Here is a 57,671-nt window from a genome sequence, read left to right as displayed (position 1 = left end):
GCAATGAAAGATTCGACTGCAGCAGCAGCGAGGATTATTTCCAGGCAAAAGAAGGTAACGATAACCTGTTTGGCGGCGAAGGAAATGACTTTTTAAACGGTAACGAAGGCAATGAGTTTATCTCTGGTGGAACGGAAGATGACTTGCTTTTTGGTGGCAAGAATCAAGACATTATTATTGGTAATGAAGGAAGAGATACATTATGTGGGAATCGAGGAGAAGATTCGCTAAATGGCGGAGAAGATAGCGACTTCATTCACGGCAACGAAGACTCGGATTTTTTAGATGGGGGCAAAGGAAACGATTTCTTATGGGGAGGTAAGGATAGAGATTTAATTTTAGGCAGTGAAGGCAACGATACTCTGTTGGGAAATTTAGGTGACGATACTGCCTGTGGTGGCGGTGGCAACGATACTCTGTTGGGTGATGAAAATAACGACCTACTTGATGGCTGTGAAGGAAATGATACGATTTGGGGAGGAAAAGACAATGATACCATATTTGGGGGAGCGGGAGACGACTTTTTAAGCGGCGATTTGGGAGATGATTTTTTAATTGGAGGAAGTGGGAACGATCGTTTTCTGCTTTGGGCAGATTCAGGGACGGATACCATTCTAGATTTTGAACCCGGAAAAGATGCGATCGCCCTTACTAGAGGTTTGACTGCCTCTCAACTGTCAATTACTCAAGCCAACAGCGACACCTTAATCCGCTTGACAGCAACCGGTCAAATTTTAGCTACTCTCAATAACGTATCAGGACTTACACAACTAGGATATTAAAATTTGTTTGTAGTTGCGCTTGGGGGTTCAGAAACCTGGTTTTTTCACGAAAATACGCAGGTTGTGACCCGCAGATTCGGTAAAAAACCAGGTTTCTTTGGTGAGAGTGCGTACGTCCTGACCTAAAAATTACGATCGCCCACCTGACTTTTTCCAACTTTAATATTTTGAGTACCTGATTTTTTCGGATACATCGTTGCCAAACACCTTTTTTTAGGCTTGTAAATTACCTGATTTTATTCCCATTGTCGCTCACTCGATTTGAGAAGAAACTGGTTTACATAGAACAAATTGCTTGGGTCGCAATTGCTATTGCACCAAGTCCACAACAAAAAGGAGCAACAAAAATGTCATCAGTTATCAACGGTACTCAATTCGACGACAACAACACTGTCAACGGCAACGGTCAATTCCACAAATCCTTAGTTGGAGAGGATTGGACTAGCGACGGTCAAGGTCAAATTCAGATGGCAAATGATACAATCTACGGCTATCAAGGCAACGATCAATTGTTCGGCCGCGGCGGAGATGACATGCTCTACGGCGGCTTCGGCAGCGACAAGTTAAATGGCGACGCCGGCAACGATAAATTATACGGCGAAGCTGGCGAAGATTTCCTATACGGAGGCAGCGGTAAAGATACCCTATCGGGAGGGTTGCACAACGATTATCTATTCGGAGGAAGCGGCAAAGATTATCTCATCGGCGGCGACGGCAGCGATTATCTTGACGGTGCTAATTTTTCTGGGGCTGGTAACGGTATAGGCGCAGGTAGCGAATCCGATTCTCTCGCCGGCGGCGCGGGAACAGACACCTTTGTACTCGGCAACGTTAATAACGTTTACTACCTGGGAACTGGCCATGCGACAATTACGGATTTTAGTTTAGGTCAAGATAAAATCCAAATTAAAGGTAATTTAGCGGACGGCTATTCCCTCAAAACTGGCGATTGGAACGGCAACAATGTTCAAGATACTGGTATCTTCTACCAGGATAATTTGATTGGCGTTGTACAAAGCACAAACTTAACTAATGTCAACCCAAATCAAGTATTCTTATCCGCGCCTCCTATCCCTCAATAGCCTTAATTATCGCTGTCAAAGGGCGGGCAGCAGAGCACCGCCCTACTTTTTTCAATCTGGAGTTTGTTATCATGAAAATTGCGAATCATCGCCAAAAAATCAACAGACTTGTCTGCACAACTTTGACCTTGATTTCAGCTATCCTCATAGGAGGCTTGGGAAAGCTTTCAGAGTCCAACAACAACAAAGCTTTAGCGCAAGAAAATATCCCCGTTAGCGGTAGCGGTGACGCGCAACTCCAGCCGATTTTGCAATCCCTAACAGAGTTCATGCGCCACCGCTGCGTCGGTGCTGCCGTACTCGGTGTTTCTGTTAAAGGTCAACCCGTCGGTGTGTGGGGTCTCGGCCGCATGAAAGGCAGACCTACTAATAACTGGAATCCGGCTTGCGGCGACGATATGCAGGCTCCTCTGGCTCCCCCAGTCGCAGCAGATACCCCCATGCGTATGGGCAGTATCAGCAAGCCTGTTACCTTTGCAATGGTGCGCTGGGCGCTTAAACAGACGGCGCGCGATCGCGCCGGCTTAGAACTGACTGATGACCAAATTGAAGGGATGAAATTGTTCGACCCCCAGCATTATCCGCCGCTAATTCCCGGTTTAAACAAGCAATATCCAGTAGCGATTATCCCTGAAAGATTGCACGCCGTATTTTCGGGAAAAGTAAAATTTCCCGTTGCAGTTAAAGATAGTAATTGCGCCAATCTTAACTCGGGATTAGCCGACAAACAGTGGCAAAACGTCACCCTCGGACATTTTTTGTCGCACCGATCTGGACTTCAGCGGAGCGCGCCCAGATACGGTCAAGATATGATTGCAAATTTGCCAGTGCTTCGCAATCTGAAAACAACAGCAGATTTCCAATCACAAGAACAGCTACTTGTCAGCGAATGGGGCAGCAAATCTGTCAGATCAGCAAAAAATCAACTTGGCATTTCTGCTAGCGCAGGCTATTTTTTGCCGAGTCCTACTTTAACAGAAACTATGCAGGTTTTGGCAGGGCGATGCCTTCAGTATCCTCTCGGTCAATATCACTATTCCAATACCAGTCCGGCATTTCCTACGATTATTTTGCAGCAGTTGGTGGCTTCCGGCAGCTATGCTGCTAAAATGGGTAAACCAGCAACTCATCAAGGTTCGGCTTTGGAGGTTTTCTTCAAAACGGACTTAGGAATTCCTACTGCGGCTGACCGGGGAATTTTCATGAGCCAAGAAGTAGAAAACGTTAGCGATCGCGAGCCTAAAAAACGGCATTGGAACGGGAAAAATTACTATGGTCAAGGATGGGATTTGAAGCGACCGCACTGCATCTGGAAAGGTAGCTTATGCGATTTTTCTACTTGGCTAAATCCGAAGCCGGGGAGAATAAATTGGTCTTGGAATTTAAGCCAGGTTCCCTTTAGCAGCAGAAACACTGATTTGAGTCCCGGTACTGGTTCCCTAGCAGCAGAAGCTGAAGTTTTTCTTAAATTCATGTCAGAATATTGGGTAGGCGGTTATCAGAATAACCCGCGCATTGGGGAAAAGCGAAATAATGTTTGGAATCGATATACTGCCCACAACGGAGCGCTAGACGGTACTCATGCTTGGGCAATCCAGCTAGGGGGAAATAACAATCCGAAAGAGTGGAAATTGCCGCCGATTGATGATAACGGTCGCATCCTTGATGATTTTGCTAATTTAAAGATGTATGCGGGTGTGTTGCCGGATGGAGTTGATATTTTTGTGGCTGTCAATCAGAATGCCGATCGCAAATGTGTTGAGGCTAAAAGCTACAATTGCGGGGATGCTTACGGAATGTTGAATAATTTTATTTTGTACGGTGTTTCTCAGGTAAATTGGAATCTCGTTGCACCTCGTGCGGTTGAAAAATAAAATTTATAGCATTGTACTTTAGGCAATGTATACTATTCATTTTAACTCCTAAAAATGCTTTTGACCCAGAGTATAATTGGCTCCAGCTAATCCAAACGAATTAGCGCTGTTGATAAGCAGTCCGGCATCTAACTTTTATTTGGGGTGCTAGTAAGATACGCACAATAATTTCATCACACTTGACTATAAAATTTAGATGCGCCTTAGCTTACCAGTTCCAAAAAAATGCAATTCTAGAAAAGGTTCAAACCCGATAGTCATCAGTCATATAGCAATCCTTGCAGGAGTCGTAAATTTTTACCCCGCCCCAACCCTCCCCTTGCTAAGGGGAGGGAGTAAGAAATTCACAAATAATGCGAGAATTGCTATAGCTAATGCTTGAATCTAAAATGTACTTCCAATTCTCAAAATTTATGCCATAGTGATGTCAGAACTCGTTTCCGAAAGATTTATCCTGTTTGTGGCGCAAGGCGATTAAATTATTTTTAACGACTTAGGTGTTAAATCAATGCTTTTTGGTAATTTACTTTGAGGCAATATTTGTTAAACCCTCACTATCATTGTAGCCTATGTTAGGGAGATGATATTAGTTTAAACTGATTAAAAATTAGGCTGCGAAAATCCGATGATCCACAAGAAGAACCGCAAAAAGTTACCCTTATTAGCAACGTTCTTAGTCTCGCAATTTATCCCTTGGTTCCTGAGTCCGATCGCACTATTTCTCAGTCTGTGGGTCATCCTACCAGCACCCACGATGTTACTGTACCCTTTGGCGGTGGGAGCACCCGAAATCAGTCCTTGGTTGGTCGGTATCAATACGATCGCCCTTATGCTGAACCTGCTCCGACGGCATCAAGGCAAAGTCTACATTATTTTGTCAATTTGTAACCTGTTCGCCCTAATCCTGGGCCTGCTTCCACTGATTCAGTTCCCAGCAGCCAATGCAGCGATAGCTACCCAAATGCAAGCTGTTCTGGGGGAAAACTATTTAGCAGCCGTTCCTCAAGCCGATCGCGCGCAGCTACGCCCTCAACCGTTTATCCTCGCAGATGCGTTCCGAGGAATTCCGATTAGAGACGTTAGGATCGATCGGGCTATTGGATTTGCCAACCCTGACGGAGTTTCACTGCAACTAAACCTTTATCGGCCGATGCAAATTGGCAAATATCCGGCGATTATCACGCTCTACGGGGGAGCTTGGCAGAGAGGCAATCCCGGTTACAATGAGGAATTCAGCCGTTATATGGCCGCTCAAGGCTATTGTGTGGTTGCAATTGATTACCGCCACGCTCCCAAGTATCGATTTCCTGCTCAGATTGAGGACGTACAAGCCGCTCTTTCCTATATCAAAACTCATGCTGCTGATTGGGAACTCGATCTCGATCGGATTGCTCTGATGGGAAGGTCGGCAGGTGCCCATTTAGCAATGCTAACTGCTTATGATTCAAGTGTGCTTCCAGTTCGAGCAGTGGTCAACTATTACGGGCCAAATGACCTGATTCGGGGATACAATGACCCACCTTTTCCTGATGCCATAAATGTTCGAGCCGTCTTGCGTGCCTTTTTGGGAGGAACGCCAGACGAACTCAACGAGCTTTACAGTCGCGCTTCTCCCATAAATTATATTAAACCGAATCTTCCCCCTTCTCTACTGGTTTATGCAGGTCGCGACCATATTGTTCAAGCTAAGTTTGGTCGATCGCTCTACGAACGATTGCGAGCCACGGGCGATCGGGCTATTTTGCTCGAAATTCCTTGGGCTGAACACGCCTTTGATGCTGTTTTTAATGGCCCGAGCAATCAATTAGCTTTGTACTACACAGAACGCTTTTTGGCTCATGCTCTGAAGTCTTCGGATTACCAACGAGTTAAATAAAAGTTGAAAATTTACTCATTTATGCTCAATAAACGGCGTTTCAAACTGTCTGAACTATTGCTCTAAGTCTCTTCGTTTAAACTTCATAGAAATCCCCATTACTGCGCCGAGAAAGTTGTGCGGCGCTGCTGAATCAAAGCTTACCCCGTCAGCGGTGGGGCAACCGCGGGGGGATTGCCCCTACAAATTTCATACCCGAATTCAGCAACGTCAAAGCGAGATCCTTTTCTTGCCACACTATATATAGTATCCCTGGATAAGTCCTGTAAATGTACGATCGCGCCAATCGGTTTCAGCGCCCAGCGTCCTGTTACACTGAAATCCTGCGGTTGTGTGCGATCGGTGCGATCGACCTTTCTGAAAAAAACATAAAATTCTGTAGCTTAGGATACATTCATTTGGTTAATGATTGTTTAAACTCTCCAAGTGTAGATTGTGTATTCTCCATAATTCTTCAAAACCCCTAAACAAGTGCGTTGTTTGCTGGACTGCGATTTATCGATCGTCGAACCGTTAAAAACCATAAGTAGTTTTGACCTGAATTCATCGGAATTGATTCGCACAAAATTTTTGAGCTGACCAGGGTGAAGATTAGCTACTAAATCTGTGCAGCGCAGGCCTATCATGTTGACTCAAATTAGTACAGGCTCTTACCATCTATTTTCTTGCTAATAACCGAAATCCAACCGCATCTCACACTGGATTGTCACGCCCGGTGGACGGCGAAGTGATTGAGCCTCGCTCCTCCAATCTTTTAGAGCCTGCCAAAAAGGGCATTCTCCCAAAAGTTAGCTTTGACAAAAAATGTTGGGTAAATCCAAAATATTCGTCAATCGTTAAACTTTTGCTAACATCTATTTTTTCTCAACTACTCGTCCCGCAATCCCAATAAAAATAACCATGAGTGGAAACGAATCGCGCGTTCAAGCAATTTCTCAAATCGTCAACCGCAAACTGATGCCTGCCCGGCCTCCCAAGCGGCTAGAAGATATGTGGGCAACAGACGTTTTTAGTCTGAGCAAGATGCAAGAAAGTCTGCCTAAAAGTATTTTCAAATCAGTAAAAAATACCGTTCAAACCGGTCAAAAACTAGATGATTCCGTAGCTGATGTAGTTGCAGCAGCAATGAAAGATTGGGCTATTTCCAAAGGAGCCCTGTACTACGCCCACGTATTTTACCCGCTAACCAACAGCACCGCCGAAAAACACGACGGTTTCATCTCAGTACAAGGCGACGGCTCCGTCATCTCAGAATTTGCAGGCAAAGTTCTCGTACAAGGCGAACCCGATGGCTCCTCATTCCCCAACGGCGGAATTCGCTCCACCGCCGCCGCTCGCGGATATACAGCCTGGGATGTCACCAGCCCTGCTTATGTCATGGAAACAGACAACGGTATGACCTTGTGCATTCCTACTGTTTTCATCTCTTGGACAGGTGAAGCCTTAGACAAGAAAACGCCGCTTTTGCGTTCCATTTCCGCAATGAACAAAGCAGCAACCCGAGTATTAAAGCTATTAGGAAATACCGACGTTGCTCCGGTCAATTCCAGTTGCGGTTCCGAACAAGAATACTTCCTAGTAGATGCCAATTTCACCACCAGCCGCCCCGATTTACTGCTAGCAGGTCGCACCCTTTTTGGCAAACCTCCTGCCAAAGGTCAGCAATTTGACGACCACTATTTTGGAGCGATTCCAGAGCGCGTTCAAGTCTTCATGCAGGAAGTAGAAGAAAGAATGTACCGGCTGGGCATTCCTGCCAAAACCCGCCACAACGAAGTAGCTCCCGGTCAGTTTGAAATTGCACCAGTTTTTGAAGCTGCAAACGTCGCCAGCGACCACCAACAATTAACCATGACAATTCTCCGCAATACTGCGAAGAAACACGGTTTTATGTGTTTGCTGCACGAGAAGCCTTTCGCCGGGATTAACGGTTCCGGCAAACACGTCAACTGGTCGGTCGGCAATGCCACCCAAGGAAACTTATTAGACCCCGGCGATACACCGCACTCGAACATACAATTTCTAGTTTTCTGCGGCGCTGTGATTCGCGGAGTTCACAAATACGGCCCGCTATTGCGCGCGGTGGTTGCTACTGCCAGCAACGACCACCGATTGGGTGCAAATGAGGCTCCACCAGCAATTATCTCTGTCTATTTGGGTTCGCAATTAGAAGATATCTTCGGGCAAATTAGCCGGGGAGAAGTTAAGGACTCTAAAGGTCGGGGAATTATGAACTTAGGTGTAGAAACACTGCCTACTTTCATGAAGGATGCTGGAGACAGAAACCGGACTTCGCCCTTTGCCTTTACTGGCAACCGATTTGAATTCCGTGCAGTAGGTTCCGGTCAGTCAGTTTCCGGGCCGCTGGTGGCGATGAATACAATTCTTGCAGATTCTTTGGACTGGATTGCTAACAAATTAGAAAGCGATTTGGCTAACGGAACTGAACTGAATGCTGCCATCCAAACAATTCTCAAAGAAGTGATGGACGAGCACGGTGCGGTTGTATTTGGCGGCAACGGCTATTCGGAAGAATGGCACAAAATGGCTGTTGAGGAACGGGGTTTAGCTAACTTGCGGACTACGGCAGATGCTTTGCCCGTGTTGAAGGAAGGATACATTGAAGACTTGTTTGAAAAGACAGGTGTTCTGACTCCCGTTGAATTGGAAAGCCGTTATGACGTTTATGCAGAGCAGTATTTGCTGGCCATTGAAGTCGAAGCTAAACTGGTATCAAGCATGGCAAAAACCATCATTTACCCGGCAGCGGTGAGATATTTAGCTGAACTTTCCGGGACGATTTCTAAGTTGAAAGAGATTGGGATTGAACTGGAAAAGGAAAGTGCCGAAAAAGTAGCGGTACTACTTAAATCCATGATGGATACTGCGAGCAAATTGAGTGCTGCTTTGAGCAAGCACGATTTTGCTTCGACCGAAGACCATATGCAGTATGCTTCGCAAACAATTCGTCCTTTGATGGATGAGGTTCGCCAGTATGCGGATGCTCTGGAAGGTGAAGTGGCTGATGATTTGTGGCCGCTGCCTACTTATCAAGAAATGCTGTTTGTTAAGTAATCGCAAATTCGGTTAATTGCAAGTTAGATTTGTAAGGACACGGCACTGCTGTGTCCTTACTTTTTTTTGAGGTTAAATGAGTGTTACGCTGAATCTGTCAAAGGCATTAAATACGAAGGAGAGTAATAGTTTTAAAGATTGTTGAGATACCGTTCAACAAATTTAGGGCGTAGAAAAAGTAATCTTACTGCGAAAAGCTATTATGCGAATTCAATCTCTTTTCAAACAAATGACTCTGGCGGCTCTAGCTCTATTTTTTGCGCTCAGTTGCAGTCGATCGACTCCAAACGTAAACTCTTCCCCTGAAGCAAGCACCTCTAGCACCTTTAGAGTGGGGTTGGTCACGACAGGACCTAAAGATAACAACAGTTGGGGTCAAGCTTGCTTTGAAGGATTGAATCTGATCAAAGATAAATTTAATGCTCAGGTAGACTTTACTGGCAGTATTGACGGTGAACATAGTGAAGCTGCCATTCGCAAATATGCCCAGTCAGGCTATGACCTGGTAATTGCAGCCAGTGGTGCCTATCCCAAAGCTGCCGAAAAGGTCGCTAAAGAATTTCCGCGAACGAAATTTGCCCTGGTTACAACGCATCCAGGGAATAACAGAAATTTGGGGGCTGTTGCCTTTCGATCGGGTGAAGTGGGATACCTCACAGGCGCTTTGGCTGCCATGAAGACCAAAAGCAATAAAGTTGGCTATATTGTGGGTGCACCTTATCCGGTTTATAAAGAAGAAGAAGCTTTGTTTAGGCGGGGAGTGAAGGCAACGAATCCCTCTGTTCAAGCCTCGACGGCTTTTCTCAACACTTGGAGCGATACGCACAAAGCCACCAAAGTCGCAACAGATATGGTTGCCTCTGGAGTAGATGTTTTGGCAATCAACGCGGATGAGGCAGGGTTAGCCGCGCTAAAAGCCGTTACGCAAAAGCCAGGAGTCTTTGTGATTGGTTGGACAAAGGATCAGTACGAACAGGCTCCCGGCAAAGTCCTAACTAGCGTTCTGCAGGACATTCCCAATCTGGTGCTAAATGCGGCCGTGTTAGCCCAGGAAGGTCGCTGGGAAGGAAAACTTTACAAGTTTGGGCTCAAGGAAAAAATCTACGACTTTGCCCCTTTCCGTGGTACTCTCACGTCTCAGGAAGAGGAAACTTTCAAGACCGTTCGAGAAGCTGTGACGACTGGCAAAATTAATGTTTCTCCTTAGTGTGCCGATGAATTGATTTACCGTTATTTGTCCTAAGTCCGATGAACAATCAACGCAACGATCGCGTTCTGCCCATTGCCAGAAGCTCCCGTTTTCATCCCTGGCAACGCTTCTTATCTATTGCAAATCAGCTCCGCTATGGTTTGATATTTTTGGTTCTCCTGAGCTTGCTGCCCACTGGTGGCTGGCTGATCTACCTCAGCTTTCAGGCGCAGATCCAGCAATCGCGATCGCTCCAACAAGAGCGCAGTCAGACAGCAGCAGGGCAGATTGATGATTATATAGATGACTTGAAACAAAAACTGAGCTATTTAGCTAGGGTCAAAGGACTCACCAACTTTCAACCTCAAGTGCAGCAGAGCCTGTTGGAAGGGTTGACTCGTCATAATGATGCTTATGAAGCAGTTGCCATTTTGAACCGGAAGGGACAAGTTATCGCGTCAGTTTCACCCTACGAACCGCTCAAGTTACAAAATCTAGCCAATTCGCCACTGTTTATTCGTGCCTTCAAACAACAGGAAGATTATGTGAGTCCTGTAGAAATTAATCCTCAAACTCACCAACCAAGCACAATACTGGTGGTTCCGATTCGGAATGAGCGAGATGAGGTGGATGGGGTGCTATTAGCGCAGGTAAATCTCAATTTTCTCTGGTTTGTTGTTTCCCAAACAAAGGTTGGCAAAACGGGTTATATCTATGTAGTCGATGAGCGTAATTTTCTGATTGCTCAAAAGGGTAGTAAGCCAGAAAATTTTGAATTTCAAGATATTTCTCAGCGCCCTTTCTTTCAATTTTTGAAAGCATCCGAAGATACTAAGCACCTTAATGTTTATCGGGGTCTAAAACAAGTAGAAGTAATGGGAGCCAGTACCTTAATTCGGAGCGTGAATTGGAAGGTGGTTGTAGAACTGCCAACGGCTGAGGCGTATGCTCCCGTTTACCAAATGCTCTCAATTATGGAAGGCTCATTGGCGGTGGTGACGATCGTCGCTGTTGGCATTGGGTATGTATTTATTCGGCAAATTGTGGTGCCGCTCCAGCGGTTAACCGCAGCAGCTACTGAACTCAGTGCGGGGCAATTAGAGACGCGGGTCAACATCCACAGCCAAAACGAATTGGGGACATTGGCGATCGCATTTAACAACATGGCAACCCAGTTAGAGGAGCTGATTAAAGCAGTTGAAGTGGAACGCAATTTCGTTTCAGCCATTCTTGAAATTGCAGGTGCCCTGGTGGTTGTACTCGACCCGCAGGGACAAATCGTTCGCTTTAACCGAGCTTGCGAACAAATGACTCATTACTCGTTTAGTGAAGTGAAGGGGCGCTACATTTGGGACTTGTTCCAGAACTCAGACTTAGCTGGACAAGCCAAAACTGGTTTTGAGTCTTTAAAAGCTGGTAAATTTCCCCAGCAGTATGAAGGCACTTGGATGAACAAAGATCGACAACTCAGACTCATTGCCTGGTCAGATACTGCTTTACTGGATGATCGGGGTGAAATTGAGTACATCATCAAAACAGGGATTGACATTACTCAACGGAAACAGGCAGAAGAAGAACTCAAAGCCTCGGAACAGCGACTATCTTTTATATTCCGCAAAACTTCACTGGCAGTTGTGGAATGGGATTTAAACTTTAAAGTCACTACCTGGAATCCAGCGGCAGAGCAGATTTTTGGTTACACGGCTACAGAAGCGATCGGACACCATCCCGCAGAATTAATTGTGCCTGCATCTGCCAGAGAGCTCGTCGATCGAGTTATGAACGATTTGGTGATGCAGGGCCAAGGAAACTACACTGTCAACGAAAATATTACGAAAAACGGCAAAATCATTATTTGCGAATGGTTCAATACGCCTTTAATAGGGGATGGTGAAAATATTGTTGGAGTTGCATCTTTGGCACTGGATATTACTGAGCGCAAGCAAGCCGAAGCTGCTTTAAGGCAAGCAAAAGATGAAGCTGAGGTTGCACTCAAAACCTTACAGCAAACTCAGGCACAGCTTATTCAGGCAGAGAAAATGTCAGGTTTGGGGCAACTCGTGGCTGGTGTTGCTCACGAAATTAATAATCCAGTCAACTTTATCTATGGCAACCTGAGCCATACTGCCGACTACACGCAAAATTTACTAAAGTTGATTCAGCTTTACCAGCAAACTTATCCAACTAATACCCAAATTGAGGAAAAAATTGAAGAGTTCGAGCTGGACTTCATTAGTGAAGATTTGCCCAAAATTCTGAGTTCAATGAAGGTAGGAGCCGATCGCATTCGTCAAATTGTCCTGTCGCTGCGAAACTTCTCGCGCCTGGATGAGGCAGAAAAGAAGCCAGTTGATATCCACGAGGGAATTGAGAGCACATTGATGATTTTGCAAAATCGACTGAAGGCAAATCCGGGTCATCCTGCTATTGAAATTGTCAAAGAGTACGGTGACTTACCGCGAGTAGAGTGCTATGCCGGACAGTTGAACCAAGTTTTTATGAATATTCTGGCAAATGCGATCGATGCTTTAGAAAACTACGACAATCAGCGTGATCCAAAAGACATCCAACAGAATCCCAGTCGCATCACTATTAGGACTAAGCTAGTCACAAACGAAACTGGGCCCGGTCATTGTAAAAACGCGGTGATTCAAATTCAAGACAATGGACCTGGAATGACGGAAACTGTTAGACAACAGGTGTTCAATCCCTTCTTCACCACAAAACCAACTGGTAAAGGAACTGGATTAGGGCTATCCATCAGCTATCAAATTGTAGTTGACAAGCACGGCGGCTTACTCCAGTGCTTTTCTCAACCCCATCAAGGAACAGAGTTCCGCATTGAAATTCCTGTGTTACAAAGCGGTGCTGTAGCAATTGTTGGTAAATAACTGCGATCGCAGTTATTTACAGCAAATTCCATGTAAATGTGGTACACTACATTCAGTACATCAGCAGAAAAAATGAAAGCTTATTCGCTCGAGTTTCGTAAAAAAATAATTAAAGCCTATGAACAAGGTGATACATCAGTCAGGAAAGTAGCCCAACGTTTTGATGTGAGTAAAGCGTTTGTTCAAAAAATCTTAAAACAAAAACAAACGACTGGTCACGTTCAACCAAAAAAACAGGGTGGAAGCCTTAAAAGTGTGTTGCACTCGTCCACAGCTAAATTGACCCAGATGGTAGAAAAATATCCTGATAGTACCTTATTAGAATATTGTGAATATTGGCTAGATAGCTACCAACAATCTGTCAGTCCTAGTATGATGTGTCGCGAATTAATCAAACAAAATCTGACGCGAAAAAAAAGACAATACGGAGTAGTCAATCTGCCACCGACAAGCCGTGCAACTTTTGAGGTGTGAATATTGGGACAAAGTGAAAAATATCGACCCTGACAACCTCGTTTTTTTGGATGAAATGGGTGTTCTATTGGGGTTAACTCGAACCCATGCACGTTCAAAATGTGGTAGTAGAGTCTATGATTTAAAACCATTTTATCGGGGTGCTCTCATTCACAGTTATTGGAGCAATCAGCTTAAAAAAAGTAGTAGGATTAATGACGCTCAACGGGTCGATGGATAGTCAGGCATTTGCAGTTTTTGTTGAACAGTGCTTAGTGCCAAACTTATGGGAGGGTGCAGTCGAAGTTAATTGATAATCTACCAGCCCATAAGTTGGCCGTGATTGAACCACTGATTCAAGCCGCTGGTGCAAGTGTTCTGAATTTATCACCCTATTCTCCTGACTTTAATCCAATCGAATTATGGTGGTCACAACTCAAAGCTTTTTTACGGAAGTTTTCGCCCACTACTACCAAGATGGTTGATGTTTTACTAGCTACGGCGCTTGACGCGGGTTAATCCACAGCACTTTAAAAACTGGTTTACAAGCTGCTGCTACTGTACTTCATAAACCTGGAATCCGCTGTATCACCCTATTCTCCGGATTTTAATCCGATAGAATTATGGTGGTCGCAACTGAAAGATTTTTTACGTCAGTTCTCACCAACCACTACCACTCCGGGTTGACGTTTTACTTGGCGTAGGCGGTTGATTCGGTCAAAATCAAGCACTTCAAAAACTGGTTTACAAGCTGCTGCTACTGTACTTCATAAATCTGGAATACTCTGTATCTACCAGTTTTGGGATGATATACAGAAATGTTCTGCCTATCCATCTCATTTCGGATGATAGACAGAAACATTCAGCCTAATAATAGTTAGACATTACACTGCATCCGGCTCGAGGCGCGTTCGCTACGCCGCAGTAGGCGGTCCGAACCAGGTGGTTAGCGCGTCGACGAGCCCCACTTGGGTTTGGTCTCCCACCCAAGCCACATATCCGTCAGGCCGAATCAATACGGCGGTAGGAGCCGTGACCGCCCCAAGTGCCGGAAGCTCCCACGTACCGTCGTATTTGGCGTTGATCGACTGAACCCGATCCGCCCATGGAGTGATGTCAAAGCCGCCGGGCTCACCGAGGTTGAGGAGCACCGGCCGGGCAGCGTGCAGCAGGGTGAAGACTCGCAGCGGGCCGTTGGGGGTTACCAGGTCGAGATCGGGCATTCGGCGTCCCAGCAGCGGGTGTCCCTCACCCAAGTTGTAATGGATGTCCAGACCCGACATCATCGCGGCGAATCGTTTACGCGGCTCGTCCATGCTCAGCAGCTCGGACACGGTGGCGCGCAACGCCTCGGTGCGATCGTTGACGCGCATGAGCGCGGTCTGCGCCATTGTGTTGTGCAGCACGCGGGCGGCGACCGGGTGGCGCTCGGCATGGTAGGTATCCAGCAGGCTTTCCGGCGCTGTCTGGTGGACCACCTGGGCCAGCTTCCATCCCAGATTCACCGCATCTTGCACACCGGTGTTGAGGCCCTGTCCACCGACCGGGGAATGCACGTGTGCGGCGTCGCCGGCCAGCAGGACCCGTCTGTCGCGGTAGGCCGCGGCCTGCCGAGTCATGTCGGTGAACCTGGAGATCCAGGTGGGACTGTGGATCCCGTAATCGGTCCCGTATACGGCGATGAGCGCCTCGCTGAGATCGCGCAGAGTGGGCTCGGTTCTCGATCCGACGCGCTCTTCGGTCACCATGACCCGTATCGGCCCCCCATCCTTGTAGACCACCTCGCCGTCGCGGATCTCGTACTCCTCCTTGCCGAAGGCATGGACGCCAAAGGCATTGCGGTGGATGCCCAATTCCGGCTCCTCGGTCATCTCGACCTCGGCGATCAGGCTGCTGATCGTCGGGTCCCACCCGGGGAACTCGATGCCGGCCGTCTTACGGACCAGGCTGCGTCCTCCGTCGCACCCGACGAGATATTCCGCCCGTAGCGACTGGCCGTCGGACAGCTCGACTTCGACGCCGGTGTGATCCTGCGCGAAGCCCGTCACCTCACGTCCGCGATAGAACGTCACCGCCAGGTCGCCGACCCAGCCGGCCAATATCCGCTCGATGTGATTCTGCCACAGCGCGAGCCCGTAGTTGTGCCGGGTGGGAAAGTCGCTGATGTCCAAACGGACGCTGGCGAACCCCGCGACCTGAGCCACCTGTCCCTCCGAGAGGAACCGATCGGCGATTCCACGCTGATCGAGGACCTCGATGGTGCGTGAGCTCAGACCGCCTGCGCGCGAGCCGGCGAGCTCCTGGTTCGGGCGCCGCTCGACAATGGCAACATCGACACCCGCCAACGCCAACTCCCCCGCCAACATCAGCCCCGTCGGGCCGCCTCCGGCTATCACCACCGCATATTCAGTCATATAGCGTTTCCTAGTCAAGTGAGGTACAGTAGCAGCAATTAGTGAACCAACCCCGAATATCGTCTAGCGACACCTGAGTAAAAGCTGCCTCAACGGCTCTTGCAAGCTCAGGATGTTCTGCGCCGATCGAGCGCAACAAGCTTTTTATCTTCGACCAACAGTTCTTTATATGTGAAATATGTGAAAAATCAGGAGAGTAAGGCGGCAGATAAATCAGTCTGGCCCCAGCTTGGGTAATCAACGCTTCAATCGCTGCACCTTTATGAATCGAGCCGTTATCCATCAGTACACAGGCTTCTGACCAAAGCTTAGGTACCAAGCGCTGGGTAATAAACGCTTCAAACGTTAGACCATCCGTCAAACCGAGTAAGGTCACTTGAGTAATCAGCCCACCTAAACCAATCGCACCAATCAGCGAAACTTTCTTGCCCCGCCTGTGAGGCCGTTTCCCTCTGGCTCTTTGCCCTTTAGCGGAGCGGGCAGATAAGCGAGTTAGAGCCAGATTGATGCCCGCTTCATCGATAAAGACTAGGTTCTTAGCCAGCAGAATGCCTCCGACCAATTGCCAAAACTCAACTCGTTGCCGCTGTACCCGCTCGCTCTCTTTTTCGCTGGGATAAAGTGTTTTTTTGAGGGTGATGTTCAGTTTGCTCAGCATCCTGTCGAGGGTAGAGCGACCAATCTGCACCTGGGTTTTTTGCTCTAAGAGGTGGCAAAGTTCGGCTAAGATAGCATCGTTGTTGTCCTCGACCAGTTGCCCTAGCACCGCTAGCTGCTGAGCATTGAGCTTGGTTGGGGTTTGCTGGGTGCGTTGCTGCCTGTCTGGGGCTGCTGTTTGAACAACTTTTGGACAAAACTGAGTGCGACTCGAAATTGCTTGGCGAGTTGGCGCTGAGAGAGATTACCTTCTGCATAGGCATCGACAATCTTTTGTCTCAGGTCGAGGGAATAGGCTCTCATTGTTGCTCAAAACGTCCCAACACTCTTGATTATTAATCGTACCTCACTAGAACGGGAAACGCTATAAAGCACTGCCCGCAACCATTCATCCACTTTGGCTGGCAACTATAGCAATCCTAAATTAGTCGTAAATTTTTTACCCCAGCCCAACCCTCCCCGAACCCGCTGGGAGTCCGTAAGAAATTCACAAATGATGCGAGGATTGCTATATTTTGGCAAGTAAATCAATCTAATTAAACGTAGAATTATCTCGCTGTTATCTCATCGAATTCTTTAAAAATTCGGAAGTTTGGGTTTTCTGTTTTGCATGAGGAATATAGAAGCAAAAAACAGCATTTGCTAAATCTTTCGGTTATCCGATGCCTCTCGATCTGACGAATAATGTGTGACATAGCTCGTGAAGTACAGGTATAGCAGGCTGCTTCAAAGCTCGATCGCTCGATAGCCCACCCCCAACTTTAAGCCAACACCCAAATATCGAACCCTCCCCCATTCTTAAACTTTGTGGCAGGCTATGATTGACGGTTGGCAGCTTTTGAGAATCTAAATGCTAAACACAAATACAATAATTTCCAGCCTGCTGTTATTTATCCCGGTTTCCATCGCCGGACACTTTCTCGGCTGGGAACCCTCCACAATCTTCGTCACCTCGGCTTTAGCCATCATCCCCCTAGCCGCGTGGATGGGGACGGCCACCGAAGAAATCGCCGTCGTCCTCGGTGCCAATTTGGGGGGTTTGCTGAACGCTACCTTCGGAAATGCTACGGAACTGATTATTGGCATCGTCGCACTCAACGCCGGACTAATAGATGTTGTCAAGGCCAGCATCACCGGTTCAATTATGAGCAACCTGCTGCTGGTGATGGGATTGGCGATGCTGCTGGGCGGCTTGCGCTACAAAGAACAAGATTTTCAGCCGACAGTCGCCCGGTTGAATGCTTCAGCGATGAACTTAGCCGTAATTGCCATTTTGGTGCCGACTGCAGTTAATGCCACCTCTATTGGCATCCCTCCGGCAACTATGCAGAACCTTTCTAGCGCTGTTGCTGTAGTGCTGATTGTCGTCTACGTGCTGACGCTGCTGTTTTCGATGAAAACCCACAGTTATCTGTACGATGCAGGGGTGGCAGAAATAGAAATGCTTGAAGAATTAGCCGAAAGTAACTTAGCACCAGACAGTCCAGACCACAAAGTCAATCTGCCGCTGTGGATTGGGGTGCTGTTAGCCTGTACCCTGATGGTAGCTGTCGAGTCGGAACTGTTGGTGGGTACTCTGGAAGAAGCGACGGCGAGTTTGGGGCTGACATCACTGTTTACCGGGGTGATTTTAGTGCCGATTATTGGCAATGCGGCCGAACACACGACGGCGGTGACGGTGGCGATGAAAAATAAAATGGATTTGTCTGTTTCTGTGGCAGTGGGTTCGAGTTTGCAAATTGCTTTGTTTGTTGCCCCGGTGTTGGTTTTGGCAGGTTTTGTGTTGGGCAAACCGATGGACTTGAATTTCAACCCGTTTGAACTTGTAGCGGTTGCGGTGTCGGTGCTGATCGCCAATTCTATCAGTTCAGACGGCAACTCTAACTGGCTCGAAGGTACTTTGCTGTTGGCAGCTTATACGGTTTTGGCGCTGGCGTTCTACTTCCATCCAGTAATTGAGGGACTTGTTTAACAGGCTTTCTTATGGGGAACGAAGAGGGAAGAGGAAAGAAGGCATTCGACAGAAGGCGGGTTTTCCCACTCTCTCACTCCCCCACTCTCGCACTCCCCCACTCTCACTTCTTTTTTCGAGAGTGGTTGTTGCGATCGTACAATTGAAATGTGGCTGCTCTGAGTTATTAGTTCTGGTCTTTTTGTAAATTATCTGCTGTCATCAGGGATGTTTGACATCGAGCGGCTGTGACAAACAACAAAACCTTTGGCCTCAACCCGATCGCGAGATCGCAGTGCCACAGGTTAGAGAAAAAGACGGGATGCTGAAGTCAAGCGAGACTAAAGCCTCGCTTGACTTCAGGGAAGCTCCAAGATTTCAATCAAGAATGCTCATGAGTCTTGTACTAGGTGTGCTACGATCGTCATAAGTTTAAAATTGAGTATAACTAGACAACGTAAAAACTTAACTAGGTTGTTGAGTACGTAGTCACACAAACACGGTGTTGCCGTCTAGGAAAACTCGTATTTGAACAAAAACCGAACTAAATTAAAGAGGACTACTCCAATACGGTATGCCCTACCGAAATTAACGCTCTTAGAAAAGACACCTCTACTTTGGCTGGAGTAATCCAGTCGCAAGCAAGTGACGCAAGCTGAACCAAAAATCTCAGTCACCAAGAGTGCGCAGAGGTTAATCTAATCGCTTAATACTTTATTAAACTTGCTCATAGCGAATTATGGCCAGCATATTGACAGAAACGCAGTTATGTGCAACATTCTCATAATGCCTAAAATCTGCAGCAAAAATTTTCTGGGAGAGTAAACGAGGGTCGATTTAAAACTGACCAGCCTATAAAAAGGTCGAACGGGATACCACGATTCGTTAAATTGGTTGAAAATAATGGTTAAACAATGGCTAAAAGCTTCCACAATAAATAGTTGTACTCATTTGAAAAATAGGGTGCTGCTCCACCCGAATTTACGCCTGTGGACAAGTAAGAGCCGACTCCCTTGGCAGAAGCAGGAATCAGACCCTCTAGAAAATACTTCTAGTTGAATGGTGAAGCAAAAATAAAGCTTAGCCAAGTTTTGTATAGCAGTGTCAAAGTAAAACTTGATAGAGCAACCTCAATCAGGGTTATGTGGCTTCTGTGAGTTATTGCCTCAATCCCAAATGCCCGAATCCCTCCGATCCAGCCAACTCTGGCAAATCCGCGTGTATCCACTGCGGGTCAGAACTTTTGTTGCAAGGTCGATATCGGCTAGTCGCACCTCTCGGAGGCGGCGGCTTTGGCAGAACATTTGAAGTGGACGACAACGGCGCTCGAAGAGTGCTCAAAGTCTTACTCAAAGAACATCCCAAAGCTGTAGAACTTTTTAAGCAAGAAGCCGACGTATTGGTCAGGCTAAGACATCCAGGTATTCCAAAAGTCGATCGCGACGGTTATTTTATATTTACGCCAGCTCACAGCACAGAGTCTTTTCACTGTCTGGTGATGGAGAAAATTGCTGGGGCCAATTTGCAAGACTGGCTGAAACATCGGGGCCGCCCGATCAGTCAAGAACAAGCTGTGAACTGGCTCAAACAACTGTCGGAAATTTTAGACCAAGTTCACCGCCTCAACTATTTCCATCGGGATATCAAGCCGCACAATATTATGTGCAAGCCGAACGGGCAGTTAGTGCTGATTGACTTCGGGACTGCTCGGGAAGTGTCGGCGACTTATTTCGCTAAGGTGGGCCAGGGGCAAAATGTGACTGGTATTGTTTCCCCCGGCTACACGCCGCCGGAACAAACTAATGGCAAGGCTGTTCCGCAGTCGGATTTTTTTGCTCTGGGTCGCACTTTTGTTTATTTGCTGACTGGGAAGCCGCCGACTGCGTTTCCAGAAAACCCGCGCACGGGCAGATTAATGTGGCGCAAAGGAGCTCCTCAGGTTTCCGACCCCGTGGCTAATGTGATCGATTACCTGATGGCGCCTTTTCCGGGAAATCGACCTCAAAGTCCGCAGATGGTTTTGCAGTGCTTGGAGGAAATTAAACTCGACGGTGCGGAAAGTCAGTTGCCGACTCAGTTGCCGGCAACGGGGCAAACTAAACTTCGCGCAACTTCCGGCGGGGCGTCTGGGGCGACGAAGCAGAATTCCATGAACCGCCTCAGACCTCTGAATTCGGTCTTGAAGAAGCCGGCCGAAAAGGTTTTTGATTGGAAAAATAAGTTGCTCGCCGGCACGGCTGTTTTGATGCTGGGTATTGGTGCGTCTCAAATTTACGGTTCGCTGCGTTACGGGGTGTTTCCGGCCAACCCGGTGTGGCTGCTTTCTAGTTTGCCTAGCAGTCAGTTTTTGCAAAGAAGTTTGGATAATGTCGGCAGTGTAAATGCGATCGCCCTGTCGCCTGACGGTCAAACTTTGGTCAGCGCAAGCTTTGGGACGATTAGAATTTGGAATGTGAGGACGGGAAGCCTGGTGCGGACTCTCAATTCGGTGCATTCTAAAAAATCGGTCAACACGCTGGCGGTGAGCCCGAACAGCTCGATTTTGGCCAGCGGGGGCGGCGACAATAATGTGATTCTCTGGGATTTGAAGACGGGGCGGCGGATGCGAACGATTCCCGCTCACAAAGCCGTCGTTAACGCGATCGCTTTTAGCGGGGACGGTAAAACTCTCGCTAGCGGCAGCGATGACAAAACTATTCGCTTGTGGAATGTCAGCACCGGCAGCAGGTTGCGGACTTTGAGCGGCCATGCCGGAGGAGTAAACGCGATCGCTTTGAGCCGGGACGGTAAAACTCTCGCTAGCGGCAGCGATGACAAGACTCTGCGTTTGTGGAATCTCGGCACCGGAGAAGTTAGAAGAATTATCACAGGTCACGGGGGCCCGGTTAAGGCTGTAGCTTTTAGCCCGAACGGGCAAAGTGTGGCTAGTGCTAGCACCGACAATACGATCCGTTTGTCGAACGTGCAAGACGGGAAGCGCACCCGCACTTTTAAAGGGCATTCGAGCTGGGTGAGGACGATCGCCTTTAGCCCGGACAGCCGCACTTTGATCGGCGGGGGCGGAGATATTATAGTTTGGGATTTGAAGACGGGAAAAGAAAGAAGCACTCTTTCTGGTCACAGTCAGTTTGTGAGTTCTGTTGCTATTGCCAGAGATAGCAAGACTTTTGTGAGTGGCAGTCCCGATCGCACTATTAAGATTTGGCGAATGCCATAGTCCTGCTATTTTTGATTTTTGATTTTTGATTAAAGAAGTGGTAATGGCTTATTTTGTAAGGGTTTGAAGCACGGACTTACACTGGCGTTCTTTTTTTTGACTGGTATCAATAGTCTTTAGTCAGCAGTCATCACTCATCAGTCCTATCAAATACGCTGACTCGGAATTATACCCTGCAATCTAGCGTCCTGCTCGCGAGTTCTCACCAAGAGCGGGACGCCTGCAAGCTCGGTATCATTCGGATGTTATATCAATTCCGGTTGCACCGGAATGATATAGCTTTGGTTTTTGGCCACCAATGGAAATAAGTAATCCCTTTAATCAAAGAAGATTGTTGCAGCAGAATTTGGCAACGTTGAAATAACACCTCTTCTAGTTCATCAAGATTTTTAAATGAGCGATTGGCAATTGGTTCATTTACCAAGGGCCAGAGACGCTCTGCTGGTTGCAATTCGGGAGAATGGGAGGGCATAAATTCCAAATGCAAACCTTCTGGTACTCGAACTTGTGGGCTGGTATGCCAACCAGCTCGATCGATAGTTAAGATGATGTGTTTATCTTTACCTACTCCAAATTCTCTGGCAAAATCTTCTAAAACTAAGTTAAAAAGCTCTATGTTAACTTTTGGGAGAATCCAAAAGTATGTTTCTCCCGTTGACGGGTGTACAAAACCATACAACCATAGCCATTGATATCGCCAATTTACGTTGGCTATGGGCTGCTCCCCATAGCCAACCCAAACTCGCCGAATTATTGGCTTTAATCCCAAACGGTGCTCATCCATTCCCCATAATTCTACTGCTGCCAATGGATGTTGCTGTTGAATTCGTTTGGCTTGCGCTCGCAGTTTTTTTTCCAAGCTTCTTGGACTTCAAGGTCAGCTAGGTCATGTTCCGGTCTGGGTATCCGTAACCGAAACTCCAAGGAACGTAGATAGTCCCAACCCCTTTGTACGCTGACTCGACGATCGAGTAAATTACCGATCCACTCAGCAACTTGACGACTGTTCCATAATCCTCCATCAGCAGTCGGAGTTCGTAAAGTTTGCAACAGTTGTGCTTGTTCCACAACAGAGAGTAAAGGTTGAGCGCCAGGATGTTGATGACGTTTGTCTTTCAACCCATTAGCACCTAATTGGTTGTAACGACGAACTAAGCGATAGATGGAGTTACGGCAGTAACCCGTAACATCCGCGACATCTTCGGTAACTCGTCCAGTTGCTAAGAGCCAAATTATTTGGTAGCGTGTCCGTTCAATTGGATCTGACGCTTGACGATAAAGTTTAGACAACTCCGAAGGAGTTTGATGAGGCTCTAACTTGAGGCGTTTAGGCATAACTTGTCCTCGTTGCACTCTTTCAGTATATCATTCCGGTGCAACCGGAATTGATATTACCCTATTTGATAAGAGTTATTCAAAACCCATACCAATTACCCATTACCAATTCGCAATTTTCAATGTTCACATAATCAAGACGTTATGCAAATAAATTTGGTATTATCCCAAAATTCCCCGCCCGTTTTTGGCAAATTCATCAACAGTTTGCTGCGAAAGTTCGTGAACAGTCATTGCTTGCAAAACGTCAAAAGGCAATGTCAAATGATGGGCGCCAGCTAATAAAGTCTTTACTGCTTCTTCCGGCGATTTAATGCTAGCTGCCAAAATCTCAGTATTAGTTTGCTTCAACACATTCGCCATATCTCGCACTAAGGCAAAACCGTCTCCGAGGAGTCGGGTGGCGCGATTCACGTAGGCGATCGCATATTTAGCACCCGCTTCTGCTGAGACAACTGCTTGTGATGCGCTGTATATCGCCGTCACCGCGCAAGGAATTTCCGGTGACAAATGCGCTACTGCTTGGAAACCCGCAGCCGTTGCTGGAACTTTCAAAACTGTTTGCCGCCCGATCGACTCAAAAGCAGCTTTTCCTTCTGCTACCATGCCATCAAAATCAGATGCCGTTAGCTGATAATACACTTCCCCAGGAATCAGTTGTGCCAGTTGTTTGAGAGTCACCTCAGGAGATAACTCGCTTTTTGCCAAAAGTGTCGGATTAGTAGTAATTCCCGCTATCCATCCGAACTTGCTCGCCCGTGCGGCTTCCGCTACAATTGCAGTATCAACATAAATTGCCATCGGCTCTACACCTTCAGTTTGTTAATAATTTCCAGACACTTGCTTTCAGATTGAGATAAATCCGAGCAAAATTAATTGTTAAGCTTTAACAATACCAGAATCTCGGAAATATTACTGTATCAGAAACTCGGAAATATTACTGTTAAGTAAATATAACAATTCAGTAATGTGCATCATCGGTAGTAGTGCGTGAGTTTTGAATTTAACAGGAATTAGGCTCAGAAATCCCGTTCGTTTATTACAAAAAATTGTGAAAGACGACCTATCTGTGAATAAATCGGCTTTCTGAGGAAAATTGGCTAAGTGCTATTTAAGATAGCTAACAACTGAAATCAAAACTTTTAAGTCAGTTGGTAACTGCGATTGTCTGGTAAGGAAAACTTGACTCCCAAAATCCCGGATACAAATAAATTACATTTGTATTAAGGGTTATGTATGCAATAATTCCAGGAGGTGAATCAGAAAATGACCAAAGAAAAAAATCAGCAGCCACAAGTTAGTCTTGAGACATCTTCTGAACAATCTCAGTTGGCAACACCAGCAGAAACTGCTGAAGAATTCTCGATAAATGTTAAGTCTGAAACTCTGTCTCAAGCGATTGAAAATAACGCCGAAGACCGTTTGAAGGCTCTAGGCCGCTTAATGATGGTGAGCCTAACTTGGTCGCTGGCGGGGCTTTCCAAACGCGAGTAAGTTATGGAACACTACCGCAACGAGCGAGTTATGATTTGTGAGTTGTGTCGAGACTTTTGTTTAACTCAAAACTTACAACTCCCGGACTTACATGATGTCTGGTTAGTTGTAATAAAACCCGTTTTTAGTGAAAACTTTAGTCCTTAAAGCAAGGACTAAAGTCTTCAACAGAGCACTCATAATTTTTCTTTAATTCCTTCAAACGGTCCCAAAAAAGTCGGTTCTGGGCGGGTAACGCGCACTTCCCAAAGCGCTTTGAGGACTGCCAGAAATTCGCGGAAACTGTACCGAATCATGCTATTTTGGGGGAATTTGCCCCAATCCGGGGTTCCTAAGCCGATCGCCTCTACGCCCAACTGGCGGCAGGTATAAACAGCGCGGGCTAAGTGAAAGTTTTGGGTAACTAAAACAGCTTTCGTTATGCCAAAAATCTCTTTCGCCCGGTAGCAACTTTCATAGGTGCTAAATCCGGCATAATCGAGAATGATATTATTAATCGGTACGCCCTGTGCTTCGGCGTACTCCTGCATTGCTTTGACTTCGTTGTAATCGGCGCTGCTATTGTCTCCTGTCATCAAAAGTTTGCCCGTTCGCCCCGCTTTGTATAAATCGACGGCTGCTTGCACTCGATCGGCTAACATTGGGCTTGGAGTGCCGTCTTCCCAAACTCCGGCACCGAAAACAATGGCAATTGGTTCGGCGGGAACCTTAGCTACATCGGTGCGCAGGTAGTTGCTTGTAACTAGCCTGACGTAGTAGTTGAGGGCTAGAGGTGCGATCGCTGAGGTTAATATTAACAGCCCGATGGCAAGGCGCCATGGAAATATAAAGGATTTAGGCAACATAAATTCAAGTTAACTTCCTATATAATTACACAAACAGACCGCTTCGCGGGTCTAAAACTTGTCAAGTTACCTAAGTTATATTATATTGACAAATATGATTCAACAACAGCCAAAGTTTGAATTACTTGAATCACTTTTATGGGAACCCAAAAACGGTTATTTTTTGCTAGACAGACATCTTAAAAGATTAGAGCTATCGGCTGATTATTTTAATTTTCCTCTATCGCTAACAGAAGCAAGCAAAGCTTTACAAGCATTAAGTATGACTTGCGGTTCAGTCAAACAAAAAATACGGTTAACAATATCTTGTAAGGGAAACATAACATTACAAGCTCAGACACTAGATAGCGGTATCTTACACATCGGTGCATCTGTGGGAATTGCCCGCAAACCGATCGATTCTCCAAGCCCATTTCTTTACCACAAGACAACTTACCGATTGCCTTATACAATGGCTTTGGAGTCGCAGCCCAAATATCAGGATGTCTTTCTGTGGAATCAAGATGGAGTTATCACCGAATCTACGATCGCCAATATTGCGATCGATACAGCCGCAGGTCTAATCACACCTCCCGTCAAGTGCGGTTTATTACCGGGGACGTTTCGTTCTCAACTTTTAGAGGAGGGAAAAATCAGAGAAGAATTAATTACCTTAGATGATTTGCGCAGTACCCAAACTCTATTTCTCATTAACTCCGTTAGGGGTTGGATACGCCTCAAAAAAGAGGCAAATCGAGATATTTGGAAAGTTGTAAGTAATGGCTGAGATAACGCTTTCAATCGATTTTAGTAGGGTGCGAACTGTGCACCTTACTACTACAGATAGTGTCAAATTTGACTCGTTGCGTAAGTCCTGAAAGTGTTAACCATAGTGCAATCTATTATGAAACCAATACAACCTTGGCATTGGCGAAAGCTTCCCCTAAATCAGCGCAGCGGATCTGAGATTTTTCAAATTTTATTTCTCGGTAAAACTGCCGACTGTACAAGTTCAATATCGGATTGTTCCCCCCGCGATATGGCTGTTCTGCTAGAAAGTCCAGTTACATCTTCTACTAACTTGACACGATATTCTATTTGTGCAGGTTCTCCCCGGATAATTGACGGTCAATCTCAGCTATGGACACCGCCAGTAGGTGAAATTTTACCTTTTTTGCGCACTCTTTTGGAGTCTCAAAAGCAAAACTTAGCAGTGAATGTACCGCCGGAAATTCCTTTTACTGGGGGTTGGTTGGGATGGCTAGGTTATGATTTAGCATGGGAAATCGAACACCTGCCCCAACTCAATACCGATCCGCTTCCTTTCCCGGTTAGCTGCTGGTACGAACCAGAATATTTTGCGGTTTTAGACAGTCAAACGCAAATTCTCTGGTTGGCTGCGAGTCAACCTTCTCACCTCGATGTTATGCAGCATCAATTAGAGCAAACCCAGCCAGAAATAATCCAGAATAATTTACCGGATAATTATCAACAAAATACCGCTACTCCTATTTTCCAATTATCTCAGAGTGAGTATAAAAAAATAGTGCGAAAAGCTCAGAAGTATATTCATGCGGGCGATATTTTTCAGGCTAATTTATCTTTGCGGTTTGAAGCCCGTACAGATTGCAGTAGTTGGTCAATTTACCGGGCTTTGCAACGGATCAATCCTTCGCCTTTTGCAAGTTATTGGCAAACTCCGTGGGGGGCGATAGTTAGTTGTTCGCCGGAAAGACTGGTTCAATTATTAGGAAAAAAAGTGGATACTAGACCGATCGCGGGAACAAGACCGCGAGGTTTAACCTGCATTCAAGATGAGCAGTTAGCACAGGAATTAATAGAGAATATCAAAGAAAGAGCCGAACATATTATGTTAGTTGACTTAGAGCGCAACGATATCGGGAGGGTGTGTGAATGGGGTTCGGTAAAAGTTAACGAATTTCTGACCGTTGAACGCTACAGTCACGTGATGCACCTCGTCAGTAATGTTATCGGTACATTAAGACGAGATTGCGACGCGATCGACTTAATTCGAGGGGTTTTTCCGGGCGGTACGATTACAGGTTGTCCGAAAGTGCGCTGTCTGGAAATAATCGAAGAATTGGAGCCCGTGAAGCGCAATTTATTTTACGGTTCCTGCGGTTATTTGGACTGGCGCGGCAACCTGGATTTAAATATTTTGATTCGCACCCTTTTATATGCACCAAAAAGTGACGGTACGACCGGGGGAGTTGTTTGGGGACAAGTGGGTGCGGGGATTGTTGCTGATAGCGATCCGGAAAGGGAATGGCAGGAGTCACTTCATAAAGCACAAGCTCAAGTTAATGCTTTGAAATTAGCGGAAATATTTGATTAGATGCGTGTTAGACAAATCGAGTTGTTAAGATTATTGAAAATTTTGAACGCCGATTTACTTTTGATGTAATACTAATTAAAATGAATTGAAACCAAAAGATTTATTGTAGTATTAATGTTAGGGAACTGTTGGTATGGCGTTGGCTGATAGTTTTTTTAGCGATCGCACTGTGAGTCAGATTCTGGGTGAACTCATGGATATTAGAGTCGGTGCGTAAATCCTGCTGCAAGAATTTATTAGACTTCTTCAACAATTCTTGTGGGGCAGGATGCCTGTCCCACAAGAATTGCTTTTCACTCCTATGTCTATTGATTGTCCGAACCTACTGCCTCAGAAATAGAACTAAATCCGCGTTCTTCTAACTTGTGCAACAACCCTTGTAGAATCCGGCGCACCATCCAAGGCCCTTCGTAAACCCAACCAGTGTAGACTTGAATTAAACTCGCACCAGCGGCTATTTTTTCCCAAGCATCTTCGGCCGTGAAAATGCCGCCCACTCCAATTATGGGTAATTCGCCTTTTGTATATTGCCAGATAAATCGGATTACTTCTGTCGATCGCTCGCGCACAGGAAGCCCGCTAATTCCCCCGGCTTCTTCGGCGATTGGTTTGCCTGTTTCTCGCAATATTTGTGTTTTCAATCCGTCGCGGCGGATGGTGGTATTTGTGGCGATAATTCCTGCTAGTTGGTAGGTTTTTGCTAAGTCGAGGATTGATGCGATCGCCTCGGGTTCCAAATCCGGCGCAATCTTAACTAAAATTGGCTTGCTTCCGCGATTTTCTTGTTGCAAAATTTCCAAAATCGTGCTAAGTCCCGCAGCATCTTGGAGCGATCGCAACCCCGGCGTATTCGGAGATGAAACGTTGACTACAAAATAGTCGCCCCAATCTTTCAGCAGCTTAAAACTCTCCAAATAGTCCGCTGCTGCCTCCTCTAACGGTGTTACCTTAGATTTACCGAGATTGATGCCCAAGGGGAACGGAGACTTAGGCATGGGGCGCGAGGCATCGAATGGGGACTGTTTCTGTGCAGCCTCAAACCGGGCTGCCATTGCCGCGGCTCCTTGATTGTTAAATCCCATGCGGTTGAGGGCTGCACTGTCGTCCGTCAAGCGGAACAAGCGAGGTTGGGGGTTTCCCGGCTGCGGTTGACAAGTGACAGTGCCAAGTTCGGCAAAGCCAAAGCCAAAATTTGCCCAAATGTCAGCAGCTACGCCATTTTTATCAAATCCCGCAGCCAAGCCGACAGGATTTTTAAAGCTCAGTCCCCACAAAGATTGTTCGAGGCGAGAATCTTGGACTCCCAAAGATTTCTGCAATCGGGAGAGCATTTGGCTGGTGGCGGGGTTTGACTGGGTTCTAGCTGCGAGTTCGAGAACTTGGAGAGTGCGGTTGTGCAGCCACTCGGCATCTGTTTTCAATACGGAAAACAACAGCGGCCTTACACTTGATTGATAAATATCCAATGATTTGTACTGGGGCAATTTACAAATTAGAAAGGAGAAGGGAAATAACAATATTCACGATCAGGCAGCGAAGGCGAAGTTTTTACTTCAACTTCGATCGACTTTATTCAATGTTTGAGATTCAAGGATAAGTGAGACGATTATATTATAAGTTGATTCTTTTCCATTTGAATTTTTTAATTTTTAAGTTGGTAATTTTAAATTAGACAAAGGTGCGGGGAAGCTTGGAAATGGGGCAGCAGCAAAGACCGAAGGATTTAGACGAACAAATCGCGACCCTCGAACGCGTTCTCCAGACTCTCCGAGAAGAGGAGAATGTTGAAGTGCTACTTTCGACCACGCTCGGTTACTTGCAAACGGAATTTGACTGGGGGTTGATTTGGATCGGGTTGTACGATCGACAGGCCCACAGATTGTTGGGGAAAGGTGGCATGACTCCTAACGGCGACCAGTCTTTTCTCAAACAGCGGTTTGCCCTCAGCCCAGGGGATTTGCTGGAACAAGTGGTGATTCAGCTCCGGCCCGTGGGAGTCCCGGATTTGCGATCGGAAAACAGAGCCGGAGAATGGCGCAAAGCAGCTCAAACTTTCAATATTCAAGGCACGACTCTGTTTCCGCTCCGCTACAAAGACCGCTGCTACGGCGTGATTTTGCTCGGAACTGACGTGTGGGGAGCGTCGCCAAAGTCGGGAGAAAAAACACAGTTGGGGATCGTATTTGGAGCGCTGGCAACTGCTCTTTACCAAATAGAAAAAGACTGGCAGCGACAACAAGTCAAACACCCAGACGAGTCTCTTTTAGCGCTGATTTCGCAGTTGGGGGAACTGCGATCGCTCGACCAATACTTGCAAGCGGTTGTCGAACAAGCCCATGAATTTACCCAGCCGACGCGCACCAATGTTTATTGGTTCGAGCGAGAGCGGCGCTATTTTTGGCGCCGAGTCAGCAACCGCGAAGTTGCTCCGGGTTTGGGCGGGCCGGGCCGAGCGGCTTCGGGCATCACCGTCCAAGACTTGGGCGAATTTTATCAGGCTTTGGGCAGGGAAGAAATGGTTTGGATCGGTGAATCTCAAAGTTCTCTGAAAACGGAGCTGACGGGGCGGTTGATGCAGCAAATCCGCGCTCGCTCTCTGTTGGCTGCGCCCATTGTTTCAGAAGGGGAATTGTTGGGATTTTTGGCAGTCGAAGCCGGCGAGCCCCGGATTTGGCAAGAAAATGAAAAACATTACCTGCAGGGAGTGGCGCGGTTAGTGGCTCTGACGGCTCCTGTGTCGGAGATGGAGGAGAAAATTCAGCAAACTGAGATCGATCGAGATTTAACTGCCGGAATAGCTCGCGCCATCTACAGCGATGCTGACTGGGAGGCGACTTTGAAAAATACCGCCGAGCAGTTGTGCGGGCGGCTCAAATGCGAATACTTTTTGCTGCTGCTGTACGGCGAAGAACAAAATCGCTTTGAGATTGTCTGCCAAAATCTGCCCCGCAACCGCAGGGCAGTGCCGTCGCCGCTCAACGCCCTCGACGCGGCAGACGTGGGGCTGTTGCAAGAAAGCGCACCTCTGGCTATTGAAAATTGGGAAGAAGACGGGCGGTTGGGGGCTTGGCGGGAAGTGCTAGCGGAGGCGGGGGTGCGATCGCTTTTGGCATCAAGCACTCGCAGGAAAAATAAAGACGGAGAAAACCCCAATCTAAAATCGCAAATCGATCGTCGAAAATCGATCGAGGGTTTGCTGGTTGTCGGGCACAGTGCAACTCGCACTTGGAGGCGAGCTGAGCAAGAATTAGTTCGGTTAGTGAGCCAACAGCTAGGATTGATCCTGCACTCCTGGCAGCAGAGTTCGGAAATCGACAAATATCAGCAATTTGAGCGATTGCTCAAATCGGGTTTGGCGGTTTTGCAGCATTCTCCTGAAGAGCAATCTGAGCAACCGATATCTGCTGCTTCACCGACGATGTTCCCAGAGTTGCCGCTACAAAAGCTCGATCGTAACTTTGCTCAACACGTTTCCCAGACACTTTCCTGTCCTTTAGTAGCGGTAATTACTTGGAATCCAGGTCAGGAGGAAGGTTCAATTGCGACGGCGCTAGCTGCCAATCCCGTCTTTGCCCTCAATCCCGAGGCAGTGATTCCTGTCAAAACAGATGCCTTGATCCAACAAACCCTGGCTGCTAGCGGGGTGCTGCAACAGAGCACGAGCCAACTGCAACTGGCGACGAAGCGGTGGCTGCGCAGTCCGGGAATTGGCGAGATGATGACGGTGGCGCTGCGGACGGCCCCAGAACACGCTCCGGCGGGCATTGTGGTGGCTGCAGACGCTCCGGGCCGCCAGTGGTCGGAGTTGTCGGTGAGTTTACTCAGCTCGATGGCGTCTCAGTTGGCTTGGTGGCGCAGATATTTGGCGGTGCAATCGGCCGAGGAGTCGCACCGATTCGATCTGGAGCTGCTCAACTGGTACAAACAGCGCCGTTTTGAGGACTTTTACCGCACTGTGGGAGCGGGGGTGAAGGAGTTGGGGGAGTTGAGTCAGTCGATTTTCCAGTCGGGGAAGGAGCAAAAGGATGCTTTGAAAACTTTGCGCTACCAACAGGTTTTGCGGCACATTGGCAATGCTTTGGGTTCAACTCATTTGCTGCTGAAACAGGAACAGTGGCGGCTGCAATTCGCACAAGATGCGGTGCCTGTGAGCGCTTGGCTGAGGCGATCGCTCGATCGAACTGCCCCCCTGATCAAACAGTCGGAAGTCTTGCTGGAAGTGCACAGAGAAACTGCTGTGTCGATGCCTGCAGGCCAGACTTTGAGCGTTCGCGGGGACAGCATCAAGCTGGATTTGATCCTGTGCGAATTGCTCGCGGCTGCTTGCAGGCGCTCTGGAGTTGGTGGCAAGATTGAGATTCGCTCTCAGTTGTTGCGGGAAGGTTTGCTAGAATTGTCTGTGATCGATAGCGGCGCGTGCGATCGACAGTTAATTGCTGCCTTCAACGGCGGTTCCGGGCCCGATATATTAGGCGTTTCTGCAAATAGGTCGATCGTGCAAAATCTCTTAATTTGTCAGCGAGCAGTACGCTTAATGGGTGGAAACTTGTCTTTAGAAATGTTAGAAAACAATTTAATTGTGGCTCGTTTAGTGCTGCCACTAGCCAATTCTTAATATTGCAAAATTTTGTAAAAGTTCCAAGCTGCGATCGAAAATTTTAGGGGCGTGTTTCACAAACAATAATTGCCTAAAACCCATAATTTCATAAACCCGCCCCACCCAACGCTAAACCGCCATCTACCTCTTTCAAAATACAAGGGGCTGGTTTAGCTACGCTCTATATTGTTACTGGTATCTTGCGCCATTCTTAGGAACGAACGGGCAGGAGAACCCGTTCTACAATAGATCAATTTTATTGTGGATGGGCCGGAGAACCCGCCCCTGAAAGACTTTCAGAACTAGGGAAAAACCTTTGAGTAATCCAAGCAGTTACAATATGAGAAAGCAATCCCATCGGCCCAGCAAACAAACACAAAGCCAGAGAATGAACCGTCCAAACTCCTGTCCGCTGTCCTTCCAAATAAATCCAGCGCCCGACAAACAAATCCATCACTAAAAAATGTATCCATCCCGTAGCCGCCGCCGTTTCCTCCCCCAGAAACTTAGCAATATCTGCTAGCTTGGGATTCGACAAAGCTGCCGCATTTTCCGCAGTCAGACTGCTACCAAACAAATATATGTACAAAGCGGCGAGCATCGCAAACGGAATGAAAGAATTCATCACTTTTCGGGTAATTCCCCAGTTTGGTAATAAAATCATAATTGCCCAGAAAGGCAAAACGAACAGATTAGCTGCGTTAAAAATTAGTTCGGGTGTCATAGTTGGCTCTTGGCTCCTGGTGATGCAATGCAATTAAGGATGTTAAGATTACTTTACACAATTTTGGCTAAAATTTATCAGAAGCTGAAAAAAATCTCATTCACAAATGAAAGAGAATTGCTATACTTATCTAAATTTTCCAATCTCCCATCTAAAATCGATTGACGCAGCACAGCCCATGACAACTTATAATAACTTTCTAGATTGGTGTAAGCACAAAGAAACTCTTTCTCTCAGCGCCAAACATACGGTAGAAATACTGTTGCAAATATCAGATACTTCTGAGTGCGATCGAGCCAACAAGCTGCTTTCTAATACAACAGAACTTAACCTCAAAAATCTTGAAATTACCGATATCAGTCCACTCTCATCTTTCACTCAACTTACTAATCTCATCCTCGGCAGCAATCAAATATCTAACCTCGCTCCCCTACAATCTTTAACCAATCTCAAAACTCTGGTTGTGGATGTCAATCAAATATCAGATATTAGTCCGCTTTCATCTCTAATAAATCTCACAAGACTCGTTCTAGATACCAATCAAATCTCAGATATCAGTCCCCTAGCAGCTCTAACTAATCTTACCGCACTTGTCTTGTTTGACAACAAAATTTCTGACATCACTCCGGTGCAAGCTTTAAGGAACTTAAATGCGCTGATCCTTTACAACAATCAAATTTCCGATCTCGCTCCTCTGAGAAATTTGACTGCACTCGATACACTCTACCTTTATAATAATAAAATATCGGATATCACCCCGCTAGCTTCCTTAAAAAATCTCAAGACGCTGTTTCTATTCGGCAATGAAATATCTGACCTTACTCCGCTGGCATCGCTAACAAACTTAAATAAATTGGTTTTATTCCAAAATAAAATTTCAGATATTAGTCCTTTGACATCGCTAACTAATTTAATTGAACTCAACCTCGGTAACAATCAAATATCAGACATCAGTCCGCTGAAATCTTTAACTAATTTGACTGAACTTTATCTGTTCAACAATCCAATTTCCGATAGCAGCGCGCTACAAGCTTTAAATAACTTATTTTTGCTCGACTTGTACAACAACCAAATCTCTGATATCAGTTCCCTGCAATCTTTGCAAAAGTTGACTACCCTGGACTTGCGCGGGAATCCCATTGTTAATAAAATTTGCCCTGTCAATCCTGAATCTATATGTCGGTTTTAATTCTTAAGGTCGAGGCAAGATGGCAGTTTATAGAGTATAATATCAAAGGTCAATATCAGGAGAATGTGATGAGCGGACACGATGCTTTGATGTTAGGATTGCTGCTGTTGCCAGGTTTGGCTTTGTCGATCGCAATTATGGGCGCTTTTGCCGCTGGTGGATAATCAGTTTTGGGAGCAGGCAGATTTTGTAAAAAGTAGTTTTTTCCTCCCTCGTTTTCCTCCTTCCCTGGCTCTGGCTGGGAACGCATTTCACTATTGCTCTGCCTCCTGTTTTTTTGCAAGCGAGGCAGAGCCTCTGGATCTCGGTTCCCAGCCAGAGGCAGGGAACCAGTTAATTTCCCTTCTTCCTTCTTCCTTCTTCCTTCTTCCTTCTTCCTTCGCTTACAAAAATTGTGCTATAACATCCGAATTTACCAAAGTATTCGCGCACAAAATACCCGATGCTGCGACGGCGGGCACGCCAATTCCCGGCATGGTGCTGTCTCCCACCCGATACAAGCCTTTGATTGGTGTTTGCGGCCCGGGAAATGTGCCTTTTCCGGCGGCGATTGCAGGCCCGTAAGTTCCTTGATATCGGCGCAAAAATCGGGCGTGGGTTAGCGGTGTGCCGATCGACTCTAAGACTATTCGCGATCGCAAATCCGGTATAATTTTTTCTAAAGCTTGAAACAGAGATTGCGATCGCTCTTGCTTTTTCTGCTGATACAATTCGCCGTACTCCCAACCTTCGTAAGGTTCCAATGTATAAGCGTGAACGGCGTGATGTCCGGGCGGCGCGAGAGTTGCATCCCACACTGTAGGAATCGAAATCATGCAAGTATTTCCGGGTACTGTAATGTCAATCTTGCTGTCGTGAACGACGACGTGGTGGCCGGTCAAACCTTCGAGTCCTGCGGCTTTAATTCCTAAATGCAGGTGCATGAAACTGTCTACTGCTGGCATCGACAAGGAGGTTTTTCGGTAACTTTCCGGCAAATCTTCAGGGCGCAGTAATTTTGTATAAGTATCCCAGACGGTGGCATTTGAAATAACAATGGGGGCGCGGATAATTTCGCCATTTTGCAAGCGAACGCCGGTGGTTTTGCCGGATTCAACTAATATTTGCTCGACGGAAGTTCCCAGGCGCAACTTTCCTCCCCAGCGCTGCAAGCCTCTGACTAAAGCATCGACGATCGCACCGCTGCCACCTACAGGATATTCGATCGCACAGCGCGATCGTTCGCCAATCATAAAAGCTATTTCCGGCGCGACAGTTCCGTGCGCTTTCAAACCCGACAGCAAAAAGCACTCCAAATCGATCAAACGCCGCACCCAAGGGTCACGCACGTCCCGATCCATCAAGGAACCTGCAGAACCCGCGATCGCACCTACTAGCGGTAACAGCTTCAGCAAAGCAGGCAAGTACCGAGACAGCAAAACAGGTATCAACTGCCAGTCGGATCTCAGCGCTAAAGCCGGAATTCCACGCAAAGCCTCATACAAAACTAATAAATTTTGTTGAAATTGCTGCAATTCTACAGCACCTTGCGGTGCGAACTTAGCTACAGCATCTAAGTAACTTCTCGCATCAGCATAAACCGGTAAACTTCCCTCGGGAAAATGGTAATGCCCCAGCGGATCGTAGGAAATTGCTGCGATCGATTCCTCTAAAACATCAAAAACTTGCCGCAAAGGATTAAACGAATGCGGGTCAGTCAAACCGCAATAAAAAGAAGGCCCCGAATCAAAGTGAAATCCCCGGCGAGAAAAGCTGTGAGCTGCCCCGCCCGCTATGGTGTGGCTCTCGCATACGATAACCCGCTTGCCGTAGCGAGCTAGCATCGAGCCGGCGACTAAGCCACCAATACCGCTGCCAATTACGATCGCATCAAAGTCTTGCATTTATCAAATGTGGTATGATCTTATTATTTATCGTTGACTGTTGACAGGGTATTTTTATGGGAGGAAAACTATGAAAGCTTTATCTATTTTAGATGAAGTTGTTCGCGAATTAGAACAAGACGTCAATCTCTCGCGCATTAAAAAAATAATATTTTTTGCTTGTAAAGAGTCTTGGGAAAACGATCCGGCCCAACTCGCCAGCGCCGAGATCAGAATTTTAATCGAAGAGCTGTGCGCCAAATACAGCAGGTTAGAAGATATTGAAGCAGTTTTAAATAGTATAGTTTCTAAGGTAAATAAAAAAACTGAGTATGCTTTAGTATCCGACCTCATAATCTGTCAGCTTAGCAGGCTGTATGAATTTGAAGACTTTACCAAATTAGAAACAAACATATCGAGTTTTGGCGGTCAGGAAGCTCCCGCATTTGAAGAGCACTTTAGTTTGGAAGTATCAAGCAGCGAAGAAAGGGCAAGAAACCCCGGGAATTTATTTGATGTCAGACAAAAGATTTTGCAGCAAACAAATCCGCTGAGGGCGAAAATCCTAATTTTTTCTAGTCTTTATCATCAGTTTACTTTTAGCGATCGCGACTGGCTGCTGCTGAAAACTCAAGAACTTGACAATCTGCTGCGACAACTGTTTAATGTCTGCGGTAGCCTAGCCGAACTCGAATCTCAGTTGTACACAACTGCTAGCAATCTCGACAACAGAGATGAAAACGACCAAGCTGCGAGCGTAATCATCAAAGCGATGAATCCTTGTTACGCAACAATGCAACAGGAAGAACCTCATGAAGCCGAATCTTCAGCTAGCGAAGGTTACGATCAGACACATTTAAACAACAGTGTTTATGAAGAGAGCGAGCTGGTGGACAGGCGCACCGATTATTTTGATCCAGGCGAGATTACTCACATCCTTCAAGCTGCTCCAGCTCACTATCATTATGACCCCCAAAAGAGTTACTTAGTGCCGGGCACGGCAGAAAATGTACAGTTTAAAGAGCCCGAAACCAGCAATAATTATGCTACCCATTTCAGACAGGAAATGGTAGAAACATTCCCAGTTGCAGAAATGCCGACTATTATCGAAATTTTAGAACCGGCGGCTCCTGTTATTATAAATATTAGCGATTCCATCAAACGCAAGTTGGAATTGGAAGAAGAAATGACAGAATTAGTCAGTCAAAGTGCTAACTCCGCAACAGCGCAAATAGAAAATATCTTCACCCAGTTAGAAGCTGCTTTGAACGGAAAATTTTCTACGGGAAGTGCAGATGACCGTTTGTACTGGAAATATAAAAATCTCAGAGAGTATGTAGGAAAAGTTCAGAAGTTTACCGATAAAATGCTGGAAATTTTGATTGAATTGGAGTCAAAAGAAAGCGGTAAATATCCTTCTGAACTTCCAGAAAAAAGGGCGGACAATATTTCCGAAATACCGCCGGAAAACTCTAGCCATAAAGCAAATCAGTATCAGCTTCTGGAAATGGCAAAACAAGGTAAACCAAAGGCGATCGCCCAATTGATCGATCAATTGCTACAGCCTAAGGGAATTACGGCTACAGCGGGCTTTAAAGACGGTTGGCTCCACGTCATTCTGGATTCTGCTGAAGTACCAAACCAACAGGCTACAGCTACCTACCTTCACAAAAAACTGTGTACTTTAAAGTCAAAATATCTTACTCATGTAAAAATTCACGGGCGACAGTTAGGCAGCAAAACAGTCTCTTGGACTCAAGAGTTTGTCAATCAAACTCATTAAATGCTCAGACTCAAGTATGGGGATGGGGCTACAACAACTAAGTCCGCCTGCGCAAACTGAAATTAAAGAAATTTCATCAAATTTATCAGACTCAAGTCTGGGGCTACACAAACTAAGTCCGCCTGCGCGAACTGAAATTTAAGCAGTCTAGAAATAGCAGATTGTACCTAATTAACAACAAAAACAAATATGAATGCCAGCGAAATTTTAAGACGATATACATCAGGAGAACTAGATTTTCAAGGTATGAATCTCAGAGGGGTATACCTGAGCGGTGCCGATTTAATAGGCGTCAATTTAAGTAGTGCTGACCTCTGGGGTGCAAACTTAGCGATGTCGTACCTGAGCAGAATTAACCTTCAGCGCGCCAATTTAACTAATGCAAAATTGTCCGGTGCTAACTTAAATCAGGCTAACTTGAGCGGAGCAAATTTATCCGATGCCGACTTCCACGGAGCGACTTTGCAAGGTGCAGACTTTCGCAAAGCCAACATCTCTTTGGCAGTTTTTATCGATGCAAATTTGAGCGATGTAGATATGCGAGGTGTCAATTTGCAAGGTGCAGATTTGCGCGGTGCGTGCTTGCGGGGTGCAAATTTGCGGAAGGAACTGCGGATTTTTGAGGGTGCAAATTTGCGGGGTGCAAATTTGCAAGGTGCAGATTTGCGGGGCGTCAATTTGCAAGGTGCAGATTTGACTAAAGCTAATCTCAGTCACGCGAATTTGACTGAAGCATTTCTGGGAGAAGCAAATCTGACTCAGGCGAATTTGAGCGAAGCTATTTTAGAAGGCATATTTTTGACTGAAGCAACTTTGGTAGAAACAAATTTTTCTTGGGCTGTAATGACAAATGCTAAGTTGGAAAGATCTGTGTTACTTGATGCTGAATTGGCTGGCGCTAACTTGCGGGGTGCATTTCTTACTGATGTTAAGTTAAGCAATGCTAATTTAATTATGGCTGACTTGAGTAGAGCTAATTTGGTGCGGGCTGATTTGAGTCGAGCTAATTTTAATCAGGCAAATTTGAGTGAAGCTGATATGACAGATGCTTACCTGGCTAAAACAGATTTGCGGGATGCAATTTTGCACCGCACAACTTTGATTAGGGCAGATTTGAGCACTGCTAATTTAGTAGGTATTCAGTGGCGCGGTACAATTATGCCGAATGGAGAAATTCACCTCTAATTACTTGTAGTAGCAATTTAACGCTTTCGGCAAAATAGTTGATTTAATTAATATTTAAGGCAATTTCTTAGAATAAAAAAATAGGAGAATGCTGTGTTAACTCCAGGAAAAATTTTACAAGAACGTTATCAATTGCAACAGCGTTTAGGACGCACGGCGGTCGGTCATCAAACTTGGCTAGCAGTAGATTTAGAGTCTCAAGAACCGGTGACACTGAAAATGTTAGCTTTTAGCCCGGAAATGCAGTGGGAAGAACTCAAGCTTTTTGAAAGAGAAGCAGAAGTTTTGCAGGCGCTAAATCATCCCCGCATTCCTTGCTATCGAGATTATTTTTCCCTGGAGCGGGAAGCGGGAGCAGGATTGCCTTGGTTTGGGTTAGTGCAAGATTATATTCCTGGATTTTCACTTCAGGAATTATTAGAAAACGGTCAGGGTTTTTCGGAAAATAAAGTACGTAAAATTGCCACTGAAGTGCTGGAAATTTTAATTTATTTGCATGAATTAAGCCCCCCGGTTTTGCACCGAGATATTAAGCCGAGCAATTTAATTTTGGGGGAAGATCAGCACGTTTATCTAGTAGATTTTGGCGCTGTGCAAGCTCAAGCAGCGGTGACAGGTGTAACGTTTACAGTGGTAGGAACGAGTGGCTATGCACCGTTAGAACAGTTTTGGGGGCGGGCGGTGGCGGCTTCGGATTTGTATGCTTTGGGTGCTACTTTAATTCATTTGTTAACGGGGGCGACTCCTGCGGATTTACCACAGAAAGATTGTCGGATTCAGTTTAGCGATCGCGTGAGTGTGAATCCTAGTTTGGTAAGCTGGATTGAGAAGATGACGGAAATCGGGTTAGAAAAGCGTTTCAGCAAGGCTAGAGAGGCTTTAGCAGCTTTGAAATCGGGAAACATACAAGGGGCCAATCTTCAAATTACCACTGTTAGGAAAATTGCTAAACCGCCTCACAGTCTCATTCAAGTTAGCAAATCAGCGACGGAGTTAAACATTAAAATTCCGTCTACTTTAGTCAGCCAGCCTTTTTTAGGTGCTTGTATAGGAATATTAATTATACTGCTATTTGTGCCGATGATGTTATTAGTTTGGAAAGTAAATTCCCTTATGGGATTAGGATTGTTTACGATTATAGCAAGTATCTTAGTTAAGATGTTGGGCAATGGTAATAAAATTACATTTAACCGGAACTACTTTAAAGTGGAACATCAGATATTTGGTAGGAGTTATTTACAACAAACTGGGGAAATTTCGGAAATTTTGGGTACTTTTATATATGCCCTGGCTGAGGGAAATCAAATCAGGATTCGTTCAGGTAACGATATGGGAACTTACTTTTATATTTTAGCAAAAAATTTACAAGAGGTTGAGGCGGCTTGGTTAGCGCAAGAAATTCAAGATTGGTTAAATTTAAGATAAGTAAATTTAGTAAAAAACTGCGATCGCTCAATGATGAGAATACATGAGGCACTCAAATTAGATTATGGCAAATTATAGGATTGTTTTTTTGCTCAATACTTTAGCTTTCCTGCTAGTAGGGGTGGTAAGTTTGGCCTTAAATGGGTTTGGTTCTTCGGTAAAAGAGTTATTTTTTCCGCCTTGTCTTGCGACATATCCGGGGGCGGGTTTCTTTTTTATGATGTTCCAAATGTTGTTTTATTTGTCTGTAATGGTGTGTGTTTTTAGTTTTAGTTTGCTAAGAACTACTCAACCGAATCGTCCTGAAAATCAGTTTATTTTAGCTTCAGCGGTAGTTACGGGATTTTTCCTATTTAATGAATTTTTTCGCACCCATGTTCACCTCGGACGCGCTGGCTTTCCTAAAGTTACAATAGTTATTATCTACGCTGTTGCTGCGGCAGTTTATGGATTAACTTTTAGGAGGTAAATAAAATCAACGCCATACTTTTTGTTAGTAAGTGGCGTTGGTTTATTATTTTTGGCATTTTTTGCGGAAGCATTGCCCTGGAAAGATGAGGCAATTTCCAGCTTGCTTGAGGGTATCCCCAAGTTGTTAAGTGGGGTAAATATTGCGCTTTATTTTTGGTTTGTTTGTAAGGGTTTAATACTGCGATCGCTCAAGTTTTCTAACAAGAAATCTCCTCTCGAATTAACTAAGTTTAATTAGAGCGGGACGGGTTTAGGAGATCGTTAGTTTTAGACATAGACAGTTGCTAAAACCCGCCCTTACATGATTGTAGAATCCGTTAAAACAAAAAGTACCGCTGAGCCATTGGCAAAACTGTTGCCGGTTCGCAAGTTAACAATTCCCCATCCGCCCTCACTTCATAAGTTTCTGGATCGACTTCCATTTGTGGCAAATAATCGTTGAGTTTCATATCTCTTTTACTAATTTGCCGCGTCCCGGAAACTGCTACAGTGGGCTTTTGTAAACCGAGCTGTGCGGCAATACCTCGATCGCGCGCAGCTTGCGAAACGAACGTCAGACAAGTCGCCCCAATCGCACCGCCAAAACTCCCAAACATCGGCCTCATATGCACTGGTTGCGGCGTGGGAATGCTGGCGTTAGCATCTCCCATCTGCCCGTAGGCGATCGCCCCTCCTTTAATTACCAGTTCCGGTTTCACCCCAAAAAAAGCCGGCCGCCACAAACACAAATCCGCCAATTTCCCCTCTTCCACCGAACCCACATACTGACTAATTCCGTGAGTAATCGCCGGATTAATTGTATATTTTGCAATGTACCGCTTCACCCGAAAATTGTCGTTAATCCCCTCTGTTTCCCCCCCTTGGTAAGGGGGGGTTAGGGGGGGTAAATTTCCCCGCTGCACTTTCATTTTATGAGCCGTTTGCCAAGTCCGAATAATTACCTCTCCAACTCTTCCCATCGCCTGCGAGTCAGAAGAAATCATACTAAACGCACCTAAATCGTGCAAAATATCCTCAGCAGCAATAGTTTCCCTTCTAATTCTCGACTCAGCAAAAGCGACATCTTCAGGAATGCCCCGATCTAAATGGTGGCAAACCATCAACATATCTAAATGTTCTTCTAAAGTATTGACAGTGTAAGGGCGAGTCGGGTTAGTTGACGAAGGCAAAACATTAGCTTGACCGCAGACTTTAATAATATCCGGTGCGTGTCCGCCACCAGCACCTTCGGTGTGGTAAGTGTGAATAGCCCGATTTTTAAATGCGGCAATTGTAGCTTCTACAAATCCCGCTTCATTGAGAGTGTCGGTGTGAATTGCAACTTGCACGTCGTACTCGTCAGCGACACTCAAACAAGTGTCAATTGTTGCTGGCGTAGTTCCCCAATCTTCGTGGAGTTTCAAACCCATTGCACCGGCAAAAACTTGTTCGACTAATCCTTGAGGTTGACTGCTATTTCCTTTACCTAAAAATCCTAGATTTACCGGGAAAGCGTCGGCTGCTTGCAGCATTCTGTACATATGCCAAGGCCCGGGAGTGCAAGTAGTCGCGTTTGTACCCGTTGCAGGGCCAGTGCCGCCGCCGATCATTGTAGTGATGCCGGAGGCGATCGCCACTTCTATTTGTTGCGGGCAAATAAAGTGAATGTGACTGTCAATTCCCCCCGCCGTAAGAATCATCCCTTCACCAGCAATTATTTCAGTACCAGGCCCGATAATAATATCTACCCTATCTTGAATGTAAGGATTTCCGGCTTTACCAATTTTGTAAATTTTGCCGTCTTTAATACCGACATCTGCTTTAACAATTCCCCACCAGTCTAATATTAAAGCATTAGTAATTACCGTGTCAACTGCACCGTCCGCATTAGAAATAGGCGACTGTCCCATGCCGTCGCGAATGACTTTGCCGCCGCCAAATTTAACTTCATCCCCGTAGGTTGTGAAGTCTTTTTCAACTTCTATGAATAATTCTGTATCGGCTAATCGGACGCGATCGCCTGTAGTCGGTCCGAAAGTTTCCGCGTAAGCGCGGCGATCCATTCTGTAACTCATGCTCGCTCCTAATATTTTTTTAGTTAGCAGTTGAGATTAACTTTAATTATACTATGTGCCGAGTTACTCAATCTGAAACGAGTTAAAAAAAATGCAATTTTAGGCAACTTTTAAACCTAATAGGCATCAATTCTTCCCGATCTCAAATCGAAAATCGTATGAGGGGGCAAGTTTACTCCAGCATTTTCTTGATTTCCCTTTTCAAAACCTCCACATCCACCGTCATATCCATGCCAATTAAACTCCAATCTTCGGATTCATTGCTGTCCTCAACCATACGGGAGTATTCTAATCCCAATAGCTGGCAAATGTAATAGAAATATGGCGGAGTGTAGCCTCCATAAAAGCATTCCAATACTTTCGTTCCCGGCTGACACCACAGCAAATTTGTAAAACCAGCCCCGTGAGGGCCAACAACCACCGCTGCTTCTGCAAACAGACGAATTTGTTCATCAACAGTGCGCGAGATATCTTCCAAAATTTCAAAATCAAATTCTTTCAAAACCTCTCGCACTTGTACTTCATTTTTAACCTTGCGCCGGCCGCTTCTAGACAGATAAAGCTTTCTATAAGGTTTTACCTTTTCCTTAAGACAGAACTTTTTCCGCAAAAGCTCTATATCGTAAGGACTGGGAAAATACCAGTCTTGATTGTTTCCCACCACCGCACTTTCTGCATGATATCCCGTATCTCTAGCCCGAGTGTCGATTAGTGAACTTTCAGAAATACCGAGTTTCGTCATAAAGCCCAACTCAAAATCAGTATGCCGTAAAGGATAACAAATTTTAGCTTCTTGCCAAATTTCCTTACCTAAAGCCTCCTCAATTCGGCAAAGTTTAGCCAGCACAAAAATGACATAATCATAATAACTGCACCACAAATGCGACCAAGGAGCAACTACCAGCGGATAGGTAATTTGGTTGGGTTTGTAAGGCCATTCCAGAATGCCCGCACCGCTAATCCGAAAATCCAAGTCTAAAAGCAACTTGTTATTCAGCAGCGTGTTGCCAGACGTACAAATAGTTAGAGAAGTTATTTTTTGATTCAGGGAAATCTTCCACACATAATCTGGGTCAAAAGACACGGTTTTTTCCGTGGCAAAAAACCGAGAAGGCACTTTATTTACCGAGGTTAATGCGGGTATATTGATAGGTGGGTGCTGCTTTTTATAAACGATGCTGTCATCTAACAATTTGATGCTGGTGCGCCGATCTAACGGGGTTCTCCAGACACGCCTGGATGTTTCCAGCAAGCTCTGCTTCAATGCCTGTTTTATCTGGTCAACTAATTTTGGGTTCATCACGCACTTTTGCTGTATATCCTTGCAGTTTTAATAACCACGCTATATCCCAAACAGCAGATTTTAACTCGCTCAAAAGTCTGAGATTGAACTAACAAAAGAAAGCCAGAAGGCACTTATGCAGAAGGCAGAGAAAAAGTTTTGAGATTGCTTTGCCACTCTCCATGCGTAGGGCTGGAAGTGATACCATTTTCGATTGGGGATTGGGGATTGGGGATGGCCGATCACTATCATGGTGTGGATCTTGACTGCAGTTGTTGCATTATTTTTTGAAACTGGTATGACTTTTAAGTTAAAAAGTTCCAAATTCAAAATTCAACAATCGTGAACTACCTTCTGGCTTCATACTTCAGCATCCAGATGACCGTCCACTTTTCCATTAAAGCCGTAGACTTGACGGCTACCAACAAACGGTACTAATTGAACTTCCCTTTCATCTCCCGGCTCAAACCTGACTGCTGTACCTGCTGGGATATCCAACCGCATTCCTTTTGCTTGTTCTCGATTAAATTCTAAGGCTTCGTTTGCCTCATAAAAGTGATAGTGGGAACCGATTTGAATGGGTCTATCGCCCGTATTTGCTACCAGCATCCGCACCGTTGGGCGATCGGCATTTAATTCTATTTCGCCTGCTGAAACAATCATTTCTCCTGGAATCATTTTTTCCTCCTCTGAGTATCTGTGGTTGATTTTTTAACGGATCGGATCGTGCACTGTTACCAACTTAGTTCCGTCCGGGAAAGTCGCCTCAACCTGGACTTCATTCACCATTTCTGGTATCCCTTCCATCACATCTTCCCGCGTCAGAAGAGTTGTCCCGTAACTCATTAAATCTGCGACGGTGAGACCATCTCTTGCTCCTTCTAAAATCGCGGCGGAAATGTAGGCTAGTGCTTCTGGATAGTTTAATTTTAAACCTCTTTGTTTCCGGCGCTCTGCTACCAGGGCGGCAGTGAAAATCAGCAGTTTGTCTTTTTCTTGGGGGGTGAGTTGCATTTTTATTCGGGTAAGGGCGATCGCATTATTTGGTTATGATATCGTTTGCGGTTGTTTCTGAATGATTAAACCGCAAAGGGCGCAGAGGGCGCAGAGGAAGAGAAGAGAGAGATGAATAATCTAGTTAGGAGGGCAACTATACATTGAAACTCAAAGATCATCCTATTTTATCCAAACTCTGGGCAAACAGCAAGGGCGTTGTGAAAAAGACAAGCGCAGCAACTGCCAAATGCTGACAAACCAGTCTCTAGCTGCGGTTGTGGATGTACCGCGATATCGGCACAGCAAACCGTTAGGAATACGAGTCACGCCGACGGTGGAATTACCAGGATAAATTGTTGCCTCACATGGCAAATTTCGCACTTTTTCCACGAGTTCTGTGGTTACGGGTTCGCCTACCCAAGCGAGGGTGGCGACTACGGGTTTTCCTGCAAAACCGTGAGGACTTTCGAGCATTTTTTCTCCTCCTTTGAGCAATTGTCTGTCAATCCATAAAGGGCTGTTTTGTTGCCAGACTTCGGTGTGCGATCGCCATTCTCCCGACAAGAACTTTTCGCCCCTAGCACTGCGTCCAAACCTAGTAATTTCCCACAGTAAAATCCTCGCTGTTGGTGCTAATTCTACCCGCAAATTTTGCCGATATATTGCGCCGTCAAAAACAATTGTTTCTTGTGGAAGCCATTCTAAATTAGCACCGATATCTAGTTGAATGTCAATATTTTGTTGTGATTCTAGTCCGCTGCTGCGATAGATTTTACCAGCGGCTGCCGTGGTAATCAAGGCTTTGGCGTTGGGTTGGAGGTGAAAATGGCTGGAAAGTCGATCGCCCCCGACAACTCCCCCAGCCGTGTGTAAAATTACGCTGTGACAAACGTCTTTCCCTTCAGGATAAAACGGGCGCTGCACCTTCAGCGGTGCTTGCATTTCATTGCGAATAATTTGAGTTTTGCCGTTGCGGTTGGCGTAGGTTAAATTCAGGTAGCCGTGCCATCCATTTTTAACATTATCTGTATTTTGTGCGATCGAAGTTTCAGTCACAGATTTTTGAAATTCAAAACATTCACTATCAAAAACATACCACAACTGCCGCGCAGCCCGGTTATTTTATAAATAATGATAATCGTTATCTAAAATATTTTTCGGATCTGCACTGATTAGTATAACAATTTACATTTATCAAGCATCTGATCGGGGAAGATGCCCATACCATGTAAAAATTAGTAACTAGAGGAGTGCAGACTATGCCTCAAGTTCTCTTCAAAGTTGATTTGACCAAACCGATGTCAGAACAGGAATTAGTCGGTCACAATCGCTGGCATCCAGATATTCCAGCAGTAGTTTCCGTCAATCCCGGCGATGTATTTCGCATCGAGTGCAAAGACTGGACAGACGGACAAATTAAAAATGACGACAATCCCGACGACATTCGCGATGTAGACTTAACAGTAGTTCACGTTTTGAGCGGGCCAATTTATGTTAACGGCGCGCAACCCGGGGATATTTTAGTAGTCGATATCCTCGATATCGGGGCTTTGCAAGGGGACGAATGGGGTTTTACGGGAATTTTTGCTAAAGAAAACGGCGGGGGTTTCTTGACCGAACATTTTCCCACTGCTGCTAAAGCAATTTGGGATTTCCAGGGAATTTATACCGCTTCCAGACACATACCAAAAGTGCGGTTTGCCGGGATTACTCATCCGGGTTTAATCGGCTGCGCGCCTTCTCAGGAATTGTTGAATAAATGGAACAAACGGGAAGCGGAATTAGTAGCCACAAATCCCGACAGAGTGCCGCCTTTAGCAGAACTGCCGAACCCCAAAAATGCAATTTTGGGGTCGCTGGAAGGGGCAGAATTCGAGCGAGTTGCGGCGGAAGCGGCGCGCACTGTTCCTCCCCGGGAACACGGCGGCAATTGCGATATTAAAAATTTGTCGCGCGGTTCGAGAATTTACTTCCCGGTGTATGTCGAAGGCGCGAAACTTTCGATGGGAGATATTCACTTTTCTCAAGGAGACGGGGAGATTTCATTCTGCGGGGCAATTGAAATGTCGGGGTACATCGACCTCCACGTTGATATTATCAAAGGTGGCATGGATAAATACGCAATGGTCAACCCGATTTTCAAACCCGGGCCGGTGGAACCCCGCTATTCTGAGTACCTCGTTTTTGAAGGGATTTCTGTTGATGAATTTACGGGTCAGCAGTATTATATGGATGCCCACGTTGCTTATCGACGAGCTTGTTTGAATGCGATCGAATATTTGAAAAAGTTTGGTTTTACCGGAGAACAAGCGTATTTGCTATTAAGTTGTGCTCCTGTTGAGGGTCGCATCAGTGGCATTGTGGATATTCCCAATGCTTGCTGCACTATTGCTTTACCGACAGAAATTTTCCAGATGGATATTCTGCCGTCTTAATTACAGGATTTACGCACAGACTAGCTTTTGTAGGGTGCGCCGAAGTGCACCTTACCCTCACAAATAGTCTAAAAATTGCTTTCTTGCGTAAGCCCTCAATTAGTAGGGCGGGTGCTGCCCGCAGCCTACTCCTTTCGTCCCAAATCTACAATCAAAAATTGATATGCCTCTTTACGATTTTAAGTGTGAAACTTGCGGCATTTTTGATAAGTGGCGCCCTCTTGCAGAAGCAGATACACCGGTGCTTTGCCCGAGTTGCGAAACAGTTGCTAAACGCCTCTTTTCGCCGCCGATGATTCTAACTGGAAAGCTGCGGTTGAAAGGTCAAGAACATCGGGAACCGCAGGTAATTAAGCGTTCTGAGGAACCTAAACCGCAGCGGAATCGCGAACACCGAGGGGGACGACCTTGGATGATCGGTCACTGATCCAGTCCGACCGTCAGGCAGGGGTTGAAACCCCTGCCTCGCAGCTCGCATTCGTCTAAAAAAGCAGCAAAAAAGGTCAAAAACTATGCCACAAAATTTTAACTATTTTGTACTTATTTTTTTGCTAAAATCACATAGTCATCAAGTGCATAATTGGAGTCATAATGTAAATTAAAGTGCTAGCGAAAAAGTGGACTGATAAATTCCTTGAGAGGTAAAGTTTCTCTAGCAAACTTTGGGTTATTAGGATGGGATTTCCTCTATAAGTTGAACTTAAATATTTATACCAAACTAATTTTAAGCCCAGTTGATCTACAAATTGTTGTACTACATACATAGCTCCTCTTGGCAATCATCAACTCGACGAACATTGTAGGGTATAAGCCAATTTTTTTATTGAATATTTAGCAAAGCGTAACCCGAATTATTCAGGCTGTTTGTAAGTATATCCTTGTAAATTTGAAGGATTTTTTTACTATCCTCATCGTTAAAAAACAGTGAGAAATTACTATAAAATCAAACCATTTTTTCGGCAGTATTTTAGATTGATTTGCCCCATCAAAGATACTAGAATGGCTTTTTTCCGTGAGGCTATGAATGCCCATTTTTGTGACTTGACTATGCCTGAGTTCATTCCTCTCTTTCCGACCTGAATCCTTATATGTCCGTGATGTCAGCCACGGCGAATATGCTGCTCGCATTCACAGGGCTGGGGTTGTTCAATGTTGGCGATCGCAGGCAATTTTGCCTTCAATTTGTATCGCGATCAGAGCTTTCAAAATCTTGCTCAAGATCAAAGTTTGTCGTTGCACAATTAAGAGATTATTTATGCTACCATAGGAACAGTCCCATATTTTAGATAACACAAAAGCAAGCCAATTGATAGTTTGAGCATTTCTTCAGACTTAGAATAGCAAAGAGTTCGTCGGTCGAGGAAGTCTGGCTTGCGGAATGTCGCTCGTCGAGTATTCTCTCCCTCAACTCGTGTCATATACGTTTTCGAGATAATCCGGTCGCAATCGTTAATAAATTTGTCATAAACACAGCAACCATTAGTCACCTAAAAAAATATTTTCATCCCCTAACTATTTTCCACAAATGCTTAAATGTCTCGGCACTTCTGTCTCCTAAAACGAACGCTAAAATGCCTGGGACTCGCTTTTTGACAGCCGTCCACAACCAAACCTTATTTTTTGTTGAGCGACAAAAGTTGGAAGTTCATCTAACCCGTGCTACTTTGGGAATTTCTTCATAATCCGGAGCATCAGGTAAAGAAAAGCCCACTTGTTTAACCCAGTTAATAACTGTATTATGATTAACTCCAGTTATTCTTTCAAGAACCCGAAATCCCTGACCATTGACGTAAATTGTCAAGCATTGCTCCTTAATTGAATTTTGGTATCTTTTTGGCGAATAAAATTAAACGAATTGCTTTCCACAGTCACGGCACAAGTAGTTTTGTTTGCCGCGACGGTGGCCATTTTTACAAACTTTGTTTGATAGAAGCGTGAATGCAAATCATCCCTCTATTATGCAACGTCCAAAGTTGAGCTGGTTTTAATTTCAACATACTAAAGGCTGGTTTAGAATGAAATGTGCTGGCAACTATCACCTTCGGTACGATGCGCCCTCACTGCTATTCAAGATAGCTTCTAATAAGGGTTAGTAAGGAGTACCAGCAATGCAACTTAAACCAATAGACCAACAAGTTGTCGCCGTTGTAGGAGCTTCCAGCGGTATCGGAAGAGAAACCGCTATTCAATTCGCGGCGCGGGGGGCGAAGTTGGTCGTTTCGGCTCGTAGCAAACCAGGATTGGATTCTCTAGTTGATGAAATAAAGCAGATAGGGGGCGAGGCGATCGCTGTGCCTGCAGACGTAGCAGATTTTGAGCAGGTAAAAGCGATCGCAGACAGAGCCATCCAGCAATACGGGCGGCTTGATACCTGGGTGCATTTAGCAGCCATCAATCTCTACGCGATTTTTGAGCAGACAACACCACAGGAGTTTAAGCGCGTCATCGATGTGAACCTCATGGGACAGGTACACGGGGCGATGGCGGCACTGCCCCATCTCAAGCGCGAGGGACGAGGATCGCTGCTCCATGTCTCGTCAGTGGAAGGCAGGCGTTCGTTCCCATACCACAGCGCCTACGGGGCATCCAAGCATGGGATTGATGGCTTTTTGGAAGCAATGCGGCTTGAGTTGATACATGAGGGTTTGTCCAGCATCAATGTAACCAATGTCATGCCAGCCTCAATCAATACGCCTCTATTTAACAAATCCCGCACCAAGATAGGCGTAAAACCCCAAGGACTGCCACCGTTTTACCAGCCCGATATCGTCGTGGACGCTATCCTCTACGCGGCTTGTCACCCAACCCGTGACATTATCGCTGGAGGGGCAGGGCGGGCGATGGCTCTAATTCAGCGGCTCTCACCCCAATTAATGGATACCTTGCTGCTGCAATTCGGAGCGGGCTTTAAGCTGCAGAAAACCAGCGAACCGAAGTCCGAAGATGCTCCAGATAATTTATTTGAGCCGATCGCAGACTTCGATCGCGTTGAGGGAGATTTTAGCAAGCAATCACGGGCGAATAGCTATTCCACCTGGCTGGAAACCCATCCCACGGCAAAGTGGGGTGCGATCGCAGTTACAGTGCTGGGAGCCTTCGGGTTAGCCCTGCTGGCAGTGTAAGCCTTCAATTTGAATAGACTTATTGCAAAAGTGGGAACTTCTTAACAGAAAACAGGAAACAGAAGTGCCTATCCCAAACATTGGCAAGAAATCTAATTCTTATTGAGATGAAAAGACTCATTCGTGACACAAACTCAATCCCGAATAAGCGAGCCCGGGGTTGCCGCCAGCTTGGACGAGATGGCGACCAATTATTATCCTGTTTGGCATAACTCTCTCGATCGGCTGAGTGTAGGCTACGCGATTAATGCAATTAATAAAGATCGGGAAACAGCCCTTCTCCAAACGGATGAGGGACAAAAACAGCTATCGCCTGAAAATCGGGCGGTTGCCGTCACCGACGACTTGCTAAAACTCGGGCGTAAGGCGTTTTACTCGGAAACCTTTGGGAATGAAGTCTTTCAAAAGGATGCGGTTGGTGCTTTTGATAGCCCGATTAACCCTGTTACCCTTCAGAATTCTTCAACAAAATTTACCCAACGCCCGATGAACCCGGTTTAAACCAAACTATCAGGATGTCCGGTTAAAAGAATCACCAAGAATCGGATCGCCGATCGATAAAACTGATTTAGAGGATGAAAAATAATGCAATTAAAGCCCATCAATCAGCAAGTTGTTGCCGTCGTTGGGGCTTCCAGCGGCATCGGACGCGAGAGTGCTCTTCAATTTGCCAAGCGAGGGGCAAAGTTAGTTGTCTCGGCTCGCAGTGAGTCGAAACTAGCCTCCCTGGTGGATGAGATTCGGGGCTTCGGTGGTGAAGCAACGGCTGTAGTTGCCGATGTGTCGGTGTTCGAGCAGGTCAAGGCGATCGCAGACCGTACCGTCGAAGTCTATGGGCGGCTCGATACGTGGGTGCACGTCCCTGCCGTTGGCATCTTTGCCACATTCGACAACACCACACCCGAAGAGTTTAAGCGCGTCATTGATGTGAGCTTGATGGGGCAGGTATACGGTGCAATGGCGGCGCTACCCCATCTCAAGCGTGAGGGACGGGGGGCGCTGATCCACATCTCTTCAATGGAGGGCGTGCGAAGTCTCCCTTACCAAAGTGCATACTCCGCAGCCAAGCACGGCATTGAGGGATTCATCGAAGCTATGCGCCTGGAGTTGCAACATGAGAACATACCTGTCAGCGTGACGAGCGTGAAACCAGCGGTCATCAATACACCCTTCTGGAACAATGGCCTCACCAAGCTAGGCGTAAAGCCAGCAGGGATACCGCCCTACTACGACCCCAGGTTGGTAGCTGACGCCATCCTCTACGTTGCTGAACATCCAACTCGTGACTTCTTGGTTGGGGATGTGGCTAGAGCTCTAGATGCGCTACAGCGGCTCTCACCCGAACTGGCAGATGCCTTGTTGCTGCTTGTCGGCTTTCAGGCTCAACACACCAACGAGCCGAAGTCTCCAGACGATCGGAACAACCTTTACGAACCTGTCCCAGACGATACCAGAGTAGATGGAGACTTTAGCCATATGGTCATACCGAGCGTTACGGACTGGCTGGCTAAGAATCCGGCTCTCCAGTGGGGGGCGATCGCTGGTGTGATGGCTTTAGCTTTGCTGGCAACACAATCCTTCAACAACGAAAAGTGATTTTAGGATGAAATCAGTAACGGCCGTACATCAACAAATGTGAGTAGAAAGTGCTGCCTCATCAAATATTTAGGTAGATTTGAACGTTGCTGGGAGGGTAGCTAATCACAAATTAGCTTTATCTGTTTTATACTCAGGGTTTTATGGATGGACGAGGGAACTAACTTATCGATCTGCCATCTACGGCACTGCTGTAGAAGTGGTAGATCGATGCTATCCCTCATCTAAAACTTGTTAAAACTGCGGCCACGTTCAACTAATGCCACTTCAAGCGCGAGTATTTGTTTGTTAGCAGTGTGGCTCTAGTTGTAATAGAGGCTTGAACGGCGCTATTAATTTAGCTTTAATCTCACAATAAAAAGTAAGGATGCGTCGTTCTGAATAGAGGCCTGCCCAGTAGAAGGAGCCGACTCCCTACCGTGGAGCCAGAAGTAATTTTTAAGTGTACAAGATGTCGATCTTGTCCCTTTCATATCAATCTTATGTAGCAGACGTAAATATGTGGGGAAGCTGGTTCGATTTCATCAAGTCTGCAACAACTCCCGCAACACCTGCTGCGGCCAAGGCTACTCAAAATCAAGCCGAGTTGTGGCAGATTTACCTGAAGGGGCTGCAAAAGTTGACTCAGCTTTGGGCAGAATCATTACAGCAGTCACTAGAGAGCGAAACCAGAGCAGTAGGGGGTTACGCTGGAGGATTGATTGAACTCAGCAACCTAGCTTAACGTTAATATCCATCTAACAGTAGACAAAAACAGAGCTTCATTGATGCTAGTTTATAAGCATCTATAAAGATAAGCAATCGCATGATTAGGACGTAATTCAAGACCCCAAACTCAGCACGCCAGTGGGGTGTTAATTAAAGCGAACGTTGAACTGCAAGAGCACCTTAGCTAACAAGGAGAGAGGCTGTATGGCTCAAACAAAAAACGATTCAGAGATCTTGCCGGAGGATTTTAGTGACCCATCCGCAGATAACGCTTTAATCGAGCCGAAAAAAGACAGATTAGGATATGCACCCTTCGCCAAACATCTTGCAGACAGTATTTGCCAAATGAACTTTCCTGAAGGGTTCGTTATTGCAGTTTACGGTTCCTCAGGTTTTGGCAAATCCACACTATTGAACTTTTTAACGTACTATCTCAAGCAAAAGCCAGAGAGCGAACAACCTATTATTGTCCCTTTTAACCCCTGGTTTTTTTCTGGAGGCGAAGACATCACAAGGCGCTTTATTGGTCAATTACAGGCTATTTTGAGCCAATTTAAAGCTGTCCCCAAAGGCATCCTAGGTCGAATAACCAATCTGGCTAAAGCAGTTTCTGAAATTCCTATTCCTTACGCTCAAGCTAGCAAGGTACTTGTAAAATTATTTGACGATCAAGAAAAGGAAACTTCCGACTTAAAAGAAGAAGTCGAAGATACACTAGAAAAGCAGCATCCGCGAATCGTAGTAACGATTGATGATATTGACAGGCTCAGCGCTGAGGAAATTAGTCAATTATTTCATCTTATTAAAGCAATTCCGAATTTTACTAACGTTGTCTATTTGCTAGTTTTCGATCGAGAAGTGGTCATCAAAACTCTCGCAGATACACAACCTCTACCCGGACAAATCTATCTCGATCAGATTGTTCAAGCTTCTTTTGAGTTACCTCTTCCAGATAAAACCTCACTCCGCACGCTACTTTTTGAAAAACTAAATGGCATACTGACTGACGCACCAAAGCCACTATTCAATCAAAATCGCTGGGGCAATGTTTATTTACAAGGAATAGACCACTTTATTACCACTCCTCGTGACATTGCTCGTCTGACCAACATCTTAACCGTGACATACCCAGCGGTGAAAGGTGAAGTGAACCCAGTTGATTTCATTGCTATTGAGTCTCTGCGAACCTTTCGCCCAAAAATATATGACATAATCCGCAAAAATCCTCAATTCTTTGCGGGAAATGCGGATGCGAAAGGTTCTCTAATCCCGACATTGGACGAAATCAAAGATTTTCACGATTCCTGGGTGACTAAGTTTGAAGATGACGAGGATAAAGAACCAGTTAAACGGCTGCTATTACAGCTTTTTCCTAAGTTAGAAGCCGTTTGGCATAATACCTACTCCCGTGCACAAGATGAGTCAATATGGAGCAAACAATTACGGATTTGTAGCTTAGATATATTTCCCAACTACTTCCGTTTAGTCTTAACACAAGATGAATTCTCTCATGCTGAGATTAAAGCAATTTTTGCCTTGGCAAAAGATGCTAAGGCATTTGGGGAAAATCTTGTAGAACTCGCTCATCAAAAACGCTCTGATGGCACGACGCAAGTTCGGGCATTTCTTGAACGGCTTGAGGATTACCCTGAAAAAGAAATTCCTACCGATTGCATTCCTTCAATTGTGAAAGCTTTGTTTGATGTCGGCGACCAGCTTTTGCCTCCGGAAGACGAACCGCAGGGAATGTTTGATTTTGGCAATGACATGAGAATTGAACGCCTGATCTCACAACTGTTGCATCGGATTGACGAACAAGCACGGTTTGAAACTTTGAAAGAGGCAATATCAAACGGTAACGCCTTATCCATAATTGTGTACGAAGTAGCAGCCTTGGGTCATGAACAAGGTAAGTATGGAGCCGATGAATCTATCCCCGAAGAGGAATGGCTCCTGAGCGTAGAACACCTTAAAGAACTTGAAGGAATAGCCTTGAAGCGGCTGCGAGATGCTGCACAACAAAACTTCCTACTGCAATCCCCAAAGCTATCTGAGAATTTACACTATTGGCAAATTTGGGCAGGAGAAGAGGAAGTCAAGCAATGGGTTGAAAAGATTATTGAGGATGACGAAGGGCTAGTTAATTTCTTGGAGAATTTGCTGCCAAAAGATTTGAGTGAGGATGGGTCGAACGAAACTCAAAAAACAGGCTACAAACTTGACATTAGCTGGCTCGAACCCTATCTCGAACCATCCGCGATCGTTGAGCGAATGAGTAGTCTCAATGAAACGATCGACTTAACAGAAGATCGGAAAAATGCGATCGCCCAATTTATCCGAGAATATGAGATGCAGCAGGGAGAAAGCCCGGATTAGTCAAGGATTTAGGCGGTCGAATAGCAGTGCTAGAGCCTCGTCCGGTAATCCAAATGATGTAGAGGGTATGACGCAACTGATTGGCGACCAACGTTAGAAACTCATCGTTCAGGGAAGCAACCAGGGCTAGACCATAAATTTATTGCTATTCCTTTGCTTCAATCAGCTCTGTTGCTTGCCTGGCTGGGAATAGGGCGCGTATTAGCTGACCCACAGGCACAGAACGCTGCTCGCGAACAAACACCAAGGGCAGCAGAGCAAACAGTCGCAAGACGGCTGAGAGAGCAAACGCCGTTGGCAAACCACCAAAACCAGTCAGACTCGCGACATAGCCACCAACAGTGATGCCGATCGCCCCAGTGATTCCAGGAACCGCCGCCGCAATAGCAAAATAAATCGACTGATTGCGTAGCGGTGTCACCGACATCATCAGATTGCCGCTGCACAGGTCGATCGCTGCCCAAGTCGCACCGCCCACTATATGCAACAAGGGGAACCAAGCCCAAAGGAAAATAGAAGAAGTTCCAGATTCTAGCCACAGTAGAGGCGTCAGAGCCACCAAGATTCCCACCGTTATCATCAGTGGGCGATTGCCAATCCGGTCAGCCAGTCTGCCCCAGAACATCAGCATCAGCAAGTTAGCACCAGCTCCCAAGCTGTTATAGAGCGTTACCACGCTGACATCTAGGTTGAGATCCCCCAGTAAGTAGAGGTTAAAGAAGGGAGCGCTGATGTTGACCGCAAAGCTCCAGAAGCCTGTGTAAAGAAGAAACCTCAAAAAATTGGCATCCTGGAAGAAGCTAAAAATAGTCCCCCAAAGCGAGCCGCGGTCTGTATCCGAATCGACGGCCTGTAAAAGCTTTGGATTAACATCAGTCATCCAGAAGTGAAAGCCCAGACTGATTATCCCCAGCACGATTCCCAGAACCAAGACCGCACCGAAGCCCGATAGCGAGCCACCGGGCCACTTCGATACTGCTAGACCCAGAAGCGGCACAGCGATGAGATTGGTTAAGGTCACAACACTATTGCGAAAGCCAAAATACCGCCCCCGCAATCGCTCTGGTACTAACACAGCCATCCAGCTAAAAAAGGAAGCACGCCCCAAAGCTTCCATGATATTAGTCACCCAGATAATTGCCAGTGTCAACAGTACCAATTCATGTCCAGCCATACGAGATGAGCCCACCAACCAAATCCCTGGGACAATCAGCAACCACAGCAGCCGCGAGGAGCCAAAAATCAACAGTGAATACCAATTGCGGCTGTTAATGCGGTCTCCGAGATAGGCTCCCAGCGGTTGCAGCAAGTTGGTTAGCTGAGGAATTGAGGCGAGCAAACCAATTTCTACTGTACTGGCACCGAGATCCAGCAAGAAATTACTGAGCAACGCGCCGCCAATGATACTGGCAAAGACTGTAGCGAAGCCACCTTCGGTAGTTAATGCCTTGAGGCTTGTCCGAATTTCTCGCTTGGAAATTTTTTGAGGCGGCTTGGGAGGAAATACCGTCTCTGATAATGCCCTATTCTCTGGTTCGACTTTTAATACTAAATCTTTCTCGGTATGTTGAAAATCTTCAACTATTACTCCTTGCAAGTTTAGTAATCCTGTCAGTAGAGGATTCATGAGCGTTATTTGTAATATTCGCTACATTAACATAGGATAAGCAGAAAACCAATGCTCATTTCGTTATTTGTAACATCCCCACTAAGATAGATATGTAAAAAAGTTATTTAATAAGCAATTATACTTAAAATTATAAATAATTTTTCGGAAATGGCACAAGGCGGTTCTTGCCCCTCCAGTAGTTCATTGCAAGGAACTATGAATAAAAATCCCTCCCCGTTCAGGGGGAGGGTTCGTCAATTCGCCATCTCAAGACTAATTGGATGAGCTTGCTGGTGGACTTTCATCCTCAAGTTCTTCTATTAATGGTAAAGGTTTCAAAGTGGTGCGTCCTGCTTGAATAGCTGCTGCTTGACGCTTGAGTGTTGGGATCAGGACTCGCATTAGCTCACTCACAGGCACAGAGCGCTGCTCGTGAACAAACACCAAGGGCAGCAGGGCCAACACCCGCAGGACGGCTGAGAGAGCAAACACCGTTGGCAAGCCACCAAAATCAGTCTGACTCGCGACAAAGCCACCAACGCTAATTCCGATCGCCCCAGTGATTCCAGGAACCGCCGCCGCAACAGCAAAATAAATCGACTGATTGCGTAGCGGTGTCACCGACATCATCAGATTGCCACTGCACAGGTCGATCGCTGCCCAAGTCGCACCGCCCACTATATGCAACAAGGGGAACCAAGCCCAAAGGAAAATTGGAGCCGTTCCAGCTTCTAGCCACAGTAGAGGCGTCAGAGCCACCAAGATTCCCACAGTTATCATCAGTGGG

At 45.9% G+C, this 57,671-nt stretch carries 41 protein-coding genes and 3 pseudogenes (2 of these 44 cut by a window edge); 28 read left to right on the top strand and 16 right to left on the bottom strand.

What is annotated here, in order from left to right:
- The 9 genes from QUA20_RS08890 to QUA20_RS31960 form a co-directional block, all read left to right on the top strand.
- Positions 1-782 carry the final stretch of a Calx-beta domain-containing protein gene (locus tag QUA20_RS08890; RefSeq protein WP_333187807.1) on the top strand. The gene continues 3,268 nt to the left of window position 1, outside the view, so only the last 782 of its 4,050 coding nucleotides appear in the window; its start codon lies beyond the left edge, outside the window; its stop codon occupies positions 780-782.
- Between the two features lie 347 nt (positions 783-1,129).
- Entirely contained in the window at positions 1,130-1,864 is a 735-nt protein-coding gene (locus QUA20_RS08885; RefSeq protein WP_333187805.1) for a calcium-binding protein, read from the top strand.
- A 71-nt stretch (positions 1,865-1,935) separates the two neighbouring features.
- The gene (locus QUA20_RS08880; protein WP_333187802.1) at positions 1,936-3,738 is read left to right on the top strand and encodes a serine hydrolase; all 1,803 of its coding nucleotides are present in this window, start codon (positions 1,936-1,938) and stop codon (positions 3,736-3,738) included.
- A 625-nt stretch (positions 3,739-4,363) separates the two neighbouring features.
- Entirely contained in the window at positions 4,364-5,614 is a 1,251-nt protein-coding gene (locus QUA20_RS08875) for an alpha/beta hydrolase (protein WP_333187799.1), read from the top strand.
- Positions 5,615-6,514: 900 nt separating this feature from the next.
- Positions 6,515-8,689 carry a glutamine synthetase III gene (locus QUA20_RS08870; RefSeq protein ID WP_333187796.1) on the top strand — a complete coding sequence of 725 codons (2,175 nt, stop codon included), beginning with the start codon at positions 6,515-6,517 and terminating at the stop codon, positions 8,687-8,689.
- A gap of 202 nt (positions 8,690-8,891) precedes the next feature.
- Positions 8,892-9,896 (top strand): BMP family protein, encoded by a 1,005-nt coding sequence (locus QUA20_RS08865; RefSeq protein ID WP_333187793.1) that lies wholly within the window; start codon positions 8,892-8,894, stop codon positions 9,894-9,896.
- 41 nt (positions 9,897-9,937) lie between these two features.
- Positions 9,938-12,769 (top strand): PAS domain S-box protein, encoded by a 2,832-nt coding sequence (locus tag QUA20_RS08860; protein WP_333187790.1) that lies wholly within the window; start codon positions 9,938-9,940, stop codon positions 12,767-12,769.
- A 36-nt stretch (positions 12,770-12,805) separates the two neighbouring features.
- A complete protein-coding gene (locus tag QUA20_RS08855; RefSeq protein ID WP_333187787.1) occupies positions 12,806-13,243 on the top strand; it encodes an IS630 transposase-related protein in 438 nt (145 codons plus the stop codon).
- A gap of 273 nt (positions 13,244-13,516) precedes the next feature.
- A complete protein-coding gene (locus tag QUA20_RS31960; RefSeq protein ID WP_445301612.1) occupies positions 13,517-13,741 on the top strand; it encodes a transposase in 225 nt (74 codons plus the stop codon).
- A gap of 395 nt (positions 13,742-14,136) precedes the next feature.
- Here the strand turns inward: QUA20_RS31960 and QUA20_RS08850 are convergent, their stop codons facing one another.
- On the bottom strand, positions 14,137-15,636 hold the full coding sequence (locus tag QUA20_RS08850) for an FAD-dependent monooxygenase (RefSeq protein WP_333187785.1): 1,500 nt from the start codon (positions 15,634-15,636) through the stop codon (positions 14,137-14,139).
- Positions 15,637-15,646: 10 nt separating this feature from the next.
- A pseudogene (locus QUA20_RS08845) lies at positions 15,647-16,596 on the bottom strand (IS630 family transposase).
- Positions 16,597-17,143: 547 nt separating this feature from the next.
- Here QUA20_RS08845 and cax point away from each other — a divergent pair.
- Together cax and QUA20_RS08835 are read left to right on the top strand one after the other, a co-directional pair.
- A complete protein-coding gene (cax, locus tag QUA20_RS08840) occupies positions 17,144-18,265 on the top strand; it encodes a calcium/proton exchanger (protein WP_333167531.1) in 1,122 nt (373 codons plus the stop codon).
- A gap of 1,123 nt (positions 18,266-19,388) precedes the next feature.
- Complete coding sequence (locus QUA20_RS08835) at positions 19,389-21,461, top strand: serine/threonine-protein kinase (RefSeq protein ID WP_333187782.1); 2,073 nt, start codon at positions 19,389-19,391, stop codon at positions 21,459-21,461.
- A gap of 250 nt (positions 21,462-21,711) precedes the next feature.
- Here QUA20_RS08835 and QUA20_RS08830 read toward each other — a convergent pair.
- Together QUA20_RS08830 and QUA20_RS08825 are read right to left on the bottom strand one after the other, a co-directional pair.
- Positions 21,712-22,796: pseudogene (locus QUA20_RS08830) on the bottom strand (IS630 family transposase).
- 162 nt (positions 22,797-22,958) lie between these two features.
- Positions 22,959-23,597, bottom strand: coding sequence for a transaldolase family protein (locus QUA20_RS08825; RefSeq protein ID WP_333187780.1), 639 nt, complete (start codon positions 23,595-23,597; stop codon positions 22,959-22,961).
- 465 nt (positions 23,598-24,062) lie between these two features.
- Between QUA20_RS08825 and QUA20_RS08820 the strand changes: the two genes are divergently transcribed.
- Positions 24,063-24,290 carry a hypothetical protein gene (locus QUA20_RS08820; protein WP_333187778.1) on the top strand — a complete coding sequence of 76 codons (228 nt, stop codon included), beginning with the start codon at positions 24,063-24,065 and terminating at the stop codon, positions 24,288-24,290.
- 176 nt (positions 24,291-24,466) lie between these two features.
- Here the strand turns inward: QUA20_RS08820 and QUA20_RS08815 are convergent, their stop codons facing one another.
- Entirely contained in the window at positions 24,467-25,135 is a 669-nt protein-coding gene (locus QUA20_RS08815; protein WP_333187775.1) for an ElyC/SanA/YdcF family protein, read from the bottom strand.
- 94 nt (positions 25,136-25,229) lie between these two features.
- Here QUA20_RS08815 and QUA20_RS08810 point away from each other — a divergent pair, with 94 nt between their 5' ends.
- On the top strand, positions 25,230-25,901 hold the full coding sequence (locus QUA20_RS08810) for an aminotransferase class IV (RefSeq protein ID WP_333187772.1): 672 nt from the start codon (positions 25,230-25,232) through the stop codon (positions 25,899-25,901).
- 117 nt (positions 25,902-26,018) lie between these two features.
- Positions 26,019-27,470, top strand: coding sequence for an anthranilate synthase component I (locus tag QUA20_RS08805; protein ID WP_333187769.1), 1,452 nt, complete (start codon positions 26,019-26,021; stop codon positions 27,468-27,470).
- Between the two features lie 305 nt (positions 27,471-27,775).
- Here the strand turns inward: QUA20_RS08805 and QUA20_RS08800 are convergent, their stop codons facing one another.
- Positions 27,776-28,936, bottom strand: a complete 1,161-nt coding sequence (locus tag QUA20_RS08800) for a quinone-dependent dihydroorotate dehydrogenase (RefSeq protein WP_333187766.1) — start codon at positions 28,934-28,936, stop codon at positions 27,776-27,778.
- A gap of 212 nt (positions 28,937-29,148) precedes the next feature.
- On the opposite strand from QUA20_RS08800, the gene QUA20_RS08795 reads away from it, so the two are divergent.
- A complete protein-coding gene (locus QUA20_RS08795) occupies positions 29,149-32,085 on the top strand; it encodes a GAF domain-containing protein (protein ID WP_333187763.1) in 2,937 nt (978 codons plus the stop codon).
- Between the two features lie 238 nt (positions 32,086-32,323).
- On the opposite strand, the gene QUA20_RS08790 is transcribed toward QUA20_RS08795, so the two are convergent.
- Positions 32,324-32,791 (bottom strand): ABA4-like family protein, encoded by a 468-nt coding sequence (locus tag QUA20_RS08790; protein ID WP_333187760.1) that lies wholly within the window; start codon positions 32,789-32,791, stop codon positions 32,324-32,326.
- A 178-nt stretch (positions 32,792-32,969) separates the two neighbouring features.
- Between QUA20_RS08790 and QUA20_RS08785 the strand changes: the two genes are divergently transcribed.
- Positions 32,970-33,980 carry a leucine-rich repeat domain-containing protein gene (locus QUA20_RS08785; RefSeq protein WP_333187757.1) on the top strand — a complete coding sequence of 337 codons (1,011 nt, stop codon included), beginning with the start codon at positions 32,970-32,972 and terminating at the stop codon, positions 33,978-33,980.
- The gene (locus tag QUA20_RS08780) at positions 33,968-34,144 is read left to right on the top strand and encodes a hypothetical protein (protein ID WP_172190310.1); all 177 of its coding nucleotides are present in this window, start codon (positions 33,968-33,970) and stop codon (positions 34,142-34,144) included. The genes QUA20_RS08785 and QUA20_RS08780 overlap by 13 nt, the downstream gene beginning before the upstream one ends.
- A gap of 219 nt (positions 34,145-34,363) precedes the next feature.
- On the opposite strand, the gene QUA20_RS08775 is transcribed toward QUA20_RS08780, so the two are convergent.
- Complete coding sequence (locus QUA20_RS08775) at positions 34,364-35,863, bottom strand: NAD(P)/FAD-dependent oxidoreductase (protein WP_333187754.1); 1,500 nt, start codon at positions 35,861-35,863, stop codon at positions 34,364-34,366.
- A gap of 70 nt (positions 35,864-35,933) precedes the next feature.
- On the opposite strand from QUA20_RS08775, the gene QUA20_RS08770 reads away from it, so the two are divergent.
- From QUA20_RS08770 to QUA20_RS08755, 4 genes are all read left to right on the top strand, one after another.
- Complete coding sequence (locus tag QUA20_RS08770; RefSeq protein WP_333187751.1) at positions 35,934-37,625, top strand: hypothetical protein; 1,692 nt, start codon at positions 35,934-35,936, stop codon at positions 37,623-37,625.
- A 189-nt stretch (positions 37,626-37,814) separates the two neighbouring features.
- Positions 37,815-38,810, top strand: coding sequence for a pentapeptide repeat-containing protein (locus tag QUA20_RS08765; RefSeq protein WP_333187749.1), 996 nt, complete (start codon positions 37,815-37,817; stop codon positions 38,808-38,810).
- 93 nt (positions 38,811-38,903) lie between these two features.
- Positions 38,904-40,235, top strand: a complete 1,332-nt coding sequence (locus QUA20_RS08760; protein ID WP_333187746.1) for a serine/threonine-protein kinase — start codon at positions 38,904-38,906, stop codon at positions 40,233-40,235.
- Between the two features lie 88 nt (positions 40,236-40,323).
- On the top strand, positions 40,324-40,704 hold the full coding sequence (locus QUA20_RS08755; protein ID WP_333187744.1) for a hypothetical protein: 381 nt from the start codon (positions 40,324-40,326) through the stop codon (positions 40,702-40,704).
- A gap of 319 nt (positions 40,705-41,023) precedes the next feature.
- Here QUA20_RS08755 and ureC read toward each other — a convergent pair whose 3' ends face one another.
- From ureC to QUA20_RS08730, 5 genes are all read right to left on the bottom strand, one after another.
- Positions 41,024-42,760 carry an urease subunit alpha gene (gene ureC, locus QUA20_RS08750; RefSeq protein WP_333187741.1) on the bottom strand — a complete coding sequence of 579 codons (1,737 nt, stop codon included), beginning with the start codon at positions 42,758-42,760 and terminating at the stop codon, positions 41,024-41,026.
- A 172-nt stretch (positions 42,761-42,932) separates the two neighbouring features.
- Positions 42,933-44,060, bottom strand: a complete 1,128-nt coding sequence (locus QUA20_RS08745; protein ID WP_333187739.1) for a glycosyltransferase family 61 protein — start codon at positions 44,058-44,060, stop codon at positions 42,933-42,935.
- Positions 44,061-44,402: 342 nt separating this feature from the next.
- Positions 44,403-44,720 carry an urease subunit beta gene (locus tag QUA20_RS08740; protein ID WP_333187737.1) on the bottom strand — a complete coding sequence of 106 codons (318 nt, stop codon included), beginning with the start codon at positions 44,718-44,720 and terminating at the stop codon, positions 44,403-44,405.
- Between the two features lie 33 nt (positions 44,721-44,753).
- Positions 44,754-45,056, bottom strand: a complete 303-nt coding sequence (ureA, locus tag QUA20_RS08735) for an urease subunit gamma (RefSeq protein WP_332972982.1) — start codon at positions 45,054-45,056, stop codon at positions 44,754-44,756.
- 162 nt (positions 45,057-45,218) lie between these two features.
- Positions 45,219-46,094, bottom strand: a complete 876-nt coding sequence (locus QUA20_RS08730) for an urease accessory protein UreD (RefSeq protein WP_333187733.1) — start codon at positions 46,092-46,094, stop codon at positions 45,219-45,221.
- Positions 46,095-46,297: 203 nt separating this feature from the next.
- Here QUA20_RS08730 and fmdA point away from each other — a divergent pair, with 203 nt between their 5' ends.
- Both fmdA and QUA20_RS08720 read left to right on the top strand, forming a co-directional pair.
- The gene (gene fmdA / locus QUA20_RS08725) at positions 46,298-47,473 is read left to right on the top strand and encodes a formamidase (RefSeq protein ID WP_333187730.1); all 1,176 of its coding nucleotides are present in this window, start codon (positions 46,298-46,300) and stop codon (positions 47,471-47,473) included.
- A 163-nt stretch (positions 47,474-47,636) separates the two neighbouring features.
- Positions 47,637-47,900 carry a zinc ribbon domain-containing protein gene (locus tag QUA20_RS08720; protein ID WP_333187727.1) on the top strand — a complete coding sequence of 88 codons (264 nt, stop codon included), beginning with the start codon at positions 47,637-47,639 and terminating at the stop codon, positions 47,898-47,900.
- An 826-nt stretch (positions 47,901-48,726) separates the two neighbouring features.
- Here QUA20_RS08720 and QUA20_RS08715 read toward each other — a convergent pair.
- Positions 48,727-49,400: pseudogene (locus QUA20_RS08715) on the bottom strand (IS1 family transposase); the annotation flags it as partial.
- 181 nt (positions 49,401-49,581) lie between these two features.
- On the opposite strand from QUA20_RS08715, the gene QUA20_RS08710 reads away from it, so the two are divergent.
- The 5 genes from QUA20_RS08710 to QUA20_RS08690 all read left to right on the top strand — a co-directional run bounded on the left by QUA20_RS08710 (position 49,582) and on the right by QUA20_RS08690 (position 55,275).
- Entirely contained in the window at positions 49,582-50,595 is a 1,014-nt protein-coding gene (locus tag QUA20_RS08710) for an SDR family oxidoreductase (protein ID WP_333187724.1), read from the top strand.
- A 180-nt stretch (positions 50,596-50,775) separates the two neighbouring features.
- The gene (locus tag QUA20_RS08705; protein ID WP_333187722.1) at positions 50,776-51,096 is read left to right on the top strand and encodes a hypothetical protein; all 321 of its coding nucleotides are present in this window, start codon (positions 50,776-50,778) and stop codon (positions 51,094-51,096) included.
- 84 nt (positions 51,097-51,180) lie between these two features.
- Complete coding sequence (locus QUA20_RS08700; protein WP_333187720.1) at positions 51,181-52,191, top strand: SDR family oxidoreductase; 1,011 nt, start codon at positions 51,181-51,183, stop codon at positions 52,189-52,191.
- 451 nt (positions 52,192-52,642) lie between these two features.
- Positions 52,643-52,915: a hypothetical protein gene (locus tag QUA20_RS08695; protein ID WP_333187717.1), complete on the top strand. Its 273-nt coding sequence runs from the start codon at positions 52,643-52,645 to the stop codon at positions 52,913-52,915.
- 188 nt (positions 52,916-53,103) lie between these two features.
- Positions 53,104-55,275, top strand: a complete 2,172-nt coding sequence (locus QUA20_RS08690) for a P-loop NTPase fold protein (protein WP_333187714.1) — start codon at positions 53,104-53,106, stop codon at positions 55,273-55,275.
- Between the two features lie 145 nt (positions 55,276-55,420).
- On the opposite strand, the gene QUA20_RS08685 is transcribed toward QUA20_RS08690, so the two are convergent.
- Together QUA20_RS08685 and QUA20_RS08680 are read right to left on the bottom strand one after the other, a co-directional pair.
- Positions 55,421-56,902: an MFS transporter gene (locus QUA20_RS08685; RefSeq protein ID WP_333187711.1), complete on the bottom strand. Its 1,482-nt coding sequence runs from the start codon at positions 56,900-56,902 to the stop codon at positions 55,421-55,423.
- Positions 56,903-57,157: 255 nt separating this feature from the next.
- A protein-coding gene (locus QUA20_RS08680; RefSeq protein ID WP_333187709.1) for an MFS transporter crosses the window boundary here: on the bottom strand, positions 57,158-57,671 show its end. 1,016 nt of this gene lie beyond the right edge of the window; 514 of the gene's 1,530 nt are visible here — the last part of the coding sequence; its start codon lies beyond the right edge, outside the window; the stop codon is at positions 57,158-57,160.

It is taken from the genome of Microcoleus sp. Pol7_A1, from assembly GCF_036701085.1.
GTDB classification, from domain to species: Bacteria; Cyanobacteriota; Cyanobacteriia; order Cyanobacteriales; family Microcoleaceae; genus Microcoleus; species Microcoleus asticus.
The sequence above is the reverse complement of the archived record's forward strand: the minus strand, read 5'-3'. Positions and strand labels throughout refer to the sequence as shown.

Coding starts and splice junctions, on each gene's coding strand:
- QUA20_RS08705 (WP_333187722.1), top strand. CDS start 50,776: ATGGCGACCAATTATTATCCTGTTTGGCATAACTCTCTCGATCGGCTG.
- QUA20_RS08855 (WP_333187787.1), top strand. CDS start 12,806: ATGTGGTACACTACATTCAGTACATCAGCAGAAAAAATGAAAGCTTAT.
- QUA20_RS08765 (WP_333187749.1), top strand. CDS start 37,815: ATGAATGCCAGCGAAATTTTAAGACGATATACATCAGGAGAACTAGAT.
- QUA20_RS08885 (WP_333187805.1), top strand. CDS start 1,130: ATGTCATCAGTTATCAACGGTACTCAATTCGACGACAACAACACTGTC.
- QUA20_RS08745 (WP_333187739.1), bottom strand. CDS start 44,060: ATGAACCCAAAATTAGTTGACCAGATAAAACAGGCATTGAAGCAGAGC.
- QUA20_RS08700 (WP_333187720.1), top strand. CDS start 51,181: ATGCAATTAAAGCCCATCAATCAGCAAGTTGTTGCCGTCGTTGGGGCT.
- QUA20_RS08685 (WP_333187711.1), bottom strand. CDS start 56,902: ATGAATCCTCTACTGACAGGATTACTAAACTTGCAAGGAGTAATAGTT.
- QUA20_RS08870 (WP_333187796.1), top strand. CDS start 6,515: ATGAGTGGAAACGAATCGCGCGTTCAAGCAATTTCTCAAATCGTCAAC.
- QUA20_RS08825 (WP_333187780.1), bottom strand. CDS start 23,597: ATGGCAATTTATGTTGATACTGCAATTGTAGCGGAAGCCGCACGGGCG.
- QUA20_RS08720 (WP_333187727.1), top strand. CDS start 47,637: ATGCCTCTTTACGATTTTAAGTGTGAAACTTGCGGCATTTTTGATAAG.
- ureC (WP_333187741.1), bottom strand. CDS start 42,760: ATGAGTTACAGAATGGATCGCCGCGCTTACGCGGAAACTTTCGGACCG.
- QUA20_RS08695 (WP_333187717.1), top strand. CDS start 52,643: ATGTCGATCTTGTCCCTTTCATATCAATCTTATGTAGCAGACGTAAAT.
- QUA20_RS08850 (WP_333187785.1), bottom strand. CDS start 15,636: ATGACTGAATATGCGGTGGTGATAGCCGGAGGCGGCCCGACGGGGCTG.
- QUA20_RS08815 (WP_333187775.1), bottom strand. CDS start 25,135: ATGTTGCCTAAATCCTTTATATTTCCATGGCGCCTTGCCATCGGGCTG.
- QUA20_RS08790 (WP_333187760.1), bottom strand. CDS start 32,791: ATGACACCCGAACTAATTTTTAACGCAGCTAATCTGTTCGTTTTGCCT.
- ureA (WP_332972982.1), bottom strand. CDS start 45,056: ATGCAACTCACCCCCCAAGAAAAAGACAAACTGCTGATTTTCACTGCC.
- QUA20_RS08865 (WP_333187793.1), top strand. CDS start 8,892: ATGCGAATTCAATCTCTTTTCAAACAAATGACTCTGGCGGCTCTAGCT.
- QUA20_RS08860 (WP_333187790.1), top strand. CDS start 9,938: ATGAACAATCAACGCAACGATCGCGTTCTGCCCATTGCCAGAAGCTCC.
- cax (WP_333167531.1), top strand. CDS start 17,144: ATGCTAAACACAAATACAATAATTTCCAGCCTGCTGTTATTTATCCCG.
- QUA20_RS08690 (WP_333187714.1), top strand. CDS start 53,104: ATGGCTCAAACAAAAAACGATTCAGAGATCTTGCCGGAGGATTTTAGT.
- QUA20_RS08710 (WP_333187724.1), top strand. CDS start 49,582: ATGCAACTTAAACCAATAGACCAACAAGTTGTCGCCGTTGTAGGAGCT.
- QUA20_RS08740 (WP_333187737.1), bottom strand. CDS start 44,720: ATGATTCCAGGAGAAATGATTGTTTCAGCAGGCGAAATAGAATTAAAT.
- QUA20_RS08805 (WP_333187769.1), top strand. CDS start 26,019: ATGAAACCAATACAACCTTGGCATTGGCGAAAGCTTCCCCTAAATCAG.
- QUA20_RS08785 (WP_333187757.1), top strand. CDS start 32,970: ATGACAACTTATAATAACTTTCTAGATTGGTGTAAGCACAAAGAAACT.
- QUA20_RS08820 (WP_333187778.1), top strand. CDS start 24,063: ATGACCAAAGAAAAAAATCAGCAGCCACAAGTTAGTCTTGAGACATCT.
- QUA20_RS08880 (WP_333187802.1), top strand. CDS start 1,936: ATGAAAATTGCGAATCATCGCCAAAAAATCAACAGACTTGTCTGCACA.
- QUA20_RS08780 (WP_172190310.1), top strand. CDS start 33,968: ATGTCGGTTTTAATTCTTAAGGTCGAGGCAAGATGGCAGTTTATAGAG.
- QUA20_RS08770 (WP_333187751.1), top strand. CDS start 35,934: ATGAAAGCTTTATCTATTTTAGATGAAGTTGTTCGCGAATTAGAACAA.
- QUA20_RS08775 (WP_333187754.1), bottom strand. CDS start 35,863: ATGCAAGACTTTGATGCGATCGTAATTGGCAGCGGTATTGGTGGCTTA.
- QUA20_RS08875 (WP_333187799.1), top strand. CDS start 4,364: ATGATCCACAAGAAGAACCGCAAAAAGTTACCCTTATTAGCAACGTTC.
- QUA20_RS08810 (WP_333187772.1), top strand. CDS start 25,230: ATGATTCAACAACAGCCAAAGTTTGAATTACTTGAATCACTTTTATGG.
- fmdA (WP_333187730.1), top strand. CDS start 46,298: ATGCCTCAAGTTCTCTTCAAAGTTGATTTGACCAAACCGATGTCAGAA.